Source organism: Streptomyces sp. GESEQ-4, from assembly GCF_017948455.1.
GTDB lineage: Bacteria > Actinomycetota > Actinomycetes > Streptomycetales > Streptomycetaceae > Streptomyces.
The window spans coordinates 1-57,006 of the sequence record NZ_JAFFSU010000020.1; the positions used below are offsets into that span (position 1 = coordinate 1).

General features: G+C 69.4%; 52 protein-coding genes and 4 pseudogenes (1 of these 56 only partly in view). 21 read left to right on the top strand and 35 right to left on the bottom strand.

The features are described 5' to 3' along the window. Positions 1-4 precede the first annotated feature (4 nt). Complete coding sequence (locus tag KCH48_RS30665) at positions 5-457, bottom strand: MarR family transcriptional regulator (protein WP_307840992.1); 453 nt, start codon at positions 455-457, stop codon at positions 5-7. Positions 458-684: 227 nt separating this feature from the next. Then, the gene (locus tag KCH48_RS30670; RefSeq protein WP_210578306.1) at positions 685-840 is read right to left on the bottom strand and encodes a hypothetical protein; all 156 of its coding nucleotides are present in this window, start codon (positions 838-840) and stop codon (positions 685-687) included. Positions 841-1,351: 511 nt separating this feature from the next. On the opposite strand from KCH48_RS30670, the gene KCH48_RS30675 reads away from it, so the two are divergent. Then, positions 1,352-3,571, top strand: a complete 2,220-nt coding sequence (locus tag KCH48_RS30675) for a SpoIIE family protein phosphatase (protein ID WP_210578314.1) — start codon at positions 1,352-1,354, stop codon at positions 3,569-3,571. Between the two features lie 263 nt (positions 3,572-3,834). On the opposite strand, the gene KCH48_RS30680 is transcribed toward KCH48_RS30675, so the two are convergent. Then, positions 3,835-4,011 (bottom strand): hypothetical protein, encoded by a 177-nt coding sequence (locus KCH48_RS30680; protein ID WP_210578316.1) that lies wholly within the window; start codon positions 4,009-4,011, stop codon positions 3,835-3,837. A 1,183-nt stretch (positions 4,012-5,194) separates the two neighbouring features. Between KCH48_RS30680 and KCH48_RS30685 the strand changes: the two genes are divergently transcribed. Then, positions 5,195-5,950 (top strand): alpha/beta fold hydrolase, encoded by a 756-nt coding sequence (locus KCH48_RS30685; protein WP_246886144.1) that lies wholly within the window; start codon positions 5,195-5,197, stop codon positions 5,948-5,950. Between the two features lie 219 nt (positions 5,951-6,169). Here the strand turns inward: KCH48_RS30685 and KCH48_RS43510 are convergent. From KCH48_RS43510 to KCH48_RS30705, 3 genes and pseudogenes are all read right to left on the bottom strand, one after another. Next, positions 6,170-6,367 (bottom strand): annotated as a pseudogene (locus tag KCH48_RS43510) (hypothetical protein); the annotation flags it as partial. 508 nt (positions 6,368-6,875) lie between these two features. Then, a complete protein-coding gene (locus KCH48_RS30700; protein ID WP_246886136.1) occupies positions 6,876-7,826 on the bottom strand; it encodes a TIGR03619 family F420-dependent LLM class oxidoreductase in 951 nt (316 codons plus the stop codon). A 136-nt stretch (positions 7,827-7,962) separates the two neighbouring features. Continuing rightward, on the bottom strand, positions 7,963-8,646 hold the full coding sequence (locus tag KCH48_RS30705; RefSeq protein ID WP_307840993.1) for a hemerythrin domain-containing protein: 684 nt from the start codon (positions 8,644-8,646) through the stop codon (positions 7,963-7,965). A 307-nt stretch (positions 8,647-8,953) separates the two neighbouring features. Here KCH48_RS30705 and KCH48_RS30710 point away from each other — a divergent pair, with 307 nt between their 5' ends. Both KCH48_RS30710 and KCH48_RS30715 read left to right on the top strand, forming a co-directional pair. After that, positions 8,954-9,775, top strand: coding sequence for a GNAT family N-acetyltransferase (locus tag KCH48_RS30710; protein ID WP_307840994.1), 822 nt, complete (start codon positions 8,954-8,956; stop codon positions 9,773-9,775). Positions 9,776-10,334: 559 nt separating this feature from the next. Further along, complete coding sequence (locus tag KCH48_RS30715; RefSeq protein WP_307840995.1) at positions 10,335-10,787, top strand: MarR family winged helix-turn-helix transcriptional regulator; 453 nt, start codon at positions 10,335-10,337, stop codon at positions 10,785-10,787. A gap of 108 nt (positions 10,788-10,895) precedes the next feature. Here KCH48_RS30715 and KCH48_RS30720 read toward each other — a convergent pair whose 3' ends face one another. From KCH48_RS30720 to KCH48_RS30735, 4 genes are all read right to left on the bottom strand, one after another. Further along, complete coding sequence (locus KCH48_RS30720) at positions 10,896-11,141, bottom strand: hypothetical protein (RefSeq protein ID WP_210578325.1); 246 nt, start codon at positions 11,139-11,141, stop codon at positions 10,896-10,898. Between the two features lie 73 nt (positions 11,142-11,214). Further along, positions 11,215-12,135, bottom strand: a complete 921-nt coding sequence (locus tag KCH48_RS30725) for an NAD(P)-dependent oxidoreductase (protein ID WP_282615202.1) — start codon at positions 12,133-12,135, stop codon at positions 11,215-11,217. Beyond that, a complete protein-coding gene (locus KCH48_RS30730) occupies positions 12,136-12,843 on the bottom strand; it encodes an SDR family NAD(P)-dependent oxidoreductase (protein WP_210578329.1) in 708 nt (235 codons plus the stop codon). It abuts the gene before it with no gap. Positions 12,844-13,038: 195 nt separating this feature from the next. After that, positions 13,039-13,185 carry a hypothetical protein gene (locus KCH48_RS30735; protein WP_210578331.1) on the bottom strand — a complete coding sequence of 49 codons (147 nt, stop codon included), beginning with the start codon at positions 13,183-13,185 and terminating at the stop codon, positions 13,039-13,041. 168 nt (positions 13,186-13,353) lie between these two features. Here KCH48_RS30735 and KCH48_RS30740 point away from each other — a divergent pair, with 168 nt between their 5' ends. Further along, positions 13,354-16,113, top strand: coding sequence for a LuxR family transcriptional regulator (locus KCH48_RS30740; RefSeq protein ID WP_210578333.1), 2,760 nt, complete (start codon positions 13,354-13,356; stop codon positions 16,111-16,113). Between the two features lie 186 nt (positions 16,114-16,299). Here the strand turns inward: KCH48_RS30740 and KCH48_RS30745 are convergent. Then, positions 16,300-16,855 (bottom strand): annotated as a pseudogene (locus KCH48_RS30745) (GNAT family N-acetyltransferase). 35 nt (positions 16,856-16,890) lie between these two features. Further along, on the bottom strand, positions 16,891-18,102 hold the full coding sequence (locus KCH48_RS30750; RefSeq protein ID WP_210578335.1) for a low temperature requirement protein A: 1,212 nt from the start codon (positions 18,100-18,102) through the stop codon (positions 16,891-16,893). Between the two features lie 152 nt (positions 18,103-18,254). On the opposite strand from KCH48_RS30750, the gene KCH48_RS30755 reads away from it, so the two are divergent. Both KCH48_RS30755 and KCH48_RS30760 read left to right on the top strand, forming a co-directional pair. Continuing rightward, positions 18,255-18,974 (top strand): IS6 family transposase, encoded by a 720-nt coding sequence (locus tag KCH48_RS30755; protein WP_210578336.1) that lies wholly within the window; start codon positions 18,255-18,257, stop codon positions 18,972-18,974. 393 nt (positions 18,975-19,367) lie between these two features. After that, a pseudogene (locus tag KCH48_RS30760) lies at positions 19,368-20,267 on the top strand (penicillin acylase family protein); the annotation flags it as partial. 63 nt (positions 20,268-20,330) lie between these two features. Here KCH48_RS30760 and KCH48_RS30765 read toward each other — a convergent pair. After that, positions 20,331-21,872, bottom strand: coding sequence for an acyl-CoA synthetase (locus KCH48_RS30765; protein WP_210578338.1), 1,542 nt, complete (start codon positions 21,870-21,872; stop codon positions 20,331-20,333). After that, the gene (locus tag KCH48_RS30770) at positions 21,869-22,981 is read right to left on the bottom strand and encodes a nitronate monooxygenase family protein (protein WP_210578340.1); all 1,113 of its coding nucleotides are present in this window, start codon (positions 22,979-22,981) and stop codon (positions 21,869-21,871) included. Before KCH48_RS30770 ends, KCH48_RS30765 begins: the two co-directional genes overlap by 4 nt. Before the next feature lie 169 nt (positions 22,982-23,150). Between KCH48_RS30770 and KCH48_RS30775 the strand changes: the two genes are divergently transcribed. Then, the gene (locus KCH48_RS30775) at positions 23,151-24,938 is read left to right on the top strand and encodes a serine hydrolase domain-containing protein (RefSeq protein WP_210578342.1); all 1,788 of its coding nucleotides are present in this window, start codon (positions 23,151-23,153) and stop codon (positions 24,936-24,938) included. Between the two features lie 7 nt (positions 24,939-24,945). On the opposite strand, the gene KCH48_RS30780 is transcribed toward KCH48_RS30775, so the two are convergent. After that, the gene (locus tag KCH48_RS30780) at positions 24,946-25,797 is read right to left on the bottom strand and encodes a helix-turn-helix transcriptional regulator (protein ID WP_210578344.1); all 852 of its coding nucleotides are present in this window, start codon (positions 25,795-25,797) and stop codon (positions 24,946-24,948) included. Positions 25,798-25,884: 87 nt separating this feature from the next. Here KCH48_RS30780 and KCH48_RS30785 point away from each other — a divergent pair, with 87 nt between their 5' ends. Beyond that, complete coding sequence (locus tag KCH48_RS30785) at positions 25,885-26,679, top strand: SDR family NAD(P)-dependent oxidoreductase (RefSeq protein ID WP_246886138.1); 795 nt, start codon at positions 25,885-25,887, stop codon at positions 26,677-26,679. A gap of 4 nt (positions 26,680-26,683) precedes the next feature. On the opposite strand, the gene KCH48_RS30790 is transcribed toward KCH48_RS30785, so the two are convergent. From KCH48_RS30790 to KCH48_RS30825, 8 genes are all read right to left on the bottom strand, one after another. Then, positions 26,684-28,249 (bottom strand): NAD(P)/FAD-dependent oxidoreductase, encoded by a 1,566-nt coding sequence (locus tag KCH48_RS30790; RefSeq protein ID WP_210578345.1) that lies wholly within the window; start codon positions 28,247-28,249, stop codon positions 26,684-26,686. A 54-nt stretch (positions 28,250-28,303) separates the two neighbouring features. Continuing rightward, positions 28,304-30,541, bottom strand: a complete 2,238-nt coding sequence (locus KCH48_RS43005; protein ID WP_210578347.1) for a serine/threonine-protein kinase — start codon at positions 30,539-30,541, stop codon at positions 28,304-28,306. 113 nt (positions 30,542-30,654) lie between these two features. After that, entirely contained in the window at positions 30,655-31,500 is an 846-nt protein-coding gene (locus tag KCH48_RS30800; RefSeq protein WP_210578349.1) for an oxygenase MpaB family protein, read from the bottom strand. 139 nt (positions 31,501-31,639) lie between these two features. Beyond that, on the bottom strand, positions 31,640-32,230 hold the full coding sequence (locus KCH48_RS30805; RefSeq protein ID WP_210578350.1) for a TetR/AcrR family transcriptional regulator: 591 nt from the start codon (positions 32,228-32,230) through the stop codon (positions 31,640-31,642). A gap of 135 nt (positions 32,231-32,365) precedes the next feature. Then, the gene (locus KCH48_RS30810; RefSeq protein WP_210578352.1) at positions 32,366-33,181 is read right to left on the bottom strand and encodes an oxidoreductase; all 816 of its coding nucleotides are present in this window, start codon (positions 33,179-33,181) and stop codon (positions 32,366-32,368) included. Positions 33,182-33,266: 85 nt separating this feature from the next. Continuing rightward, positions 33,267-34,184 (bottom strand): alpha/beta hydrolase, encoded by a 918-nt coding sequence (locus KCH48_RS30815; protein WP_307840996.1) that lies wholly within the window; start codon positions 34,182-34,184, stop codon positions 33,267-33,269. 63 nt (positions 34,185-34,247) lie between these two features. Further along, the gene (locus KCH48_RS30820; RefSeq protein ID WP_210578355.1) at positions 34,248-35,309 is read right to left on the bottom strand and encodes an alkene reductase; all 1,062 of its coding nucleotides are present in this window, start codon (positions 35,307-35,309) and stop codon (positions 34,248-34,250) included. Between the two features lie 343 nt (positions 35,310-35,652). Further along, the gene (locus KCH48_RS30825) at positions 35,653-36,444 is read right to left on the bottom strand and encodes an SDR family oxidoreductase (protein ID WP_210578375.1); all 792 of its coding nucleotides are present in this window, start codon (positions 36,442-36,444) and stop codon (positions 35,653-35,655) included. A 181-nt stretch (positions 36,445-36,625) separates the two neighbouring features. On the opposite strand from KCH48_RS30825, the gene KCH48_RS30830 reads away from it, so the two are divergent. Next, entirely contained in the window at positions 36,626-37,204 is a 579-nt protein-coding gene (locus tag KCH48_RS30830; protein ID WP_307840997.1) for a TetR/AcrR family transcriptional regulator, read from the top strand. A 37-nt stretch (positions 37,205-37,241) separates the two neighbouring features. On the opposite strand, the gene KCH48_RS30835 is transcribed toward KCH48_RS30830, so the two are convergent. Together KCH48_RS30835 and KCH48_RS30840 are read right to left on the bottom strand one after the other, a co-directional pair. Next, entirely contained in the window at positions 37,242-38,420 is a 1,179-nt protein-coding gene (locus tag KCH48_RS30835; RefSeq protein ID WP_210578380.1) for an acyl-CoA dehydrogenase family protein, read from the bottom strand. Between the two features lie 105 nt (positions 38,421-38,525). After that, the gene (locus tag KCH48_RS30840; protein ID WP_210578724.1) at positions 38,526-38,900 is read right to left on the bottom strand and encodes a ferredoxin; all 375 of its coding nucleotides are present in this window, start codon (positions 38,898-38,900) and stop codon (positions 38,526-38,528) included. Positions 38,901-39,001: 101 nt separating this feature from the next. On the opposite strand from KCH48_RS30840, the pseudogene KCH48_RS42495 reads away from it, so the two are divergent. Further along, a pseudogene (locus KCH48_RS42495) lies at positions 39,002-39,127 on the top strand (DUF6479 family protein); the annotation flags it as partial. A 5-nt stretch (positions 39,128-39,132) separates the two neighbouring features. Then, the gene (locus KCH48_RS30845; RefSeq protein ID WP_210578382.1) at positions 39,133-39,483 is read left to right on the top strand and encodes a hypothetical protein; all 351 of its coding nucleotides are present in this window, start codon (positions 39,133-39,135) and stop codon (positions 39,481-39,483) included. Between the two features lie 118 nt (positions 39,484-39,601). Here KCH48_RS30845 and KCH48_RS30850 read toward each other — a convergent pair whose 3' ends face one another. The 6 genes from KCH48_RS30850 to KCH48_RS30875 all read right to left on the bottom strand — a co-directional run bounded on the left by KCH48_RS30850 (position 39,602) and on the right by KCH48_RS30875 (position 44,811). Next, positions 39,602-40,030: an RpiB/LacA/LacB family sugar-phosphate isomerase gene (locus KCH48_RS30850; protein WP_210578384.1), complete on the bottom strand. Its 429-nt coding sequence runs from the start codon at positions 40,028-40,030 to the stop codon at positions 39,602-39,604. A 29-nt stretch (positions 40,031-40,059) separates the two neighbouring features. After that, complete coding sequence (locus KCH48_RS30855; protein WP_210578386.1) at positions 40,060-41,034, bottom strand: RimK family alpha-L-glutamate ligase; 975 nt, start codon at positions 41,032-41,034, stop codon at positions 40,060-40,062. 370 nt (positions 41,035-41,404) lie between these two features. Next, positions 41,405-42,196, bottom strand: a complete 792-nt coding sequence (locus KCH48_RS30860) for an ABC transporter ATP-binding protein (RefSeq protein WP_210578726.1) — start codon at positions 42,194-42,196, stop codon at positions 41,405-41,407. A 31-nt stretch (positions 42,197-42,227) separates the two neighbouring features. Beyond that, positions 42,228-43,010: an ABC transporter permease gene (locus tag KCH48_RS30865; RefSeq protein WP_210578388.1), complete on the bottom strand. Its 783-nt coding sequence runs from the start codon at positions 43,008-43,010 to the stop codon at positions 42,228-42,230. After that, complete coding sequence (locus KCH48_RS30870; protein ID WP_210578390.1) at positions 43,007-43,837, bottom strand: ABC transporter permease; 831 nt, start codon at positions 43,835-43,837, stop codon at positions 43,007-43,009. The genes KCH48_RS30865 and KCH48_RS30870 overlap by 4 nt, the downstream gene beginning before the upstream one ends. Continuing rightward, on the bottom strand, positions 43,834-44,811 hold the full coding sequence (locus tag KCH48_RS30875; protein WP_210578392.1) for an ABC transporter substrate-binding protein: 978 nt from the start codon (positions 44,809-44,811) through the stop codon (positions 43,834-43,836). The genes KCH48_RS30870 and KCH48_RS30875 overlap by 4 nt, the downstream gene beginning before the upstream one ends. Positions 44,812-45,199: 388 nt before the next feature. On the opposite strand from KCH48_RS30875, the gene KCH48_RS30880 reads away from it, so the two are divergent. The 4 genes from KCH48_RS30880 to KCH48_RS30895 all read left to right on the top strand — a co-directional run bounded on the left by KCH48_RS30880 (position 45,200) and on the right by KCH48_RS30895 (position 48,318). Further along, positions 45,200-46,087 (top strand): PaaX family transcriptional regulator C-terminal domain-containing protein, encoded by an 888-nt coding sequence (locus KCH48_RS30880; RefSeq protein WP_307840998.1) that lies wholly within the window; start codon positions 45,200-45,202, stop codon positions 46,085-46,087. A gap of 188 nt (positions 46,088-46,275) precedes the next feature. Beyond that, positions 46,276-47,268, top strand: coding sequence for a dihydroxyacetone kinase subunit DhaK (gene dhaK, locus KCH48_RS30885; RefSeq protein WP_210578394.1), 993 nt, complete (start codon positions 46,276-46,278; stop codon positions 47,266-47,268). A gap of 47 nt (positions 47,269-47,315) precedes the next feature. Continuing rightward, positions 47,316-47,915, top strand: coding sequence for a dihydroxyacetone kinase subunit DhaL (gene dhaL / locus KCH48_RS30890; protein WP_210578396.1), 600 nt, complete (start codon positions 47,316-47,318; stop codon positions 47,913-47,915). Then, positions 47,908-48,318 carry a PTS-dependent dihydroxyacetone kinase phosphotransferase subunit DhaM gene (locus KCH48_RS30895; protein ID WP_210578398.1) on the top strand — a complete coding sequence of 137 codons (411 nt, stop codon included), beginning with the start codon at positions 47,908-47,910 and terminating at the stop codon, positions 48,316-48,318. Before dhaL ends, KCH48_RS30895 begins: the two co-directional genes overlap by 8 nt. 34 nt (positions 48,319-48,352) lie before the next feature. On the opposite strand, the gene KCH48_RS30900 is transcribed toward KCH48_RS30895, so the two are convergent. Beyond that, positions 48,353-48,991 (bottom strand): TetR/AcrR family transcriptional regulator, encoded by a 639-nt coding sequence (locus KCH48_RS30900; RefSeq protein WP_210578400.1) that lies wholly within the window; start codon positions 48,989-48,991, stop codon positions 48,353-48,355. A 165-nt stretch (positions 48,992-49,156) separates the two neighbouring features. Between KCH48_RS30900 and KCH48_RS30905 the strand changes: the two genes are divergently transcribed. Next, positions 49,157-49,918, top strand: coding sequence for an SDR family NAD(P)-dependent oxidoreductase (locus tag KCH48_RS30905; protein WP_210578401.1), 762 nt, complete (start codon positions 49,157-49,159; stop codon positions 49,916-49,918). A gap of 13 nt (positions 49,919-49,931) precedes the next feature. On the opposite strand, the gene KCH48_RS30910 is transcribed toward KCH48_RS30905, so the two are convergent. Then, complete coding sequence (locus KCH48_RS30910) at positions 49,932-50,636, bottom strand: glycoside hydrolase family 75 protein (RefSeq protein WP_210578403.1); 705 nt, start codon at positions 50,634-50,636, stop codon at positions 49,932-49,934. Between the two features lie 365 nt (positions 50,637-51,001). On the opposite strand from KCH48_RS30910, the gene KCH48_RS30915 reads away from it, so the two are divergent. Next, on the top strand, positions 51,002-51,991 hold the full coding sequence (locus tag KCH48_RS30915; protein WP_307840999.1) for a fibronectin type III domain-containing protein: 990 nt from the start codon (positions 51,002-51,004) through the stop codon (positions 51,989-51,991). Positions 51,992-52,221: 230 nt separating this feature from the next. Then, positions 52,222-52,755 carry a hypothetical protein gene (locus tag KCH48_RS30920; RefSeq protein ID WP_210578407.1) on the top strand — a complete coding sequence of 178 codons (534 nt, stop codon included), beginning with the start codon at positions 52,222-52,224 and terminating at the stop codon, positions 52,753-52,755. Positions 52,756-52,774: 19 nt separating this feature from the next. Here KCH48_RS30920 and KCH48_RS30925 read toward each other — a convergent pair whose 3' ends face one another. Both KCH48_RS30925 and KCH48_RS30930 read right to left on the bottom strand, forming a co-directional pair. Beyond that, positions 52,775-53,143: a hypothetical protein gene (locus KCH48_RS30925; protein ID WP_210578732.1), complete on the bottom strand. Its 369-nt coding sequence runs from the start codon at positions 53,141-53,143 to the stop codon at positions 52,775-52,777. 106 nt (positions 53,144-53,249) lie between these two features. Further along, positions 53,250-54,128, bottom strand: coding sequence for a hypothetical protein (locus tag KCH48_RS30930; protein WP_210578409.1), 879 nt, complete (start codon positions 54,126-54,128; stop codon positions 53,250-53,252). Positions 54,129-54,436: 308 nt separating this feature from the next. Between KCH48_RS30930 and KCH48_RS30935 the strand changes: the two genes are divergently transcribed. Together KCH48_RS30935 and KCH48_RS30940 are read left to right on the top strand one after the other, a co-directional pair. After that, on the top strand, positions 54,437-56,503 hold the full coding sequence (locus tag KCH48_RS30935) for a SpoIIE family protein phosphatase (protein WP_210578411.1): 2,067 nt from the start codon (positions 54,437-54,439) through the stop codon (positions 56,501-56,503). Between the two features lie 153 nt (positions 56,504-56,656). Then, positions 56,657-57,006, top strand: partial view of a DUF5666 domain-containing protein gene (locus tag KCH48_RS30940; protein ID WP_210578427.1) — the 5' portion only. Its footprint extends 337 nt past the window's final position; the window shows 350 of its 687 coding nt (coding positions 1-350); the start codon lies at positions 56,657-56,659; its stop codon lies off the right edge, out of view.

Here is a 57,006-nt window from a genome sequence, read left to right on the forward strand (position 1 = left end):
ACCTTTAATCGAGTTGAGCACTGATAGTTTCGAGCTGTCCAGCGAAGCTGGCCAATGACCTCTTGTCCAGATGTTCAATGACGCGCTTGCGCGCGCTCGCCAGGTTTGTCGGATAAGCGGACTCGAGTCGGCGCAGCCCTTCGGCAGTGAGGCTCGCTACGCTGCCCCGGGCATCGCGTGTATCGCGTCGCTTATCCACCCAACCCCGCGTATGCATGGCATTCACTACTCGCGAGATACGGCTGACGGACAGGGCCGTCGCCACGGCAAGGTCCGTCATACGCATTTCGCGCTCCGGGGCCTCGGACAAGTGCACCAGGACCTGATACTCGGACATCGTCAGTCCGGTTACCTTCAGAAGATCGTCATCCAAAGCCTTCGGCAAAGCAACCATTACCCGCATCAGAGCACGCCAAAAGCGTTCCTCTGCTGGGTTCAACGGAACATCCGATGTCACCGGAGCAGACTACCTCTTCACAGCACACGAGCCACCCGGATGTGGGTGCATCAGCTCGGAAACCTACATGCTGACGACGGTGAAGATCTCGTCCCTTCGCCTCCTGTGAACTCCCAGCCTCACTCGCGAACATAAGCGACACTGAAGGCGGCGATGAAAGCATCGGAGTCGGCGGCGTTACTGTCGTCGCGTCGATCAGTGCCGTGATCACTGCTGGCGTCTTCTTTTCATGGCGTCACTTCCCCGTCGGCGCGGTCAATTCGACCAGGCCCCGTGCTCCGGCGATCCGCGGTGCCCCGGTCCTCACCCAGGTGCTGCGCGGCGGCGGCGAACAGGTCCATGCCGGTCAGCTCCAGCTCCCGCGGGTGATCGACGTTGCCCACGGTGATCATAATAATGGCGTTTCCGAACGTTCGCCGGACTGTTCAGCACCGATAGCGCCGACGTGGATCACTCGCTGCCGCCGGGGGACGCCGAGCGGAGGGTGGAGCTGCTGATGGATCGGCTCGCCATGGTCTGACACACCATCCCGGCGGGCACCCAGCCGGGGCCCTTGAGCCCCGCCGCTGCCTGCCTGCGGCATCGCTTTTGGTCACTCGCGCCCACACGGCGCAGCCGCAGATCGCCGGGCCCCGTACCCCAGACGGTCACCTGGTTACGGCGCCTTCGACCACACCCGTCGAGGATCTCGACGGCGCCGCCACGGGACGGGACAGCCCTCTCGGCGCAGCTGGTCCTTCCACCACTATGGGAAGCCCTTGAGCGGAGTAGTGGCAACGCGGTGCATACGGCACGAATGAAGCATCTAATAGGCGTAAATGCCCTCATAATTACCCGTATCCAAGTTTGAGTCATAGTCTCTGCCTGGTTGGGCACACCCGAGAGCCGGAGGTGATGATGGACAGAGCCGGAGGCCAAGCCTTTGCCGCTCGAGTCCGGCAGGATCGTGTTCTCGCGGATGCCCTGCGCCAGGCCACCCATGAACTCGGCGCGTTCCTCTCAGTGGTCTACCTGATCGACGCCGACGCAGGGGATCTGGTCGCGACAGCAGTAGGCGGTGAACCGCCTTTCGTCTTCACGATCCCGCAGCGCATCCCGCGTGACAGCCCGCTCGTTTCGGCGGCTGTTCCGCGAACTGGAGATCCCATCGGCTCAGCTCTTCCGATCCTCACAGGCGGCGAGGAGCGCGCGCTCCGGCTCATCCCCTACCCGCACTCATTCGTCACCGCTCCGCTGATGGGCGAAAGCAGGGTCATCGGCATCTTGACCGCCCTGTGGTCACCTCCGCGTCCGTACGACATGCCTCATCTCCTGAACCTCATGTCGCATCTGGCGGAGCAGACGGTGGAGTCACTCATCGACGGGCGCTCCAGCGAATCAATGCGCCCTGCGTCCGGCCCCGCTCCCACAGTCATCCCCCTGGCCAGCGGCAAAACGGCCGCGTCGAAAGCGCCACGCCATGGCAGCGGCTGGCCCACCTGGGGAGTTCCCGAACTCGGAGGCTCTCCGGCACTCACGCAGATGTATCAGCTCCACATGCTCTCCGAGGCCCTCAACCAGGCCTCGGGGATAGAAGAGGTCATGCGCGCGGCCGATGACTGGATCGTCAGGCCGTTCGGCGGGCAGACACTGGTCGTCGCCATTGCGGACCAGGGCAGACTCCGCGTCGTGGGCCAACGCCGAGCGACGGGACTCGCCAAGGCCATCCATCGCCAGCACCTCGACAGCGCGATTCCCTCGGCGAACGTACTGCGGACAGGGCAGCCCCTCTACCTCTCTGATGCCCGCACGGTGAGCGACTTGTTTCCGCAGGCCGACATCGGCGACCTCCAGGCCATGGCGGTGCTGCCGGTGACCGCAGGCGACCGTGTCGTGGGCAGTTGCCTGCTGGGCTTCGACCACGCCCGGGTTTTCGAGACCGACGAGCAGGTGCTGCTGCTCATGATGACCGGCAATCTGGCCGTGGCCCTGGAGCGCGAACGCCTCAGCGAAGCAGGACGGTGCCTCGCAGATGCCTTGCAACGAAAGCTTCTCCCCCGCAGCATTCCGGCCTTGTCGCAGGTTGTCACCACGGCACGCTACCTACCCCCGCCTGCCTCCGCAGGCATGGGCGGCGACTGGTATGACGTAATCCCACTGCCCGGAAAGCTGGTGGGCCTGGTGGTCGGCGATGTCCAGGGACACGGCGTGGACAGCGCGGTGATCATGGGGCAGCTCCGCAGTGGGCTGCGCGCATATGCTGCCGAAGGCCACGACGCGGCCACCGTCATGGCCAGGTCCAGTGAACTGCTCGCCGAACTCGAGGCTGATATCTATGCCACCTGCTGCTTTGTGCGCTTCGACCCGGAGTTAGAAACGGCCGACATCGCTTCGGCGGGACATCCCGCGCCCCTGCTGCGCACGCCGGACGGCGAATTGATTCTCCCGCCGGTGCCGTCCAATCCGCCGCTCGCGGTCATCTCCAACCATCGCTACGCCACGACCGAAATCCCCGTCCCGGCAGGCAGCTTGCTGATGCTGTACACGGATGGCATTGCACGCGAGCCGGACGGCGACCCAATCTCGGCGGCCAGTGAACTCCTCCAGGCAATGGAGGGCGTAGAGCGAAAGTCCCTCGAGGGGCTCGCAGACGAGGCCGTCGACCAGGCTGCACGATCCGCGCGCCGGGATGACGACATGGTCCTGCTCCTGGCCCTCTACGAAGGCGGCCCGTTGGGCCCGATGCCCAGAGGGGACCAGATGTGGATCGCCCGGCACGACATCGGCAGCGTACGAGCGGCCCGGCGTTTCGTACGTGGATACCTCGAACAGCGGCATCTCGCCCACCTCTCGGACGACCTGGAGGTCATCACGTCCGAGGCCGTCACCAACGCCCTCATTCACGCTGACAGCGAGGTCGAGGTGCGATTGCGCGAATACCCCGACCGAGTTCACCTCGAGGTGCGCGACACCGATGCCACGCCCCCCGTCCCGACTTCCGTCACCCAGTCCGACGAAGCCAATGCCGTCGCTGAGCACGGCAGAGGAATGGGCATCATGGAGTGGCTGTCCTCCGCTTGGGGCAGCTCCCCCAACGGCCGAGGCAAGACCGTCTGGGTCGATGTGTCGAAGTGATCGGGATCGTGGGCCGGACGCCCTGAAATGAACTCGGAGCCGGTCGAGAGCGGTCTGCTCATTTCCGGCCCGCTGCCATCCGTGTTCGATGCGGAGACTTGCGCGCCCGGGCGAAGGTTCCACGGTGTGGGCCGTGACCTCAACCGCGGAGCGAAACCCGTCGTTGGCCCAGGCCACGATGCGCCAGTGGCGGCACGTGCCGTTGGGGCCGATCTGGCTGCCCCGCCTCCGGACGCTGACCGGCGTCCGGAGCCGGTCGCCGGTCAGCGTCCAGGTGTGTCGCTATGAAGAGTGATCATGACGGCGAGGACGGTGCCAACCGACGGGACGGCGGCGAGGCCGATCATGGTGGGCACGAGTGCGGCCTGCCGGATGACGAGACTGAAGGCCGACGGCAGTCCCATGTCGGCGTAGGCGATGACGACGAAGAAGGCGAGCACACCGGCACTGTTGCGGCGAATGTGCCGATGTAATGCTGGTCCTCGACCGCGATTCGAAGCCGGCCTCACATAACTCGTCAGCGCAAGCACGGGTATGACGGGCGATGGCGGCAGCACCCCAAGAAGTCGCGCCTGCGACAATCCGGTCCCAACGTCCCGGCCGCCAGGCCCCAGGACCTTGGCCTCGAAACCGCAATCATCGCCGCACGGCCGTCCCGGCTGGACCAGGACCACACGGGCTCCTTCCTCGAATCCCAGCCAGTGCTCTCACACCTCCAACAGCATGAACCCTCCGACCACGAGCCCCGCCCCGGCCGTGACCGCCACGGCGTGCAGGTGTGCGATCTCTAGCTCCAGGGGACAGCAGGTCCACGTCGATGGCCCCCACGGGCCGCCCGCCCCCTCCTCAGCGTCCGTCTCCCCCACCACCTGGCGGGCTTGCGCCGCACGCAGCGATACCAGTCGGCCGACCCCGTTCCCGGAACGGCAAGTGCTGCACGGAATCGAGCAGGGAGGACGATGGTCGAAACATCCTCGCTCGGAGCGACGTCGCACCACAGCCTGTATCCATTGACAGCAACCGGCATCTCACCGCCGTTCGTGATCGGCATGTCCGGCGATCGGCCTAAGCGTTTCCATCGCACGTGCGTCGAGGCACCGGTCCGCTGTCGTGAAGGCGACACACCGTGAACCGGATGGAACGCTGCACACCGGCACACAGCACGAGCGCAAGACCGTCACCGGTGACTCGCCGCTCCGGACCCCCTCGTGGGGCACCTACGTGCGTCCGTTCTGATTACCGTCGACTTCCAGCTTCACGGTAAACCGACCCTTACCTGGCACGCCCGATGCGGTCTCCTGCGCATGGGTTACTCAGATCCAGTGGGATCGCGGATGGTCGGAGTGGCCCCGTGCCGGTCAAGGGCCGTCCTCTGGTAGGTGTTCGGTTCGCATCACGCGGAGCCACGGCACCGGGGCACACCGGCCCCACACGAGACGGGAATGGCTGAAGAAGGCCTGTGAACTCCCTCCACTCGGTGAGGAACTGAACCACCTGCGCTGGGAAGCCCTGGTCACCGAGCCAAGCTGCGGTGTGTGACGCATCCCGGCGTCTTCTCCGCACCATCAGAGATCGCAACTCGTGGAAAGAGGCAACGCCTTGATCAGCCGACGCCGGTTCACCATGCTCAGCGCATCACTCGCAGCCGCCCAAGGGGCATCCGCCACCGCCGCCCGCGCAGCAGGCCTGCCCAACCGAACCCATCGGGTACGCAACGTCGTTCTTGTCCACGGCGCCTACGCCGACGGCTCGTCATGGAGCAAGGTCATTCCATTGCTCCAGCATGCCGGCATGAACGTGACAGCGGTTCAAAATCCCCTGACGTCTCTGGCCGACGACGCCGCCGCGACCAGGTTCGCCCTCGCCCGCCAGGACGGCCCCGTCATCCTCGCCGCCCACTCCTACGGCGGCACTGTCATCTCCGAAGTAGGACTCGCTCACAACGTCGCTGGCCTCGTCTACGTCGCCGCGCGCGCCCCCGAAGCCGGAGAAGACTTCGCCGCCCTGTCGGCCCGCTTCCCCACACCCCCCGTCACCTCCGGCGTCATCACGTCCGACGGCTTCAGATGGCTGAACAAGCGGGCGTTCCTGCGGGACTTCGCCAACGGTGTCACCCGCCAGGAGGCCCTCACCCTCTACGCCGCGCAGGGGCTGCTTTCGACCACCCCACCGACCACGAGCGCGGCAGCCTGGCAGACCAAGCCGTCCTGGTATGCAGTTTCCAAGGACGACCGCACGATCAACCCCGACCTGGAACGGTTCATGGCTCGCCGTATGAAAGCACAGACCATCGAGGTCAACGCCGGACACCTGTCCCTGATCTCCCGCCCGAAGGACATCGCGGAACTGATCCTCACAGCTGCATCCACGGTGAGTTGACGCCGCGTCAGGGAAGCTGAGGAGTTCAGGGCGCACACGGTGCTGGGCAGAGACACGCCCCAATCGGGTGTGAGATCAGACCCCCGGTCACGGCCGTCGCGGTTCGACGACGCCGCGTACCGCCTCCAGCAGGGCAGTGCGGTGCTCGGCGAGTCGCTGCCCCGCGAGGGAGTCCTCTCCGCTTGCAGCCTTCAGGGCCGGGGGGCGCTCAGCCAGCTCTCAGTCAGGCGTAGCACGATCGCGAAGAGGTCGATGGCGGGGATGTCCGCGGAGCCTCCCTGCTCGCTGCACTGCCTCGACCAGGCGGACCCTGTCCCTGAAGCTCTCGATCTCGGCTGCAGACGGTTCGGGTTGTTCGGAACATCGCCAGGCGGCGATCCTTCCCACTTCGGGGTTGGCGATGATGTAGTCGTACGGGGCGGCTGCGAAGGCCTACAGATCGCCGTTTGGCAGCGTTACCGCTTCCACAAGGGCATGCATCTGATCATGTACACGTAGATCGGTCGCTTGTTCGCACCAGCGCGTTCCGCAATGCGATCAATGCGCGCGCCGGCGTGACCGTGCTCGGCAAATTCGCTCGTGGCGGGCAGGCAACAGGAGCGCCTTGGTGGCCAGTGAGTTGCGGGGGCGTGGTTGGTGCTCGGAGTTGCGTTCCGACATGGAGTTGCTCTTACTGCTGTTCAACTGGCGACGTGATCCCTACCGGAGCTGGTGAGCCGTCGTGGGTTCACTCCTGCTGGTTCTTGTGGAGCCAGCGGCCTGTGCTGTGCCGACGCGGGATCAGGGGACGCTTCAAGCTCCGACGATGCGTGTCAGGTCGTCGAGTTCGCGACCGGCCCAGGGCCGACCATGGACGGCGCTTGTTCGCCCAGCTCTTCGACTGCGCCGTCCCGTACGAGGTGAGAGAGACCGGCCGTGCCGGCCCTCAGCCCCGCTGTATGAGAGTCGTCATCTCCGTGACCAGCTCCATCGAAGCATCGATGTGGGGCAGAGACATCGACTCCACCATGAAGTGATCGATACCGGTGCGCTCCGCCAGGGACTTGATCACATCCGAGACCTGGGTCAGTGGCGTTCCTTCGACAACGTTGACGCGCATGATCGTGTCGATGTGCGCCGGATCGCGCCCTGCCGCCACGGCGAACCCGTCAATGAGCGCACGCTGCGCGAGCACGGCATCAGCATCCACGTACACCGGCACGATGCATGCCGGAAGCCAGCCGTCGGCACGCTCCCCAACACGCTGGAGCGCACTTCGGACCCGACTCGCCGTACCGATGTAGAACGGCGGCCGTGGCTTCTGCACCGGCTTGAGGGGTGCATGCTGCAGAGGCACCTCAAGATGGCGGCCGTGATACTCCACCGGGTCCACGGTCCACAGCAGCTCCAGGGCATCCAGCAGCTCGTTCATGCGCGCGCCGCGCCTGGCGAAATCAACGTTCGCCGACTCGAACTCCTCGGGAGACCAGCCGACTCCAAAGCCTGGGATCAGACGCCCGCCGCTGACCAGGTCGATCGTGGTCAGGCTGCGGGCCAACTGCACCGGCGGATAGATCGGCCCAATGAGAACGTGTGTGCCCAGGCTGATCCGATCCGTCGCCGCGGCCGCGACGCCGAGCAGCACGAAGGGATCCGCCGCGGTCCGGTACTCGACCGGGATGGTCGTGTCGCCGACGCCCCCTATCCCGATCTTGGGATTGACTGCGGCAAAATTGCGGTCTCCCACCCAAAGGCTCGCTGCCCCGGCCTTCTCTGCTTCTCGGGCGAATTCTGCCGCCCGATCCACCTGATGGGCGAGGTTGTTCAGGTATGGGAGGGCGAACCCGATCTTCATGATGGCTTTCCGTTCACAGATGGCCCATTGGGCGTCGGACAAGCGCGCCGACTATGCGGTTGCCGTCGGCCCACGCGAAAGAATGCGCCTATCCCAAGCAACGGACGGTCGGCCCGCGACAGCCTTGCGCCCCGCCGCCTGGCGGCGTTTCGACAGACAGGAGCAGTCGTCTGCCCGGTCAACTGCCAAGGCGGGGCGGAGTGGGCGTCCCGTGGACGCGCTTGGCGTGTGAGGCATACAGGCGCGGCCCGATGTGCGGCATGAGCAACCGGGCCGGCAGCGGCGCGTGAGCCAGCACCGCCTTGACTACCGCTGGGTCGCCTTCGTACATCACCATGCCGAAGGTCAGTGGGAGGGTCTTCTTCGGGCTCTTGGCCATCCCGTGCTGCCCCATCTGTTCCCACTCCGCCGCGGTGACGTGTTTCGCGGCCAGCGGAAGGATCTCTTTCTCTTCGAGCGCCATGTGTTCCAGGAGCACCGTCAGCAGCTGGTCGAGGGCAGAGGCAAGTTCATCCCCGCCCCGGGCCGTGGCACGCCAGCTCGGAAGAAGGGCCGTCACCGTTGCATGCGCTCGCTCGATCGCATGGTGCTGCTCCTCCATGCCGGGTACGACGGAGGTGGCCTCCTGACCACCGCGCTCGAGCAGCAGCGGCCACAGCACGAGGTCCTCCCCTTCGTGGTGCAGGTGCAGCACGAGGCACAGCAACTCCGCATGAGCACCGACGATTTCTGCACGCTTGATGTCACCTGGCGTCACGTCGCGCACCAGCTGCGGGAGCAGCCGGAATTCTCTGCGCATCATGGTGTGAGCCATATACATGTCGCGCACGTCGGCCATGCGCTCGCTGACTGCTGAATTCACTGACGTTCCTCTTCATTGGATCTCACGCAACGAACTGGCGGAGGCGCCCGCGACGGCGGCGTCGAGCCCGCCTGCCAAGGGCCGGCCCCGCCCAAAGCACGAAACCTGCCGTGAGCGCGCCCACCGTCGACCGACCAGACACCATGCGGGTGCCGGGCACGAGCCGACGGAACCGCCGGAAGCCCGCCATCACGATGCCACATGTGTGCCTACGCAAGCAACAATCACTTACTGTGGAGGGAGCTAGTGCGGCCCAGAACTGCTGGGACCACGAAGACCATGCAGAACCACACCGAGAGTGATCACAGTGTCAGACATCAACACATCGACAGCCGCGCGCGCCTCCGACGCTGCCTCCCCGACGGACTTCCCACCCGACGTGGACCTCGGTCACGTCACTTCCAACTTCCGGCAGTACCTGATGGGATGGGGTGAGGCGGAGCGCGGCGAGGGCGATGCGGACTACTACCGCAGCGGGCTCGCCCAGCCTCAGTTCAACGGTGTGGTCCGCATGCGGGACCTCAACAGAGTCGGGTACGCGCTGGACGAGGCTCGTAAGCGACTCACTGGCGTTCCCTGGTGGTGGTGGGTGGGCCCCGACAGCCCTCAAGGCACGTCCACCGCTCTCGTCGATCACGGGGCAGTGGAGTTCGGCGCCCTTCCGCTGATGGTCCGCTCGCTCGACCGGGCGGCGAAGCAGGATGAGCCACCGATCGGCCTGCGGATCGAGAGGGTGGCAGATCCTGGCCGTCTGGCCGATCTCGTCCGTACCTACAGCGCTTCCATTGGTATCTCGTCCGACCTCCAGGACGACTTGGTACGGATCGAGGCACAGCGCCCGGACAACGCAGACATGGTCAGGCTTGTCGCAGTGCTGGACGGCCAGGCCATCGGCACCACCGTGGTGATCACGGCGCACGGGGTCGCCGGCATCTTCCTCGTCCACGTCACCGACACCCACCGCCGACTCGGCGTGGGCAGTGCTCTCACGGCGGCAGCCCTGCGCGTCGGACGGGAGCGCGGCATGAAGTGCGCCGCCCTCACGGCGAGCCCGGCCGGCGAGCTGCTGTATCGGCGCCTCGGTTTCGTTGCGGTCTCCGAGTACCGCCTCTTCACATTGCCTGCCTGACCAGCACCCGTGACTGGCCGTGTAGTGCATCAGGACTTCCTTGACCGTTTGTCGTCGCGAGACGCTCATCGGCACTTGGCCTCGCCCCGTGAGCCGCGAGCAACTGCCCTCCTTGCGCGGGGTCAGAACCACGAGCGGGCGCCTTCCCGCACCGGCAATGCCGACCGGAGCCATGCGGGTGCATCGACGCGTGAGCGACAGCGGAAGGATCATGGTCACCAGACAACGCCTGAAGCTCGGCAAGAAGAACGCCGGCAAGCTGGTCACCGTCATCATCGGGGACACCCACTTCCGCATCCTCCACGAAGGCGAAGAGATCGCCGTCAAGGAGCGGAGGAATTCCGGGCCCCATCAGCAAGATCCGAGTAGTATCCAACGTGAGGACAGCCAGGAAGCGTCAAGCATGTCCCGAGAACCTCACAAATCCGTAGCGCCCAGAGCAAGCAGGTTCAGAGAACTGCGGGTGCGGAACGGGCAGAGCTCGACGAACTTCCGGGTTTGCGGGCCAGGTCAGCACCCGTCCGGCGGAGCGGGCATGCGGCCCAGGTAGTCTGCTCAGGTGACATCGGATGTTCCCTTGAACTCAACAGAGGATCGCCTCTGGCGTGCGCTGATGCGGGTCATGGTCGCGCTGCCCAAGGCGTTGGACGACGACCTCTTGAAGGCAACCGGGCTGACGATGTCCGAGTACGCGGTCCTGGTGCACCTTTCCGAAGCCGCGGAGTGCGAATTGCGTATGACCGATCTCGCCACGGCGACAGCACTGTCCGCCAGCCGTATTTCGCGAGTGGTGAATGCCATGCAGACGCGAGGCTGGGTGGAGAAGCGGCGTGATGCCCACGACGCCCGGGGAAGCGTGGCGACCCTGACGCCGGAAGGACGGCGGCGACTCGTGTCCGCTTATCCGACCAATCTTGCGAGTGCACGCAGACGGGTCGTCGATCACCTCGACGAGAACTCGCTTCCCAGCCTCGCTGACCAGTTGGAGCGCCTCGCCGCTGAACTCGACTGAGCCGAAGGGCTGTTCTTGGCACTCGCGAGCCGACGCGCTCTCCGAGGCCGTCGTGCCCACTCATGATGGCGGCCTCATGGTTCCCGGACCCACCCGGCGCTGCACTGGCTAGTCTGCTCCCGGACGATGCGGCATCGCAGTCCTGGAGGAATCAGCCAACGCAAGACCGACGAGGCCGAGCACGGGCAGGACGGTCAGTTGCCAGAAGCCTGCACCGCCCCAGCTGAGTTCATCAACCAGCTGCGCGACGGAGCCTCGCCCCAAGTGCCCGGGACGGACCGAGCGCTGCATGCCGGTGCCGCAGTTGGTGAACAGGACGCCGCCGGCGAAGGAGCCCATGAGGAAGGCAAGCACGTACTGGTATTCCTGTCCGACGGTGGTGTGCGCCGTTCCACGGTTGGAGTCGTCGAGTGCTGCCGACGTGGCCTCACGCTCCGACGATGCCGGTGAGTTCGTCGAGTTCGCGTGCGCCGGAGGTCGCGCGATCTATCACGGGTGTCGCCTGGCTGCCAAGGTCTTCGACCGCTCCAGTGAACAACTGCATGTCGATGAGTTCCAGCGACTGCAGGTGCTGGACGTTGTCCGAGGTGATGGACGGACCGACCGCCTGCAGGGCGAAGCTGGCCGCGGACCCTGAGCGGAGTACGTCCAGCAGTGGCTGCACCGGCAGATCGAGCTTCTCGGCCAGCCGCAGCACGTCGACGGCGTTCTTGTGGTTCATCATCATCAGCGCGTTGTTGAAGAGCTTGGCGTACTGGCCGGCACCGGTCGCCCCTACGTGAATGACCGACTTCGAGAATGTCTCGAAAACCGGCGTCACACGCTCCACGGCCGATCGGTCACCGCCGACCATCGTGGTGAGCTGGCGGGCGACCGCGACGGCGTGTCCCCCGCTCACTGGAGCGTCCACGACATCAACGCCGTGGGCGGCGGCCAGCTGCGCGAGTTCGCGGGCGGCCTGCGGCAGACCGGTGCCATGATTGACCAGCACAGCGCCGTGGTGCATGTTCCGCAGCAGTCCGCCTCGGTCGGCGACCTCGATGGTGTCGGAATCCTCGCTCAGGCACAGTCCCACTACCTCGCTCGCAGCGGCGAGTTCGGCGACCGTCTCATGCGCGGTGTGCGAGTAGCCGTCGAGCACTTTCAAGGACTGCGGACGACGGGCCCAGACATGGAGCGGGAAGCCGCCATCAGCGATCGCCTGAGCGATCGGTGCCCCTTGGTCGCCCAGGCCGATGAATCCGACTGCGGGCTTGATATTCACCTCGGACATGTACGTCTCCTTCCGGTGTGCCTTGTCGGTCCGGACCGGCGTCCGGAGGCGTGCCGGGGCGCCGGCACCGGGCAGCTACCAGGCGATGGTTCCCTTGGCGTCGAAGAACCCACCCGTGGGGCCGTCAGGGCCGACCTGCGCCATCCGAACGATGATCTCCGCCCCCTCCGCGACAGTCTGGTGACCGGCGTGGTGGTTGAGGTCGGTTGCGGTGAACCCCGGATCCACAGCGTTGATCCTCACGTCGGGGTAAGCCTTCGAGTACTGGACCGTGAGCATGTTGACCGCGGCCTTCGAAGACGGGTACGCGATGTCGGGATAGAAGTGTGCCGGCGAGTTCGGGTCCACAAGTTCACGCATGAGCGAAGCACCGCTGCTGACGTTGACCACGACAGGGGCGGCGGAACGCTGCAGCAGAGGAAGAAACGCATGGAGCATCCGGACCTGGCCGAACACATTCGTCTCGAATACGGTCCGCACCGAATCGGCGTTTACCTCAGCTGGGGGCACGAAACCGCCGTCCGCGGTTCGCGGTTCGATCCCTGCGTTGTTGACCAGAATGTCGAGCCCGCCGTCGGCCTCGATGGCCTTGGCCGCCGCAGACACTGAGCCGTCGTCGGTGACATCGAGTTGGACGAAGCGCGCGCCCAACTGGTCTGCGGCTCCGCGGCCCCGTTCGAGGCTCCGGGCACCGACGTAGACCGTGTGACCTGCGGCCACGAGCTGGCGGGCGGTCTCGAACCCGAGCCCCTTGTTCGCACCGGTGATGAGCGTTGTCGTCATGTCTTTGTTCTCCCGCCATACGAGATGAGAGGAATCAGCCGCGTGCACGCAGCGAAGAGGATCTCGCGCCGTCCTGCTCAGACACCTTCTCGAAATACGTGGAACACAAGAAGACCAGCGCCTGGTGAGGTCGCATTCCACTGAGCCTTGGGACGATTGCAGTCCATGAGAACAGCCGCGACGCCAGGCCGCATTTCACGCGACGACGGCGACCCGTTGAGCACGGTCCAGATTCACCAGGGCCAGCCATCCGGTAAAGACCGGGTTTTCGAAAACGGTCGTCGAACCGAATTTCCGAAGCACGACGCAGGTCACGTGGTGAACGGTCTTGTCGCCGGTCATCGGGATCACAGCCCTTCGCCTGGAAGAGGTGTCGCCGCCGCGGGTTGAGAGCGGTTCGCTCCGGTATGTACCGCGTCCAGTGAAACACCGACCGTCTGCCGTCGACCCCGGGAAAACCCCGGGGTCGCTCTCCCACGGGGGCGCCTGCTCCGTGCCACCATGACTGCCATGCGCGAGAACGCTGTCGGTGTTGGTGCGCTGCTGGGTCGGCGACGCGAGCAGCAGATGCTGGCCGGGCTGCTGAGTGATGCCCGGGAAGGCCAGAGCGCGGTACTGGTCGTCCGCGGTGAAGCAGGCATCGGTAAGACGGCTCTGGTTACCGACATGCACAAGCAGGCGTCGGGCTTTCGCGTGATTCGCATCAGCGGTGCGGAATCCGAGATGGAGCTCGCCTACGCCGGCGTGCAGCAGGTCTGCGCCCCCCTCATGGCTCTGGCAGACCGGCTGCCCAAGCCACAGCGCAACGCCCTCGAAGTCGCGCTGGGACTCACCGAGGGTGATGCTCCGGACGGGCTCTTCGTCGGGCTGGCCGTCCTCACGCTGCTCGGGGAGGCGGGATCCGAGCGCCCGACGGTCTGCGTGATCGACGACGCGCAGTGGGTCGACCGCGCTTCCATGCAGGCCCTTGGATTTGTGGCGCGGCGACTACTGGCCGAGCCGGTCATGATGGTCTTCGCCGTCCGTCAGCCAGCCGCCGAGCTGGCAGGTCTGCCCGAACTCCTGCTGCACGGGCTCGGCGATTCCGACGCCCGTGCTCTGCTCGCCGCGATGGTGCCCGGCCGGCTCAGCGACCGGATGCGGGAAAACATCATCGAGGAATCCGGTGGCAATCCGCTGGCCCTGCTCGAACTGCACCGCGCGCTCAGCCCGACGGAGCTCGCGGGCGGCTACGGCCTGGCCGAGGCGAGATCGACGGCGACGAGAGTCGAGGCGACGTTCAGCCGGCAGTTTCACGACCTGTCCGCGCCGACCCGCACCCTGCTGCTGATCGCCGCGGCGGAGCCGACCGGAGAATCGTCCTGGCTGTGGAGGGCCGCCGATCGACTGGGCATCGGTGTCGAGGCCGCGGCACCGGCCGAAGCGGCCGGACTGATCTCCACCGTCGGCCGAGTCCGCTTCCGGCATCCACTCGTCCGGTCGGCGATCTATGGCAACGCATCACTGTCTGAACGGCGTCAGGTGCACGAGGCGCTGGCTCATGCGATCACGGATCCCCTGGCCGCCGACCACCGGGCGTGGCACCGTGCGCACGCGGCAGCCGCGCCGGACGAGCGGATCGCCGGCGAGCTGGTTCTCGCGGCCGGACGCGCCCGCGCTCGGGGTGGCGCGGCAGCCGCCGCCGCATTCCTGGCGTACGCCGTCGACGTGACACCGGATTCGAACCGCCGAGCGGAGCGAGCTCTTCAGGCCGCCCAGGCGAAGCTCGATGCGGGCGCACCGGATTCGGCAGCACAACTGCTCGCCGTCGCGGAGGAGGCGGCCGACGGCGCATCCATCGGCGTGCGTGTCAATCTGGTGAGGGCGAAACTGGCGTTCACCGCCAGCCGCGGCCGCGACGCACCGCCACTGCTGCTGGCCGCCGCCAGACAGCTGGAGGTGATCGACCCCGGCTTGGCCCGCGAAACCTACCTCGAGGCCCTGATGTCCGCCATCATCGTGGGCCGGCTCTCCGTGGGTGAACTGAGCTCCCCTGCCCATATCGCCGACGCGGCAAGACATGCACCTCGCCCCGCCGGTCCGCCCAAGGCCGTCGACATGTTGCTGGACGGACTCATCGTGCGGTTGACGGAAGGGCACGTCGCGGCGGCGCCCACACTGAGGAGCGCAATCGACGAGTACGTACGCGAGCAGAGAGCAGGTACAGCGGACCCCCGGTGGCACGACATCACCAACCGAGTGTGCCTGGACCTGTTCGACCAGGACACCTACAACATGCTCTCCGCGCGTCAGCTCGAAATGCTGCGCAGGACAGCGTCGTTGACGCTGCTACCGGTTGCGCTGACCACCCAGGCCGGCGTCCATGTGCAATTGGGAGAGTTCGGGCAGGCAGCTGCCCTGCTCGAGGAGGCCGAGGTCATCCGCACGGCGACCGGCGCTCCTGCGCAACGCTATATCGAGCCGTACCTCGCGGCCTACCGAGGGCAGCAACAGCTGACTCTTGATCTCGTGCGAGAGTCGATCGACGGCGCGACCGAGCGTGGCGAGGGTTTCGCCATCCACGTGGCGCTGTACGCGGCGGCGATTCTGAACAACGGTCTGGGGCACTATGACGAGGCACTGAGCAACTGCCGATCCGCCCTTCAGTACGACGACATCGGGATCAGTCTGTATGCGCTGACCGAGATGGTGGAGGCGGCCGCGCGAAGCGGCCGAACGTCAATCGCCACCGACGCACTTACCCGGCTGGCGGAACGAGCAGGCCCCATCACAACGGACTCCGCAGTCGGGATTCTTGCCCGGTCCAGGGCGCTCGCCGAAGCCGGCCCGTCCGCCGAGGACGAATACCTCACAGCCATCACTCATCTGGAACGCAGCCGCCCTCAGGTCGTCTATCTGGCGCGCACCCACCTCGTCTACGGCGAGTGGTTGCGGCGCGCCGACCGTCGAACCGATGCCCGGGCCGAACTTCGGATCGCGTACGACATGTTCAGCCAGATGGGCGCCGAAGGATTCGCCGCGCGGGCCGGCCGCGAACTGCAAGCCGCCGGGGAGAAAGTTCACCCTCAGACCACGGGTGTGACCACAGACCTCACACCGCAGGAGATCCACATCACCCGGCTCGCTCGCGAGGGTTACACCAATCCCGAGATCGGCGCGCAGCTGTTCATCAGTCCCCGCACGGTCGAATGGCATCTGGGCAACATCTTCGCCAAGCTGGGCGTCAGCTCCCGTAGAGAGCTGAGGAGGCTGGCACTCGAGCTGTCGTAGCTGTGCCAACCGGACGCGCGGTTCGATCTGGGACCACCGGGCGGCTGATCAGGACGTCGGCACCCAGTAACGACGCTTGTCACCGGCCCTGTCGATGAACTGGCCGCCGGTCGTCTCGATCACGCGCTGGGAGGCGGTATTCGTCTCGTCGCAGGTCAAGAGGGCCTGCGTGATGGATCGGGAAGCTCAGTCTCCTCGGATGCGGGCATGCAGATGCAGGTCGTGTCGGCCATCGTCATGCACGGCGGCGCTGCATTTGGTGCCTTCCAGGAGATAACCGGACTGGGTGGCGACCCTGCACGAAGCCTGATTGCGGGTGGAGTGGTCCAGCTCCAGACGGTGGAAGCCGATCTCGTTCAGTGCCCAGGCGGTGAGCGCCCCGAGGCCGTGCGAGGTGACGCCGGCGCTGCGGGCGGCCGGGAGTACCCAGTAGTCCACGCCGGCTATGCCGTCGTCGAAGTCCAGGCCGCGTAGCGCCGTCCGGCCGAGTACCTGGTCGCCGTCGCGGGTGATCGCTCAGTGGCTGGCCTTCTCACGCTTCCAATCCTGGCGGTGTGCGTCGAACCATTCCCGGACCTGGGCCTCGGAGGAGGGTCGGCGCGTGTGCCAGCGGCGGATCTCGTCACCCTGACAAGCAGACAGGAACGCTGGTGCATCGGGCTTCTTCCCAGGGGCGCAACAGCAAGCTCCCGGTGGCGGGGAGCACGGGTTGAGGGGAGCCACCGAGCAAACCGGAGGCAATGACGGGTGGCGTCGACAGGGGCGGGAAGTTGTGTGTCAGTGTGCCGATGCTGGCGGGTCGTTCGGCTGCTTCCGGCCGGGAGCAGCTGCGTCGGTTTCGGACGCTGGTGTCGTGCGGAGTGACGGTTGTCGCCTGCCTCGCTGTGCCGACAGGACGATCTCCAGCATGAGGAAGGCGGTGATCAGGAGGAGTGCCACGGCCGGCAGGAGATGACGGGCGAGAAGGGCCAGGGCGCCGAGCAGGGTGAGGTTGGGCAGCAGCCAGGTGAATACCTGGGTGAGGGGGTATCGGATCTGGGTGAGCCCGAGGATGGCGTTGTTCGTCAGGTAGATCGCCAGTGCGGCGGTGCAGAGCCGGAGCGAGGCGCCGGCGTGGTGGCCTTGGGCAGCGGCAGTTACCAGGCCGCCGAGTCCGGCGGCGAAGGCTGTAAGGGCGGCAACGGGCAGGAAGTGCCCGATGACGAAGATGGACCTGGTGAGGCGGAACGCCTCGTCGGGACGTGACGTCATGGTCTTTTCGGCTACCGCGGAGCCGAAGTCGAAGTAGAGCCACCACAGCGTGGCGAGGACGAGGAAGGCGGCCAGACCGGTGATCACAGCCGCCGGGGTGGCTTCTGCCTGGGCGATCGAGGCAATGATCAGCGCGATGCCTTCGCCGAGCACGATGATGATGAACAGCCCGAAGCGTTCGACAAGGTGGCTGCTCTCGATGCGGCCCTCTGTCAGCCAGCGTTGGACTTGTGAGGCGCCCCGGGAGCGCCCCAGCCACGGGGTGATTTCGATCAGGAGCCCGGCCAGCCACAGGAGATAGGTGAGGGGCGGCTGCACCATGATGGATCCCGCCCATAGTGCGGCCGAGATCAGCAGAGGCCAGTTGGATCCGCCCGCGGGCACTTTGCCGCGCAGGACCAACCGGAGGGTGAGCAGGACGATCCGGGTGGCGACGTAGGCGCCGGCGTACATGGCCTGGTCGCCGTGGGCGGCCGGGGTCGCCGCGGCGGCCATCACCAGCAGGGCCGCCATCTGTGCCAGCAAGGTGATCCGGCGCTCGATGCCGCCCTCTCCGGTCAGGTTGGAGTACAGCGTCGATTCGACCCATACCCACCATGCGGGCAGGAACAGTGCCAGCATCCGCAGCGCGGCTTCCCAGCCGGGGTGCTCCACGAGCGGATGGGCGAGCTGCGCGACGAGGGCGACGAACAGCAGGTCGTAGAAGAGTTCCAGCCAGCCGGCATGCCGTTCGCCCACTGCGGTGACGCGAGCATCGTGGTCTGGCGGGTGGTCGCTCGCGGCCATCGTGCGGCCCTTTCTCTTTCCTGCGCGGGGCGTCCGCAGGGCACTGTCACGTTAGCTGGCCGGTGGGATGATCTTCTGGTTGATCAGCCTGGGAAGGGTCGTCCGTGGGGAGCGCGTCGCTGTCGTACAAGGGGCACCGGTACCCGGTCGAGGTCATCTCCCACTGTGTGTGGCTGTATCACCGCTTCCCGCTGTCGTTGCGCGAGGTCGAGGAGCTGATGCTCGAGCGGGGCGCGACCGTCTCCTACGAGACGGTGCGCCACTGGTGCGGCAAGTTCAGGCAGCGGTACGCGAGCGCGCTGCGCCGCCGGCGGCCTCGGCCTGGGGACAAGTGGCACCTGGACGAGGTCTTCATCAAGATCAACGGGCGGTTGCAGTGCCTGTGGCGGGCCGTCGACCAGGGCGGCAACGTCCTGGACATCCTGGTGCAGAACCGCCGGGACAAGGCTGCGGCCAGGCGTTTCTTCCGCCGCCTGATGAAGAAGACCCGAACGGTGGCGCGGGTGATCGTCACCGACAAGTTGCGCTCCTACGGCGCCGCCCACCGCGAGGTCATGCCCTCCGTCGAGCACCGCTCCCACAAAGGCCTGAACAACCGGGCCCAGAACAGCCACCAGCGAGCGAGGCAGCGTGAACGGGCGATGAAGGGCTTCCGCTCCGCAGGCGGGGCGCAGCGGTTCCTGTCCGCGTTCAGCGGTATCTCGCCCCGCTTCCGGCCTCGCCGACACCTGCTGCCCGCACACAACTACCGCGCCGAGATGAGCATTCGCTTCGCCATCTGGGAGCAGATCACCGGAGTCGCCGGCCTCGCCACCGCGGCCTGAGCACAGCGCGCAACCGGGCTCCACCACACCACGACACACCATCCCGGCATCGGCCACATCACCGCCGCCCTCGACCGGCTCAACCAACTCCCGGACCCAGGCTCACCAATGGACGCCCCGCCCCTTCGACAGCACCTCAACACCCAGAGCAGTGGAATCCGGCGCCATCCCGAGGCGACACTCGGGTCTTCAGCCTGCACGACCCCAGACCACGGCACGAAAACGGTCCACCGACTCCGTCGGCGGACCGTCACGAAATTTCGAGGCTCACGGAGTCCTATCCTTGCGGGTCAACGGCACCTTTCTGCTATCGGGGTGTCAGATCACCCAATTCCGCTGAATATCCGGGGTTAACAGCAAGGTTGACCAGCGTCTCTCTCCACGCCCCCTGCCTTGGCAAACTCCAATGACAGCGCCTGGCTGACCAACCTCGACCAGCAGGTCACCGGCTATGAGCGGGTCTTCGGCCCGGTTCGTACGGCCGCTTCCGTGCGGACCCGTGGTGCCGTCGCCGATGTCGCGGACCTGGCGGCGAAGGGCGGGCTCACCGTCCGGGATCTCCAGCGGCAGCAGTTCGCGAACCGCTCGACCGCTGGTGAGCTGGCCGCGGCCGACGCAGCTCGGGCGTGCGCGGCGCTTCCCGGCGGTATCGCAACGAGCAGCGGGGGCACGGCAGTTGACGTGAGCCGGGCTTGCGGTGTGCTCAAGTCCTGGGACCGCACGATGAACGGCGACAGCCGGGGTGCGCTGCTCTTCGACCGGTTCTGGCGCAAGTTGCGCGCCGCCGTGCCGTCCGCGCAGCTCTGGAAGGTCCCGTTCTCACCGGCCGACCCGGTCGGCACCCCCCACACGCTCAACACTGACGCACCGGGCTTCACCAGCGCCCTCGCCGACGCGGTGGCGGAGCTGCGCGCGGCGGGGATCCCGCTGGACGCGCGGCTCGGGGACCACCAGTACGTCGTACGGAAGGGGCAGCGCCTGCCCGTGGGCGGTGGCACCGAGTCCCTGGGCGTGTGGAACAAGATCGAGCCCGTCTGGGACAAGGCGAAGGGCGGCTACCGGGACGTGTCGTTCGGCGCCAGCCACATCCAGGCCGTGGGCTGGGACGGCAGCCGCTGTCCGGTGGCCCGCACGCTCCTGACGTACTCCCAGTCCTCGAATCCGAACTCGCCCCACTTCAGCGACCAGACCCGGTTGTTCTCGGGTGAGAAGTGGGTGACCGCGCGGTTCTGCGAGAAGGACATCGCGTCCTCGCCCGCCCTGCGGGTGGTGCGGGTGACCGAACGCCGGTGACGGCGATGTGGGTCCGTCCCACATGGGGCGGACCCACACGTCCCGCCCGTATGGAGTGGCCGCTCACACCGGCCGCGTACGTCCCTCCCAGTACGGATCCCGCAGCCTCCGCTTGTACAGCTTCCCGTTGGGATCCCGCGGCATCTCCGCGATGAAGTCGACGCTCTTGGGCCGCTTGTAGCCCGCGAGGTGCTCGGCGCAGTGGTCGAGGATCGCGGCGGCGAGGTCGGGGCCGGGTTCATGGCCGGGGGCCGGTTCGACGACGGCTTTGACCTCCTCGCCCCAGTCGTCGTGCGGGATGCCGAAGGCGGCGGCGTCGGCGACGGCGGGGTGGGCGAGCAGGGCCGACTCGATCTCGGCGGGGTAGATGTTGACCCCGCCCGAGATGATCATGTCAATCTTGCGGTCGCGGAGGAAGAGATAGCCGTCCTCGTCGAGGAGGCCGAGGTCGCCGACGGTGAAGAAGTCGCCGATGCGGTTCCTGCGGGTTTTGCTCTCGTCCTTGTGGTAGGCGAAGCCGCCCGTGGTCATCTTCATGTAGACGGTGCCGAGTTCGCCGGGCGGCAGCCTGGTGCCGTCGTCGTCGAAGATCGCGAGTTCGCTGATGGGCCAGGCCTTGCCGACCGTGCCGGGCTTCTTGAGCCAGTCCTCGGCGGTCGCGAAAGCACCGCCCCCCTCGCTGGCGGCGTAGTACTCCTCGACACACTCGCCCCACCAGTCGATCATGGCCCGCTTGACGTGGTCCGGGCAGGGGGCGGCGCCGTGGATGGCGTGCCGCATGGACGACACGTCGTACGACCGCTTGGTGTGGTCCGGCAATGCGAGCAGCCGGTGGAACTGTGTCGGGACCATATGGGTGTGCGTGCACCGGTGGGTGTCGATCAGGCGGAGCATCTCCTCGGGCGTCCACTTGTCCATCAGGACGAGACGGTGGCCGATGTGCAGGGACGCGCCCGCGAATTGAAGGACGGCCGTGTGGTAGAGCGGCGAGCAGACGAGGTGCACGTTGTCGTCGAACGGCTGAATGCCGAAGATGCCGAGGAAGCCGCCGAGGTAGGACTCTTCCGGGAGCTTGCCGGGCAGGGGGCGGCGGATGCCGCGGGGGCGGCCGGTGGTGCCGGAGGTGTAGTTCATGACCCAGCCGAGGGTGCGGTCGGCGGGCGCGGACTCCGGTTGTCCGTCGAGGAGTTCGGCGTACGGCCGGAAGCTCTCGACCGTGCCGACGGCGTACCGGTGGGAGGGCGGGAGGCCCGCCTCGTCGGCTGCCTGACGCGCGGGTCCTGCGAACCGTTCGTGGGCGAGGAGCACCTTGGCGCCGGAGTCGGCGACGATCCAGGCGATCTCGGGGCCGACGAAGTGGTGGTTGATGGGGACGAGGTAGAACCCGGCCTGGGTGGCGGCGAGATACGCGGTGAAGAACTCGGGCCCGTTGGGCAGGACGACCGCGAAGGCGTCGCCGCGTTCGAGTCCGGCGGCGCGCAGGCCGTGCACGAGTTGGTTGGCCGCGGCGTGGAGGCGGCCCGCGGTCCAGGGCTCGCCGTCCGGCGCGATGAGCACCGTACGGGTCGGGTCTTCGGCGGCCTGGGCCCAGAATCCGGTGGTCACGACTGTCCGCTCCTTCCGGCGATGCGGTTGATGCGGTCGACGGCCTGCTCGAAGCCTCGGGTGAGGTCGTCGAAGACGGCCTGGACGCTGCGTTCGCTGGTCATCCGGCCGACGATCTGCCCGACGGGCGTGCCCAGCAGCGGTTCGACCTCGTGTTTCTGGATGCGTGAGACGGCGTCCGCGACAAGCAGCCCCTGCAAGGGCATGGGCAGGGTGCCGGGCCCGTCCGGGTCGTCCCAGGCGTCGGTCCAGTCGGTGCGCAACTGGCGCGCGGGTTTCCCGGTCAGGGCGCGGGAGCGGACGGTGTCGCCGGAACCGGCGGCTAGCAGTTTGCGGGTGAGGGCGGCCGAATGCATGTCTGCCTCTGTGGTGGTCAGCCACATGGAGCCCAGCCACACCCCCTGCGCCCCGAGCGCCAGAGCGGCCGCCACCTGCTGTCCGCTGCCGATACCGCCCGCGGCCAGTACCGGCAGCGGGTCGACGGCCTCGACGACCTCGGGTGTGAGGACCATGGAGGCGATCTCGCCGGTGTGGCCGCCCGCCTCGTAGCCCTGCGCCACGACGATGTCGATGCCCCCCTCCTGGTGCTTTCTGGCATGGCGAGCACTGCCCGCGAGCGCGGCGACGAGGACGTCCTGCTCGTGGGCGCGGGCCACCACGTCGGCGGGCGGGGAACCGAGGGCGTTGGCGAGCAGCTTGATCGGAAAGTCGAAGGCGACATCGAGTTGCGTGCGGGCGACCTGCTCCATCCATCCGGTGATGCGCCATCCGGACGCCTCGCCCTCGGCCAGCTCCGGCACCCCGTACTTGGCGAGGGTGTCCCGCACGAACTGCCGGTGCGTGTCCGGGATCATCGCCTCGACGTCGGCCTCGGTGACGCCTTCGACCTTCTTGGCGGGCATGACGACGTCGAGGCCGTACGGCATGCCCTCGACATGCGCTTCGATCCAGTCGAGGTCGCGTTTGAGGTCGTCGGGGGCCGTATAGCGGACCGCGCCGAGCACCCCGAAGCCGCCGGCCCGGCTGATGGCCGCGGCGACGGCGGGGAACGGCGTGAAGCCGAAAATGGCGTGCTCGACTCCCAGTTTCTTGCTCAGCTCCGTCTGCATGGGCGCAGGATGCCGCAGTCCTCCGGACGACGGAAGGCCTTTTCTGACGTTCCGTCAGATCTTTTCTCACCTACGCCCCGTTGACACCCGACACGCCTGACATAAAAGTTTCACTGCGCAAGGGCAATCCGGAAAGATACTTTCAGGTGGCTCAGCGGGAGGTTGGTCGATGACCGAAGAGGCAGTGCCTGGCAGACGAGGCGGACTGACCCGCCGTCAACTGGCCCGACGGACACTCGCCGTGGGCGGCGCGCTGGCCATCGCCCCGTTTCCCGCCGGCCCCGCCGAAGCCGCCGTACCCCATGGCCGCGGTTCCACGCTGCGGCACGGCTCCCCCGAACGCGCCGGTCTGCTCCCCGCCCACCTGCGCCAACTCGTCACCGACGCGAAGGCCTTCCTCGGCCCCTCCCCCAAGTACCCCTGGTACGCGGGCGCCGTGCTGCTCGCCGGGCGTGGCGGCACGGTGGCGCTGCACGAGCCGATCGGCATGGCGGTGCGCTACTCGGCGTACGACGAGAAGACGGACACCGGCGTCGAGTTCCCGGCCGGGCAGCAGCTCGCCATGGCCGAGGACACCGTCTTCGACCTGGCCTCCGTCTCCAAGCTCTTCACCTCGATCCTCGCCGTGCAGCAGATCGAACGGGGCACCCTGGAGCTGGAGGCGAAGGTCGCCTCGTACCTCCCGGAGTTCGGCGCCGCGGGCAAGCAGGACATCACCATCCGCCAACTCCTCACCCACACCTCGGGGTTCCGCCCCTGGATCCCGCTCTACAGCGCGCCGACGTACGAGGAGAAGCTCCACCTCATCTGGAACGAGGCCCCCCTCAACCCGCCGGGCAGCACCTACCTCTACTCCGACCTCAACCTGATCTCGCTCCAGCTGGTCCTGGAACACGTCACCAGCCGCACCCTCGACACCCTGCTCCGCGAGGAGATCACCGCCCCGCTCGGCATGCACCGCACCCGCTACAACCCGCCCGCCTCCTGGAAGCCGAAGATCGCGGCCACGGAGGACGCGCGCAAGCCCTGGTCGGGGCTGGAGCGAGGCCTGGTGTGGGGCGAGGTGCACGACGAGAACGCCTTCAGCCTCGGCGGAGTCGCCGGCCACGCCGGGGTGTTCTCGAACGCCTGGGATCTCGCGGTCCTCGGCCGGACGCTGCTCAACGGCGGCACCTACGGCCGGTCCCGCATCCTCGAACCGGAGTCGGTGGAGCTGATGTTCACCGACTTCAACACCGCCTTCCCCGGCGACGAGCACGGCCTCGGCTTCGAGCTCTACCAGCACTGGTACATGGGCGCGATGGCCACTCCACGCACCGCGGGCCACACCGGCTTCACCGGCACCTCGCTGGTCCTCGACCCGACGACCGACTCCTTCCTCGTCGTCCTCGGCAACTCCGTGCATCCCGTGCGCAGTTGGCGCTCCGGCTCCGCACCCCGGGTCGCCGCCGCGAACAACCTGGCACGCGCCGTGCCGGTCCGCCCGGTGCGCGGACGTACGGCCTGGTTCTCGGGCATGGCGAACAACACGGCCGCGACACTCGCACTGCCCGCCCTCGACACCACGGCAGGCACCCCACGACTCAGCTGCGCCCTGTGGTGGGACACCGAACCCCGTTCGGACGTCCTCGTCCTGGAGGCCACGACGGACGGCGGAGCCACCTGGCAGCCCCTCCCCTTCACCACGACACGCCTCGCCGAGGAGCCGTGGGAGCACCCGGCCGGTTCCGTGACCGGCTGGTCGGGCCGCGTCTGGCACCGCCTCACCGCCGGTCTCCCGCCCGCGCGGCAGCTCTCCCTCCGCTGGCGCTACACCACCGACCGGCTGTACGTCGGCCGTGGGGCGTACGTCGACGGACTGTGCGTGCGGACAGCCCAGGACGTCCTCTTCGACGACGCCCGTCCGGCGGACGCGGCCCGCATCGATGCGACGGGCTGGACCAGGTCCGCCGACTGACGCCGGCTCAGCCCGGCACGTCCAGGCGCTGCGTGCCCACGACCGACAGCAGCCGCAGCGCCTCCTCGGACCGCGAGCCGGGCGTGGCGGTGTAGATGACGACCCGCTGGTCCAGGTCGGTGATGTCCAGGACATCGCAGTTGACGGTGACGGGCCCGACCAGCGGGTGGTCGAAGGTCTTGCGGAGCGTGGGCGGGGCGATCACGCAGTGCTCGGCCCACAGCCGGGCGAACTCCTCGCTTCCGGCGAGGAGTTCCTCGACCAGCCCGGTCACTTCGGGGTCGTCGGGGTAGCGGGCAGCGGCGGCACGCAGATCGTTGGCCGCGGACGCGGCGAACTCGTCCGCGTCCGAGATGCCGTACAGCGGCCGTCCGTCATGGTCCGGGGAGAGGAAGGCGCGCCGGATCAGGTTCCGGTCGCGCCTCGGCAGCGCGGAGAAGTCCTCCATCAGGGCGGCGGCCAGGTCGTTCCAGGCGATGACCTCGTGCGTCGCCGAGATCACGAACGCCGCGGCTTGCGGCAGCCGGTGCAGCAGGTCGACCATGCTCTGCCGCACCTCCCGCGAGGGACCGGGCCGTGGCGCGGGCGGGGTTCCGGCGAGGTGGTGGAGGTGGTCGCGCTCGGGGTCCGACAGGCGCAGGGCGCGGGCGATCTGGGCCAGCACCTCGCGGGAGGGGTGCGGGCCGCGCGCCTGCTCCAGCCGTGTGTAGTACTCGGTCGAGATGTACGCCAGCTGCGCCACCTCCTCGCGGCGCAGCCCCGGGGTCCTGCGGCGCGTCCCGGCGGGCAGACCCACGTCGGCGGGGTCGATGCGCTCGCGCCGGCTGCGCAGGAAGTCGGCCAGTTGTCGTCGGTCCACGCTTCCAGTGTGCGGGGGAACCGGGAGCCGCAGCCAGGTACCAGCGGTGCCTGGATGCGCTCGGCGGCCGGACGCAGGCTCGACCCCATGGACACCACACAGACCGGCACCACCCTCACGACCTCGGGCCTGCTCACCGACAAGGTCGCCTTCGTCACCGGAGCGGGCCGCGGCATCGGCGCCGCCGCGTCCCGGCTGTTCGCCCGCGAGGGCGCCCGGGTGCTGCTCGCGGCCCGCACCGAGTCCCAGCTCAAGGCGGTCACGGAGGAGATCCGGGCGGCCGGCGGCACCGCTGACTACGTCCTGTGCGACCTCGCCGACGCGGCGAGTGTCCGGGCCGCCGTCGACCGGGCCGTGGAGTTGTACGGCCGTCTCGACGTGGCCTTCAACAACGGCGCGACCGGGCAGCAGCCAGGGCCGATGGACCAGCTGTCGGAGGACGACTTCGACCTGGTCAGCTCGGTCAACTTCAAGGGGCCGTGGCTGTCGATGACCGCCGAGATCGCCGCCATCCGTGCCACCGCCGGACGCGGGGCCATCGTCAACAACTCCAGCGTCGGCAGCCTCATGGGCAACCCCTGGCTGCCCATCTACGGCGCGGCCAAGCGGGCGGTGAACAGCCTCACCGCGTCAGCCGCCATGACGTACGGCCCGGAGGGCATCCGCGTCAACGCGATCGCGCCCGGCACCACGCTCACCGAGATGATCTACGAGTGGGACGAGCGCTCCCCGGGCATCCTCGACCAGCTCGTCGAGCGCACCCCGCTGGGCCGTGCCGCCGACCCGGAAGAGGTCGCCCAGGCCGCGGCCTGGCTGCTGAGCGACCGCGCCTCCTACGTCACCGGCACGGTCCTGCGCGTCGACGGCGGCAGCCGGTCCTGACCGGTCAGCCGACCGGGCTCTCCAGCACCGCCATCGCCGCGTTGTGCCCGGGCACCCCGCTCACCCCTCCCCCGCGCACCGCGCCCGCCCCGCACAGCAGCACATTGGCGTGCCCGGTCTCCACGCCCCAGCGCCCCGTGCCCTCCTGGGCGTACGGCCAGGCGAGGTCGCGGTGGAAGATGTTGCCGCCGGGCAGCCGCAGGTCCCGCTCCAGGTCGAGCGGGGTCTTCGCCTCGATGCAGGGCCGCCCTTCCTGGTCCGTCGCCAGACAGTCGGCGAGCGGTTCGGCCAGGTGGGCGTCCAGCTGGGCCAGGGTCGACTTCAGCAGTTCGTCGCGTACGGCGTCGTTGTCCCCGGCGAACAGCCGGGCCGGCGTGTGCAGGCCGAACAGGGTGAGCGTCTGGTAGCCGCGGTCGACGAGTTCCGGCCCGAGGATCGTCGGGTCCGTGAGCGAGTGGCAGTAGATCTCGGAGGGCGGGGCGGCGGGCAGCTCACCGGCGGCGGCCTGGCCGTGCGCGGCGGCCAGTTGCCCGTAGCCCTCGGCGACGTGGAAGGTGCCGGAGAACGCCTCGCGCGGGTCGACGGAGTTGTCGCGCAGCTTCGGCAGCCTCTTCAGCAGCATGTTCACCTTGAGCTGGGCGCCCTCGGCGGGGGCGGGCGGCTCGTCTCCCATGAGGGCGGCGAGCGCTTGCGGTGAGGCGTTCACCAGGACGTGCCGGGCGGCGGCGACGCCTTCGCCGTCGGCCGTCCGGTAGGTGATCTCGGCGGTGCGGCCGTCCGTGGCGATGCGTTCCACCTCGTGGCCGGTGGCGATGACGGCGCCCGCGTGCCGTGCCGTGGCGGCCAGGGCGTCGGTGAGGGCGCCCATGCCGCCGACGGGTACGTCCCAGGCGCCCGTGCCGCCGCCGATCACGTGGTAGAGGAAGCAGCGGTTCTGCCGCAGCGAGGGGTCGTGTGCGTCGGCGAAGGTCCCGATCAGGGCGTCGGTGAGGACGACGCCCCGGACCAGGTCGTCGGTGAAGCGGTCCTCGACGGCGACGCCGAGGGGCTCCTCGAAGAGGGTGCGCCAGGCCTCCTCGTCGTCCACGCGGCGGCGCAGTTCGTCGCGGGTGGGCAGCGGTTCGACGAGGGTCGGGAAGACCCGCTCGGCGACGCGGCCGGTCATGCCGTAGAACCGCTGCCAGGCCCGGTACTCGCTCTCGCCGCCGGTGAGCCGGGCGAAGGCCTCCCGGGTGCGCCGCTCGCCGCCGCCGACGAGGAGTCCCGTGGGCCGGCCGTCGCGCTCCACGGGTGTGTACGACGAGATGGTGCGCCCGCGTACGCGGAAGTCCAGCCCCAGGTCCCGCACGATCTTCTTCGGCAACAGGCTGACCAGGTACGAATAGCGCGACAGCCGCGCGTCGACGCCCGCGAACGGGCGGGTGGACACGGCGGCGCCCCCGGTGTGGTCCAGCCGCTCCAGCACCAGCACGGAGCGTCCGGCGCGGGCCAGGTAGGCGGCGGCGACGAGGCCGTTGTGGCCACCGCCGACGATGACGGCGTCGTAGGTGCGTCCCTCGTGTGCAGGCATGGTTCTTCGTAACACGTGATGATCTAGGTCGGCCAGAGGCGTGCCGCGCCGGGGTCAGGGTCCGCCGGACGCCCGCTGCTGCCGGAGCACCGCGACCCTGCGGTACAGCTCGACCGCCTCGGCGCCCCGGCCGAGCTGTTCCAGGCAGTGGGCCTCGTCGTTGCGGCTGGCGAGGGTGTCGGGGTGGTCGGGGCCCAGGACGCGCTCGCGGGCGGCGGCCACCCGCCGGTATTCGGTGAGGGCGTCGGCCCAGCGGCCCAGCCAGCCGAGGCCGACGGCGACCTCGCGGCGGCTGACGAGGGTGTCCGGGTGGTCGGGGCCCAGCACCCGCTCACGGATCGCGCACACGTCGCGGGACTCGGCGAGGGCTTCCTCCCAGCGGCCGAGGCGCCCGAGGTTGACGCCGAGGCCGTGCCGGGCGCGCAGGGTCTCGGGGTGGGCGGGGCCCTGGACGCGGGCGCGGTCGTCGATCAGCTCCCGGTACAGCTTGAGGGCGTCGGCGCTGCGCCCGAGGCGGCCGAGGCTGATACCGACCTCGTAGCGGGCGGCGAGGGTGTCGGCGTGGTCGGGGCCGAGGGCCTGGGCGCGGGCCTCGGCGACCTCGGCGTACGTCTGCAGGGCTTCCGGCCAGCGCCCCAACTGGCCGAGTGCGTAGGCGACTTCGTACCGCGTGACCAGGGTGTCGGGGTGGTTCGCGCCGAGTACCCGGGCGCGCGCGGCGGCCACGTCGCAGGCCATGCGGTACGAGTCCTCCAGGCGCCCGAGGCGGCTGAGGTTGAAGGCGAGGTTGTGGCGGCAGCGCAGGGTGTCGGGATGGTCGGCGCCCATGGTGCGCTCCCGGGCGGCGAGCACCGACGTATAGACCTGGTGGGCGTCGAAGTGCCGCCCCAACTGCCCCAGGACATACGCCATTTCCTGGCGCGCGGCGAGCGAGTCCGGGTGGTCGGCGCCGAGCACCCGGGTGCGGGCCGCGGCGACGTGCTTGTACTCGCGCAGGGCGTCGGCGGCGCGGCCGGTGCGGCTGAGGGTGAAGGCGACCTCGTAGCGGCTGGCGAGGGTGTCGGGGTGATCGGGGCCGAGGAGGTGCTCGCGCTCGGCGGCGACGGCGCGGTGCACCTCGCCCGCCTCGGCCCAGCGCCCCAGCCGCCCGAGGCTCAGGCCCGCGTTGTGCCGGCCGGCCAGCGCGAGGAGGGTCTGCGCGGAAGGCGCGGGCCGCTCGTCCGGCGGCGGCTCCTCGACCCGGCCGGTGACCGGGCGCGCGATCCACTCGCCGGTGAGGCCGGCTCCGGCGTCCGGAGGTGTGGTGACGATGCCCGCGCCGGTGGCCTTGTGGCCGGTGGTCATGCCGCGGGTCCAGGACGGCAGCCGGGTCTCGCGGGGCGTGGGCTCGGTCGGACGGAGTTCCGGCCGCGGCGTCACGACGGTTGGCACATACGTCGGTGTGGTGCGGCCCGCGTCGATCCTGCGGACCAACTCGCGGGCGTCGTGCGGGCGTTGCTCGGGCCGTTTGGCCAGCAGGTCCAGGATGACCTTCTCGAAGTACTCGGGCAGCTCGGCGCGGTGACTGCGGGGCGGCTGCGGCGGGGTGTCCCGGTGGCCGATGAGGATCGCCCAGGCGTCGTCGAGGTCGAACGGCGGGGCCCCGGTGGCGATCTCGTACAGCACACAGCCCAGCGAGTACAGATCGCTGCGCCGGTCGACATCCGTTCCGCTGATCTGCTCCGGCGACATGTAGTGCGGGGTGCCCATGGCGATGCCGGTGCCGGTCAGCCGTGAGGTGAAGCCGATGTCGTGGCCGAGGCGCGCTATGCCGAAGTCGCAGATCTTCACCGTGCCGTCGGTGAGCCGCATGATGTTCGCGGGTTTCAGGTCCCGGTGCACGATGCCCTGTTGATGCGTGTAGGCGAGCGCCGCGGCGACCTGGTCGGCGATCTCGACGACGTCCGGGACGGGCAGCGGATGGTGCTTGTTGTCCTCCAGGAGCTGACTGAGGTTGCGGCCCTCCAGGAGCTCCATGACGAGGTAGAGGATGCCGTCGTGCTCGCCGAAGTCGTGGACGACGGTGACGCCGCGGTGCTGGAGCGCGGCGGCCACCCGGGCCTCGCGGCGGAACCGTTCGCGCAGGACGCGGGTGAAGGACTGGTCGTGGGACTGGCCCAGCGGCTTGAGGCACTTCACGGCCACCAGCCGGCCGAGCGATTCGTCGCGCGCCCGCCACACCTCGCCCATGCCCCCGCGCCCGATCAGGTCGAGCAGCCGGTACCGGCCCTGGATCAGCCTGGTCTCCGCCATCTCGTGCCGTCGCCCCCGTCGATGGTCGCCCCGCCCTCTGCCTCACGGATCCCCGCCGACGATCGTCGGCCCCCTCCGTGACACTCCCCTCGTCGCCCGTCCAGTATGGCGACCTATCGTCCGAGTTTGTACGGTGCCGGGCGCGAGCCGGGGCCGAGGCGGGCCATCGCGCGGAGGATGTGTTTGGGCGGGAGCTGCCAGCGCACACGGGCGGGAACACTGCGCAGCAGGGTGCCCGTGGCACGCAACTGCCGGGTGACGACGGCGGGTTGCGGGGCCGGTCTGCCGTACAGCTCATGCGCGTACGGCGGCAGGGCGGCGTACGCCAGTTGCGCCACACGCCGCCACAGCAGTTCCCGCGCCGGTATGAGCAGGAGGTGCGTCGGCGGGCGGAGGAGGAAGTCGTCCACCTCGCGTGCTTCGGGTCCGGCGGCGAGTTCGGGGCGCACCTTCTCGAAGTAGGCGTCCATCTCCGCCTGGTTCGCGGGTACGGCGTCCGGAGCGAGGCCCACCAGGCGGGCGCTGACCCGTTGTTCGCTGATGTACCGGTCAGCCTGATCGTCGGTCAGACGGAAGCCGGAGCGGCGCCCGACGTGCAGGTAGGAGTCTATTTCGGCGCAGTGCACCCACAGCAGCAGCTCGGGTTCGTCGACGCCGTACCGCTCGCCGGTGTCCGGGTCGGTCGCCCCGAGCATGCTGTGGATCTTCCGCACCCGGGCGCCCGCCCGCTCGGCCGCCTCGGTGGTGCCGTAGGAGATGGTGCCGACGAAGTTGGCGGTCCGTAGCAGCCGGCCCCACGCGTCGTTGCGGAAGTCGGAGTTCTGCATGACGCCGCGCACCGCGCGTGGGTGCAGCGCCTGGAAGTAGAGCGCGCGGATTCCGGCGACCCACATCATCGGGTCGCCGTGTATCTGCCAGGTCACGGAACCTGGGCCGAACAAACCCGGATCGCCCGTCATGCCCGCAGTGTGACCAGGATCGGTAGTTGACACAAGCCAACGTTCATGACCTGCACTGATAGAAGGCCCCGACCGCAGAAAGGCAGCAACCAGCCTTGGCGTACTGGAAGCTACAGCCTGGGGCTGGGACTGTGGTGGGTCAGACGCCCTGCCCGGCGTCCAGCAAGACGAGGACGTTGCTTATCCCCTGCTCGAGGAGCTCATCGGCGAGTCGGCTGTCGGTCAAGGCACGGGCAAGCTGCAGCGTCCCGGCCATCAGGCCGAGGAGGCTGAGCGCCTTCACACGTGCGGAGGACGGGTCCTCGGGCGCCATGCGGGCGGCAATTCCGTCGATGAGGACCAGCACACCGTCGGTGTACGCCTGCCTGGTCGCGTCGGTGCAGCGCCCGATCTCGTCGAGCAGAGCGGCGTTGGGGCAGCCGTCGGCAAGGCTGTCGCGGTGCTGGGGCGACAGGTACCCCCGAACAATCTGCTCGATTCCGACACGGCCGGGTGCGGCCGCCGCGACGACGCTCTCGGCCTGTGCCTTCAACTGGTCGGCGATCGCCGTGGTGACGAGGTCGTCCTTGGATTCGAAGTGAGCGTAGAAGGCCCCATTGGTCAGCCCCGCGTCCTTCATGAGCGTCGAGACCCCGGAGCCGTCGATACCGTCTCGCTTGAACCGGCGGCCCGCGGTCTCGATGATCCGCCGCCTCGTCTCCGCCTTGTGCTCTTTTCCGTACCGCACCACAGCACACGCCCCTTCGCCGGCCGGAAGGACCGGTTGCCCTTCACCGACTTGGCCGACCTATGGTATTGCGAACGTAATCTAAAAAGCCCACGGGTGCGTCGGCACACCGCGCACCCTTGAAGCCGGACCGGGATGTCAGGCGGGCAGGCGGTTGTTCTTGCGGATCTGCTTGTCGAACGTTCCGGCGGGGACGAGGCGGCGCGCGGTGGTGACGCGTGAGGCCAGCGGGCCGGCGGTGTAGCGCAGCTTCGGCTTCTTGTCGGTGGCCGCGGTGACGATCACCTTGGCGACGACGGCCGGATCGTCGCCGTTCTTCATCGCGTCCGCCATCACCTCGTCGAAGACGCGCCGCCGCTCCGCGTACAGAGGCAGCGGGGTGTCGGGCTGCGCGGCGTTGGTGTCGAAGCTGGTCTTGGTGTACGCGGGCTGGACAAGGAGGACCCTCACGCCATGCTCGCGGACCTCGTGGTCCAGCGACTCGGAGTAGCCCTCGAGGGCGTGCTTCGACGCTACGTAGAGGGCCATGAAGGGCTGGGGGGCGACCCCGAGGACGGACGAGATGTTGATGACGCGTCCACCACCCTGGGCGCGCATGTGCGGCAGGACGGCCTTCGTCATACGGATGACACCGAGGACGTTGATGTTCAGGATGCTCTGGGCCTGGGTGACGGAGTTCTCCTCGACGGCGCCCGCCGAGCCGACGCCCGCGTTGTTGACCAAGACGTCGATGCGTCCGAACCGGTCGATCACCTCTGCGACCGCGGCGGTGGCCGAGTCGTCACTGCCCACGTCGAGATCGAGGTACGTCACACCGGCGGGCGGGGTGAGCCCGGAGGTCTTGCGGCCGGTTCCGATCACCTCGAAACCCGCCGCGACGAAGGCGCGGGCCGTCTCCTTGCCGATCCCGGATGAGGCACCTGTCACGAGCGCCACCGGCTGAGTTGTCGCCATCACGGACTCCCTTGGTTTTGAATTACGTTCACATGTCTTACGTTCGTACGGCCAAACGGCGGCAGGGCGTTTGCGGATCTCTCGGTCAGATCTTCGTCTTCTCCCGAGCCCACGCGCCGATCTGCGCGATGGCGGCGTTGACCTCCGGAACCCGGCCGGCTCCGTAGACGTACGAGTGCTGGCCTCCCGGGACCACCACGGTCGCCGTGTCGATTCCGGCGTCCTTGACGCGGGCGGCGAACTCCTCGTCCTCGCCGGCCAGGACCTCGTACGTTCCCCAGGAGACGAGGGTCGGGGGCAGGCCGCTCAGGTCCGCCCGGTTCAGATTGATCCGGGTGTCCGTGAACTCGATGCCCGTGCCGCCGATCCAGGCCTCCCGGAAGAACTCCAGCAGTTCCTTGCTGAGGATCTTGTCCGTCCCGGCGTTGGTCGCCATGGTCTCGCCTGCGATCTCGAGGTCGCACCAGGGAGAGATCGACACGATGGCGCCGGGCAGCGGCTGCTTCTTGTCGCGGAGGCGAAGGGCCAGGGCGACGGCGATGAACCCGCCGATCGAGTGGCCGATCGTGATGACGTTTCCCGGCTCATACCCTTCGGACAGCAGCCAGTTGAAGGCCGCCTCCGCGTCGTCCACCTGGGCCGGGTACTTGTGTTCCGGTGCCCGCCGGAAGTCCAGGACCAGTACGGGCGCCCCTGCGGCCTTGGCGACATGGCCGGCGAGCTTTCGGTCGACGAATGCCGACGACAGAACCGAACCCCCGGCGTGACCGTGCAGGAGGACGTAGTCGGTGTTGGCGTCGACTGGTTCGCACCAGATCCCCAGCACGCCACCCGCGTCCACCTCCCGGTAGGTGACGCCTTCTGGCTCCCGGGCCTTGAGATGGACGCCCTCCGCCACGATGCGCATCGCATCCAACTCGGACTCGGGAACGGCCAGTCCGGCCATGAAGTCCGCGAACTCGATCGCTTCCGGGCTCAGTTCAACTGCTGCGTGTTCAGACACGTGGCACCTCCATGGGCTCATTGGGCACACCGGCCCGCCAGGACCGGTATCACCCGGGGTTTGTCAGGCGGTGAGGGTGGGGTAATCGGTGTAGCCGGCCTCGCCGCCGCCGTAGAAGGTGGCGGGGTCAGGGGTGTTCAGCGGTGCGCCGCTGCGTACGCGCTCGACCAGGTCGGGGTTGGCGAGGGCCATCACGCCGACGGTGACGATGTCGGCCAGGCCGCCTTCGATGTCCTTCGCACGGGTGGCGATGTCGGTGCCGGCCCGGTTGAGGACCAAGGTGTTCGGCCACAGCTTGCGGAGGGTGTGCAGGAGTTCGTCGTCGCCGCCGTGGCCGATGTGCAGGTAGGCGAGGTCGAGCGGGGCGAGGGCGCGTACGAGGGCGGGGTACAGCTCGTGGGTGTCGCTCTCGGCGATGTCGTTGAAGGGGTTGTCGGGGGAGATCCGGATGCCGGTGCGGCCGGCGCCGATCTCGTCGGCCACGGCGGTGGCGATCTCGACGGCGAAGCGGATGCGGTTGTCGATGGAGCCGCCGTAGCGGTCGGTGCGCTGGTTGGTGTTGGTGGCGAGGAACTGATGCGGGAGGTAGCCGTTGGCGCTGTGGATCTCGACGCCGTCGGCGCCGGCCGCGATGGCGGCCGCGGCGGCGCGGCGGTAGTCGTCGACCGTTGCGGCAACTTCCTCGGTGGACAGTTCGCGCGGTACGGGCATCTCCTGGAGCCCGGACGGGGTGAACATCTCGCCCGCCGGCCGGACCGGGGAGGGGGCGACCGGCTGCCGGTGGTGGGGGGTGTTGTCGGGGTGGGACATCCGTCCGACGTGCATGAGCTGGATGACGATGCGTCCGTCGACGCCGTGCACGGCGTCGGTGACCTTGCGCCAGCCGGCGATGTGCTCCTCGGAGTGGATGCCGGGGGTGAGCAGGTAGCCCTGGCCGTCGGCGTTGGGCTGGGTGCCCTCGGTGATGATGAGGGCGTGTGAGGCGCGCTGGGCGTAGTACTCGGCGTTCAGCTCGGTGGGTACGCCTTCCGGGGTGGACCGGTCCCGCGTCATGGGGGCCATCGCAAGCCGGTGCGGCAGGGAGATCTCCCCGGCGACAATCGGGTTCCACAGGGCGTTCAACATGGATGTTTCCTCAAATAGGGGTGAGAGAGCTGCGGGGTGGCGAGCTGCCTGCCCCGCGGGGAGCGCGTAGGCGGTGAGCCGGCCGGATGGGCGGGTGACCTTCCACCGCGGAATGCGGGCTGCGCGTAAGGGCCATCGGCGGTGCGGACGAGCCTGCAGCCGCGCATACGACCGCCGCCGATGCATGCGGTGCCGGGCCCTGGCTGTTCGTCCAGAGGGAAGGAGGAGGCCGAACTCTCGTCGGTCTTCGCTCGCCCACGGCGGAGAACGCTTCGGTCGGGTGCGGCAGCGGACGCGCCGTTGTCACAAAGGGACGACCACCGCACCGGAGTCGGAGCGGCGGTCAGTCGCGGTAGCGAGCGGCCGGGACCCGCAGGGACAGGTTCGGGACGAGGGTCTGACGTGCCTTCTCGTACGACTCCCAGTCGCTGATCTCCGGCAGTGACGGGATGGTGACGGGCTCCCCGGCGTCGAGGCCTGCAAGCGCCGCGTCTACGGCGTCGTCCACGCTCATGATCGCCTCGTCGGGAAACCCCGAGAGGTCGACGCCGGCGCGGTCCCAGATCTCCGTGCGGACAGCGCCCGGCAGCACGGCCTGCACCGTGACGGGGCTCTCGGCGAGTTCCTGCTGCAGGGCTTGGGTGTACGTCAGCACGTAGCCCTTGGTGCCGCTGTAGACGGAGCCACCGGGCGGGAAGTTGAGAGCCAGGGCGGAGGAAATGTTCACGACGGTGCCGTGCCCGCGGGCTATCAGGCCCGGCAGGACCGCGGTGGTCAGCCTGGTCAGGGATGTCACGTTGAGGTTGATCAGCGCCGCGGAGGCCTCCGCGTCGGAGGTTGCCGCCGGCGCGAACAGCGCCGCGCCGGCGCTGTTGATCAATACGGCGATGCTCTCGTCGGTCCGCAGACGCTCCTCGACCACGGAGATCTGCGCCGCATCGGTGAGGTCGGCGGTGACGACGTCCACTGCGCGGCCCGTGCGGCTGCGGATGTCCGACGCCAGCGATTCCAGCCGCTCAGTGTTCCGGGCCACCAGGATCAGGTCGTAGCCGCGGTCGGCAAGCCGCTGCGCGTAGGCGGCACCCAGGCCTGCGGACGCGCCGGTGACGACGGCACTCTTGTTCTGCGTGGTCATGGTGGATCTCGTTTCTGGGCTGGCGGATGAGTGGAGGCCAAAGCGTCGGCCTCGCTTTAGATTACGATAGGTATCTAAAGCCATCCCGTCAACGGGAACCCGCGATGCCGCGTACGATAGATGCGCTTAATTATCTAACGTGGGCAGGTGACCGATGAGTCGGGTTTCGCAAGCACAAGCGATGGAGAACCGCAGGCGCGCGGTCGCCGCGGCGTCCCAGCTCTTCCGGGAGCGCGGCGTGAACGGCATCAGCGTCGCCGACCTGATGAAGTCCATCGGGCTGACCACGGGTGGCTTCTACAAGCAGTTCGCCTCCAAGGAGGCCCTGATCGCCGAGGCGGCTCACACCGCTTTCGGGGACCTTGACGCACTCCTGGCGTCGTTCGACACGGCCCAGGGCGATCACGACACCGCGCGGGGCGCCCTCCTCGACTTCTACCTGTCGGCCGAGCACCGTGACCACCCCGGCACCGGTTGCCCCACCGCGGGATTCGCAGGGGACATGGCTCGCGAACCCGCCGCTGAGGACGTGCGCGAAACGTACGCAGCCGGAGTGGAGGCATTTGCCGAGTGGCTGTCCGACGACGCCGACGACGGCCTTCCCATGGTGGCCACTCTGGTCGGTGCGATCCTTCTTGCCCGGGCCACGGCGGGCACGCAACTGTCCGAGAAGATCCTGGAGTCGACCCACAAAGCGCTGACTGCGTCACACGGGCCCTTGGGCCCGCCAACCGAGCCACCGGCAGACCGAGCTCCCTGAGACGAGATCAGCGCCACCTGCCTGTACGCGCCGCAGGCTAGCGCCGTACCCGCGGCATCCCCAGACCGATCCACGAGATGATCTCCCGCTGGATCTCGTTGTTGCCGCCGCCGAAGGTGAAGATCACGGCGGAGCGGTAGCCGCGTTCCAGCTCGCCGTGGAGGACAGCGCCCGCGGAACCCTCCTTCAGGGCGCCCGCGGCGGCCACGATCTCCATGAGCCAGGCGTAGGCGTCGCGGCGGGCCTCGGAGCCGTACACCTTGACCGCGGAGGCGTCCTGCGGGGTGAGGGTGCCTTCCTGGACGGCGCTCACCATCTGCCAGTTGAGGAGTTTCATCGCGTCGAGCCGGGTGTGGGTGCGGGCGAGGAGGCGGCGCACCCAGGGGAGGTCGACGACGCGGCGGCCGTCGGCGAGCTTGGTCTCCGTCGCCCAGCGCTGGACGTCGTGCAGGGCGCGGATCGCCATCGTGCCGTGCGCGGCGAGGGTGACGCGCTCGTGGTTGAGCTGGTTGGTGATCAGCCGCCAGCCCTGGTTCTCCTCCCCCACGCGGCGCGAGAGGGGGACGCGGATGTTCTCGTAGTAGCTGGCCGTGGTGTCGTGGGAAGCGAGGGTGTTGATCAGAGTGCAGGAGTAGCCGGGGTCGGAGGTCGGCACCAGCAGCATGGTGATGCCCCGGTGCGGTGGCGCGTCCGGGTCGGTGCGCACCGCGAGCCACACCCAGTCCGCGGTGTCGCCGTTGGTCGTCCAGATCTTCTGGCCGTTGACGACGTACGCGTCGCCGTCCCGCACCGCGCGGGTCTTCAGCGCGGCGAGGTCGGTGCCCGCGTCGGGCTCGCTGTAGCCGATGGCGAAGTCGATCTCGCCGGAGAGGATCTTGGGCAGGAAGTACGCCTTCTGCTCGTCCGTGCCGTACTGCATGATCGTCGGGCCGACGGTGTTGAGCGCCATCAGGGGCAGCGGTACGCCGGCCTGGGCGGCCTCGTCGAAGAAGATGAACTGCTCCATCGCGCTCAGGCCGCGGCCGCCGTACTCCTTGGGCCAGCCGACGCCGAGCCAGCCGTCGGTGCCGAGGCGCCGGATCGTGTCACGGTAGAACCGTTTCTGTGCGGCCGGGTCGGCGAACCGGGCCTGGGCGTGCCGTGGCGCCAACTCCGCGAAGTAGGCGCGCAGTTCGGTGCGCAGCCGCTGCTGCTCGGGCGTGTAGTCGAGATGCACGGCGCCTCCAGGCTTCCCCAGGCCGATCCTGACGGCGCACACCGTAGAACGTGTTCCAGAAATTGGGAATGCCGAATCGCGAATGCCCGGGCTGCCGACAGCGCGTCAGCCGAGGCTGGCGAGGAAGTCCGTGCACGCCCGCGCGCAGTCCCGGCACGCCGTCGCGGCCGCCTCGGCGTCCGGCTGCTGGTCGTACAGGTGCGCGCACTCCAGGCACACCGCCCGGCACCACTCCAGCTGCATGCGCACGCCCGCCTCGTCCTGGTCCTGCTGCTCGGACAGCACACGGCAGGTCGCGTCGCACACCTCCGCGCACATGATGCCCTTGCGTCGTACGAGTTCCTGGTTCTGTGTCCCGTCGGGGTCCAGGAGGCTGGCGCGCAGAGCACACGCGCGTGCGCACTCGGTGCACGCCTGCGCGCATGCGAAGCGGTCCTCCAGGAACCGGACGAGTTCCTGTTGGGATGTCGTCACACCCAGCGGGTAGCCGGAGCCGGACGTGCCAAACCCCGTATGTCCGGTTCACAGCAGGCACCTCGGGTACTCGCGCGCCATGAGCACCCCATGGACCGTGCCCGGTCCGTGAGGTCCTGGAGAACCGTGAGCCCAAGCGGGTGCCCCGGGGCCGGCACCGTCTGACGCCGCACCGGCTGGACGGCCACGGCACCGCGGCGATCCGGCCGGGCCCGCCGCACCGAGGGAAGTGAGAACCATGGCCGACTCCGGCCGCAGCACCCTCCCGCTGCCCGACTACGACCATCTGCCGATCGGCGGCCTGGAGAGCCGCGTACGGTCGCTGACCGCCGAGGAGGTCGAGACACTGCTGTCGTACGAGCGCGCCCACGCCGACCGCGCTCCGGTGACCGCCGTCCTGACGGCCCGGCTGGAGCAGCTGCGGGCGGGCGCCGAGCCGACGTCCGGCGATCCGGGCGCCCTGCGCCCCGAGCAGAGGGCACGCCACACGGGCTCGCCGGTCTCGCCCGCCACCTCGCCGGAACCGTTCGGCCCGCCGCCGCATGGGACGCCGGACCAGCGGGGTAGGCCGAAGGCGGACCGGGGGTGAGCTCTCCGCTGGATGGGCGGTTTGTTGGCCGCGGGCCGGTGGGGGCTGGTCGCGCCCGCGCGGCGGAGCCGCATATCGATACAGCCCCGCGCCCCTGTGGGGCGCGGCTGCGCAGCCGCTAGCTGACGCGGTTCACGTTCTCCCGGTCCTCCGCGTCCTCGCTGGGCGTGCCGGCGAACCAGGCGTCGAGGATTTCCTTGAGGAGGGGTTCGGAGGTCAGGCGCAGGCTGAGGGCGAGTACGTTGGCGTCGTTCCAGCGGCGGGCGCCGTCCGCGGTGTAGGCGTCGGTGCACAGGGCCGCCCGTACCCCGGGCACCTTGTTCGCGGCGATCGACGCGCCGGTGCCGGTCCAGCAGCACACCACCGCCTGGTCCGCCGTCCCGGAGACGACGTCCCTGGCCGCCGCCTCCGAGCACACCGCCCACTGCGGGTCGTCGCCGGTCTGCAGCGCCCCGTGCGTCACCACCTCGTGGCCGCGCGTGCGCAGCTCCGCGACGAGGGCGCGAGCCACGGGTTCGTCCATGTCCGAGGAAACCGAGATCCGCATGATCCCGAGCCTACCGGTGGGCCGGTCCCTCATCGGCAGTCCATGAGAGCGTCCGATTCCTGCCATCCGCTTCCCGAGGCGAGGGCGTCGAGGTGTGCCTGGATGTAGGGCTTGGCGACCGTGTCGAGTTCGCCGTCGACGAAGGCGGGCTGGACGTTGACCTCGAAGACGACACCGCCGTTCTCGACGGCCAGGTCGACGCCGGCGAAGGGCAGTCCGACCGACGCGGTGGCGGCCACGGCGAGGTCGGCGAGGCGGGTGGGGAGGTCGGGCGGGGCGATGGGGACGGGGGTGGCGCCCTGGCAGGTGTTGCAGGGGGTGTCGAGTTCGGGCTGGAGGTGCTCGCGGGCGTGGATGACCAGGCCGCCGAGGACGAAGACCCGGAACTGGTGGCGCCGGCCGTCGGCGGTGATGTTCCCCGCGTCCCGGGACAGCAGCCAGGCGGTGCGGCGTTCGGCGTAGAAGGCGGCGGCGCGCGCCAGCTGATCGCCGGTCGTGAGGTGGAAGACGTCGTTGCCGCCGGTCCCGACCACGGGCCTGGCCCAGGCGTCCCGGCCGAGCTTGTCGAAGGCGGCGGCAGCCTCGTGCGGGTCGGGCGCGGACAGGACGACGGTCTCCATGTGGGCGATGCCGTCGCGCCGGAAGCGCTCCATGGTGAGGTCCTTCTCCGTCGCGGTCCGCCAGGCGGCCACACCGGCGCCCAGGGTCACCACGTCATGGCGGGCGAGGAGGCGCTGGAAGTCGGCGAGTGCGCGGCGGCGGTGCGGCGGGATCTCGTACAGGACGACGATGTCGGGCACCAAGTGCAGTTCATGTTCGGGGACTTGGAGGCATAAGCGGTCTCCGTCGGGTACGCCGATGCCGGTACCGCCGGTGGCGAAGTGCCGGGCGTCGACCCGGACCGGCGGGGCGCCGGTGAGCAGTTCCACGGCGCGGGCGAGTACGTCCCCGCATCCTTCGGGCGAGGTCGGGTCGGTGATCAGGGCGATGCACGGTCGGGACACAGCGGCCTCCAGCGGTACTCGACGCGCACGGGTGCCGCGCACCGGCGGTGATGCGGCCCGGACGCTGTCACGGGTGTCGTTTCGCGCGGGGCGGTCATCGGCACCCGTCGCTCTTCACGCCGTACCGGTCTGCGAGCTGCGCCGGAACCGGACGGTGGCCGGGCCTGGATAGCCGGTGACCACGAGGTGGGGCTCCGCCCTGCCGTGTCCGTGCCGCAGGGCTGTGGCGCCACACTGTAGGCGCGCGGCGGGAGCCCGTGCCAGGGCGCACGAGCAGCCGCCTCCTGCCCCTGCCTCTGCGCCGTCCGCCCCCTGCCGTGCGCCCTTCCGACGACGGCGGTGGCGCGACGGCGGTGGCGTCGCGTCCGTGTCAGCCGACGGGCACCGCGTGCTCGGGGCCGAGCTTGGCCCGCTGGATCTGCTCGTAGACGTGTGCGCGCAGTTCGGCGAAGCGGGGGCTGGAGCGGGTGTGCAGTTGGTCGCGTTCGTCGGGGAGGTCGATGCGCAGGTCTTCCTGGATGACGGTCGGTGACTTGGACAGGATGATCGTGCGCTGGCCCAGGTAGACGGCCTCGTCGATGTCGTGGGTCACGAACAGGACGGTGACGCCGAGTTCGCGCCACAGCCGGCGGACCAGGTCCTCCAGTTCGGCGCGCGTCTGCGCGTCGACGGCGGCGAACGGCTCGTCCATCAGCAGTACTTGGGGCTCGTACGCGACGGCACGGGCGATGGCGACGCGCTGCTGCATGCCACCGGAGAGCTGCCAGGGGTAGGCGTGGTGGGCGTCGCCGAGGCCGACGACCTCCAGGGCGTGTTCGACCAGCTCGGTCAGACGGGCCTTGCCGAGCTTCTTGCGGCGCAGGGGCAGGGCGACGTTGTCGAACACCGTCATCCAGGCGAAGAGCGAGCGGCCGTACTCCTGGAAGACGACGGCCATGCCGGGCGGCGGTCCGGTGATCGGCTTTCCCTGGAGGCGCACTTCGCCGCCGGTGGGGTCGAGCAGCCCGGACATGCACTTGAGGAGCGTGGTCTTGCCGCAGCCGGACGGGCCGACCAGGCAGACCAGTTCGCCCGCGTCGAGGGTGAAGGTGATGTCGCGCAGCGCCTCGACGGTGCGGTTGCGGCCGGAGTAGGTCTTGTTCAGGTGTTGTACGTCGAGCATGGACATGGACGCCTCCGTGGGGGCCTGTCGGTCAGGAGTCGCGCTGGGCACGGCGCAGACCGTGGTACCAGGCCAGGGCCCGGTTCTCCGCGAACCGGAAGAGCAGGGAGAGCAGAAAACCGAGCAGGCCGAGCAGCAGCACGCCGCTCCACATCTCGGGGATGGCGAACGAGCGCTGGAACTGCACGATGGTGAAGCCCAGGCCGTTGCTGGAGGCGAACATCTCGCTGATGACCATCAGGATGATCCCGATCGACAGCGCCTGGCGCATACCGGTGAGGATCTGCGGGCTCGCCGAACGCAGCACCAGGTGCCACAGCCGGGTGGGGCCGGTGATGCCGTACGACCGGCATGTGTCGCCGAGGACCTCGTCGACGGCGCGGACGCCTTCGACGGTGTTGAGCAGGATCGGCCAGACGCAGCCGCTGGCCACGACGATGATCTTCATGGTGTCGCCGATGCCGGCGAACAGCATGATCACGGGGACCAGTACCGGGGGCGGGATGGCCCGGAACAGTTCCAGGACGGGTTCGAGTACGTCGCGCAGGACGCGGTGCGAGCCGACGGCCAGGCCGAGGGCGATCCCCACCGCCGCGGCGAGCAGGTACCCCGCCGCGAGCCGGAGCAGGCTGGGCAGGACGTCCGACATGAGCCGGTCGGCGGTCCAGACCTCGGGGAACTTCTGCAGGATCGTGGAGAGCGGCGGCAGATAGAAGTCGGTGCTGCCGGCGCTGGTGAACCACCACACGGCGAACAGCACGGCGGGCAGGGCCCCGGCGAACAGGGCGCGGCGGGCTGCGATTCGGACGGTCATCGGGACTGACTCTCTCCGCGCTGGGACTGGTGCCAGTGCAGGACGCGGTGCTCGACCGCCCGGGCGGCCAGGTTGACGGCGACGCCGATCAGGCCGGTCGTCAGGACGAGCGCGTACACCTCGGGCACGGCTCCGGAGGTCTGCGCGACGGCCAGCTGCTGGCCGAGGCCGGGTGCGCCGATGACGAGTTCGGCGGTGACCGCGAGGACGAGGGCCACGGTGGCGGCCAGGCGTACGCCGGTCATGACGTACGGCAGGGCGGTGGGCCACAGGACGTACCGGATCCGGCCCCAGGTGCCCAGCCGGTAGCTGCGGGCGGTGTCCTGGGCGACGGGGTCCGCGTCCTGGAGGCCGGCCAGCACCTGGACGAGCACCTGCCAGAACGACGCGTACACGACGAGGAGCAGTTTCGAGCGGAGGTCGGTGCCGTAGAGCAGCACCGCCACGGGGATCAGCGCCACGGAGGGGATCGGGCGCAGGAACTCGATGGTCGAGGCGGTCGCCGCGCGCAGCACCGGTACGGAGCCGATGACCACCCCCGCCGCGACTCCGGCCAGGACGGCGATGGCGAGGCCGATCCCCCAGCCGGTGAGGGTGTCGCCGAGCGCGCTCCAGAAGGTGCCCTCGCCGAGCAGGTTCCAGAAGGCGCGGCCGATGGTGGAGGCCGGGGGGAGGTAGTCGGCGGAGACGAGCGGGGTGCGCGGCAGGACCTCCAGGACGGCCACCAGTCCTGCCAGACCGGCAAGTCCCCGCAGCACCACGGGACTTGGGGCCGGGCCCCGCCGGGCGGCCGGCGCTGCCGGCCGCGGGGCGTACGTCGTCGTCATGAGAACAGCGCTCCGATGTCCGGCTTCTTGCCGCCGAAGATGCCGTCCTGCTCGCCGAGCCCGGCCAGCTTCTCCAAGGAGGCGGTGTCGACCTGGGCGGGCCAGCTGGGCAGCGTCAGCTTGGTGAGCACATCACCGCTGATCTTGGTGTAGGTGGTGAGGATCTGGCGTGCCTCGTCGGGGTGCTCGGAGGCGTACTTCAGCGACTCGGCCATCGCCTCGTTGAACTTCTTCACCAGGTCCGGGTTCTCCTGCGCGATCTTCGTCGAGGTGAAGTAGGTCGCGACGGTGAGCTTGGGATGCGTCTCGGCGAACGGCGAGGCCACCGCCCTCGCACCCTGGGCCTTGGCGATGGTCTGGGCGGGCTCGCCCATCCAGGCGGCGTCCACGCGTCCGCCGTCCAGGGCGGCCGGCATCTGGTCGAACGGGATCTCGACGAACTTGACGTCCGCGGGGTCACCGCCGGCCTTGCGCACCGATTCGCGGACGGTCGTGTCGCCGATGTTCTGCAGGGTGTTCACGGCGACGGTGTGCCCGGCGAGGTCCTTGGCCGACTTGATCGAGCTGTCCTTCTTGACCATGACGGCGGTGACGTCGGCGCCCACCTTGCCGTTGGAGGCGGCGCCGTTGACCACGGACTTGACCGGAACGCCCTTGGTCTGCGCGAGCATCAGCGACGTCGTGTTGCTGAAGCCGAACTGGAACTGCCCGCTCACCACGCCCGGGATGATCGCGGCGCCGCCCTGGGCGGTCACCATCTTCAGTTCGATCCCCCGGCTGCTGAAGAACCCCTGCTTCTGCCCGAGGTAGAGCGGCGCCACGTCGACGATCGGAATGACACCGACCGTGACCTGCGTGGTCTTCCCGTCACCCGCGGGCGAGGCAGCGGAACTTCCGGAGTCCGACGAGCCGCACCCGGCGACTGCGGCGACGGTCACTACGGCGAGTGCAAGCCCGAGTATGCGCCTTTGCATGGGCTCCTCCTTGAGGAGAACGAGATGAGTGCCGCGCGGGGGAAGTGGACGGGCGAGCCGGCGAATTCCGTGCGGCGAGAACGGTGAGGGCGACAAGCGCGAAAGCGGCCGGCGCTTCTCTTTCAGCGGTGAGACCTGCGGGACCAGAGGGGCTTCGGTGAAACCCCGGAAGCTGATGTTGTGCACTTTCTTGACGCCCGCAATCTACACACCTACCTTCGCCGTGTCAGGCCCCCCGACCGAGGGAATTTGTCGATCTCCGTCCTCGCAGTACCCGCGTCCACGACAAGGAGTGCCGACCCGTGAACCACCGCTTCCGCACGCGTACGCTCGCGGCCCTCGCGGCACTGCTGCTCGGCGCAGGTCCGGCGACCGTACGCTTGCTCGGGTGAACGTGAACGCCGAGCCCCAAGGGGATCTCCAGGACCCGCCGGGCTCGCCCGACTCCCCGGCCCGTGCGGGGAGTTCCACAGCGCGCCCGCAGTCGCTTCTGCTCGCCTTCTTCGGCAACCACGCCCTGGACGAGCACCCGCTCTGCGTCTACTCGGGCAGCATCATCGACGTCCTCGCCCGGGTCGGCGTCGGCGAACAGGCCGTCCGTTCCACGCTCACCCGCATGGTCAACCGCGGTCTGCTGATGCGCCGGCGGCAGGGGCGCCGCATGTACTTCGGCCCGACCCCGCTCGCCACCCAGATCCTGCGGGACGGCGGCCGGCGGATCTGGGAGACCAGCGCGGTCAACGACGACTGGGACGGCACCTGGACCCTGATCGGCTTCTCCCTCCCCGAGTCCTGGCAGCGCCGGCGCCACGATCTCCGCTCGCGCCTGACCTGGGCCGGCTTCGGCCCCCTCTACAACGGTCTGTGGATCGCCCCCGGCCCCATGGACGTCTCCGACGTGATCACCGAGCTCCAACTGTCCGCGTACGTCAAGGTCTTCCGCGCCCGCGCCGACGAGGCGACCGACATCGGCCTCATGGTCCGCGACACGTGGGACCTGGACTCCCTCGCCGCCCGCTACACCGACTTCACCCGACGCTGGGGCGCCCTTGCGGAGCCGGGCACCGACGACGCCATCGCCACCCGGCTGCGACTGGTCAGCGAGTGGCTCCGGATCATCCGTACCGATCCGCGGCTGCCGGGACGGCATCTTCCGCCCGACTGGCCGGCCCGGCGGGCCGAGGAGACCTTCCGTCGTGTCGCCGCGGCGACCGAGACACCGGCCCGCGTGATGGCCGGCGCCATCCTGGACACCATTCCGCTGGGCACGTCCTGATCAGGTGGCGACCGCGCAGGCGCGCCGATCGGTGACGACGTTTGCGGCCCCTGCTCCGCCACGCGTGACCTTCGCTGTCCCAAGGTCGATACTGCCGACAGCGGGGGCTCCGACCACAACGCCACGGAGCACCGGCAGACAGCGCAGGCACCAGGCATCCCACTTGCCGGTCTCACCAGGAGGTTCCCATGAAGATGTTGATCAACGTCCCGGAGACCGTGGTCACGGACGCCCTGCGGGGAATGGCAGCGGCCCATCCCGAGCTGACCGTCGACGTGGAGAACCGGGTGATCGTACGGCGGGACGCGCCCGTCGCCGGGAAGGTCGCCCTGATCTCCGGCGGCGGTTCGGGGCACGAGCCGCTGCACGGCGGATTCGTGGGCCCGGGGATGCTCTCGGCGGCCTGTCCGGGCGAGGTCTTCACATCGCCCGTGCCGGACCAGATGGTGCGCGCGGCGGCGGCCGTGGACAGCGGGGCGGGCGTGCTGTTCATCGTGAAGAACTACACGGGCGACGTGCTCAACTTCGACATGGCTGCCGAACTCGCCGAGGACGAGGGCATCCAGGTCGCGAAGGTCCTCGTCAACGACGACGTGGCGGTCACCGACAGCCTCTACACGGCGGGGCGGCGTGGCACCGGTGCCACGCTGTTCGTGGAGAAGATCGCGGGGGCGGCGGCCGAGGCGGGGATGCCGCTGGAGCGCGTCGAGACACTCGCCCGGCAGGTCAATGAGAACTCCCGCAGCTTCGGTGTGGCGCTGAGCGCCTGCACCACCCCGGCCAAGGGCAGCCCCACCTTCGATCTGCCGGCCGGCGAGCTGGAGTTGGGCATCGGCATCCACGGCGAGCCCGGCCGCGAGCGGCGCGCGATGATGACGTCCGGCGAGATCGCGGACTTCGCCGTGAACGCGATCCTGGAGGACCTCAATCCCCGTGACCCCGTCCTGGTCCTGGTCAACGGCATGGGCGCGACGCCGCTGCTCGAGCTGTACGGCTTCAACGCGGAGGTGCAGCGGGTGCTTGCCGCCCGGGGTGTGGCCGTCGCCCGCACGCTCGTCGGCAACTACGTCACCTCGCTCGACATGGCCGGCGCCTCGGTCACCCTGTGCCAGATCGACGAGGAAACGCTCGGGCTGTGGGACGCGCCGGTGAAGACGCCGGGTCTGCGCTGGGGCATGTGAGTCCGGCGGGGGACGCAGCCAACGCACCTACCACGCAAGGAGATCCAGTGCTCGACGCCGACTTCTTCCGCCGCTGGATGACGGCGACGGCCGCGTCCGTCGACCGCGAGGCGGAACGGCTCACCGCTCTCGACTCGCCCATCGGGGACGCCGACCACGGCAGCAATCTGCGGCGCGGGTTCACCGCGGTGACCGTCACGCTGGAGAAGGAGGCCCCGGACACGCCCGGCGGCGTCCTCACCCTGGCCGGACGGCAGTTGATCTCGACGGTGGGCGGCGCTTCGGGGCCGCTGTACGGGACGCTGCTGCGCCGCACCGGCAAGGCGCTCGGGGACGCGGCCGAGGTGAGCGAGGAGGAGTTCGCGGCCGCGCTGCGCACCGGCGTGGACGCGGTGATGACGCTCGGTGGGGCGGCGCCCGGCGACAAGACGATGATCGACGCGCTGGTACCGGCCGTGGACGCTCTCGACGACTCCTTCGCCGCGGCGCGCGCCGCCGCCGAGCAAGGGGCGCTCGCGACCACGCCGTTGCAGGCCCGCAAGGGCAGGGCGAGCTATCTCGGTGAGCGCAGCATCGGGCACCAGGATCCCGGCGCCACCTCGTCGGCGCTGCTGATCGCGGCTCTCGCGGAGGTGGGCGGTGAGTGACGGCGAGCTCGTCGGGATCGTGCTGGTGTCGCACAGCGCGCAGGTCGCCGCGTCGGTGGCCGAGCTGGCGCAGGCGCTCGCGGGCGGCGGCACGGTGGTGCCCGTCGCTCCCGCGGGCGGCACCGAGAGTGGCGAACTCGGCACCAGCGCCGAACTGATCGCCGCCGCGGCCGCGTCCGTGGACCGGGGCGCCGGGGTGGCCGTCCTCACCGACCTCGGCAGCGCGGTGCTGACGGTGAAGGCCCTGCTCGCGGAGGGCGACGAACTCCCCGACGGCACACGGCTCGTGGACGCTCCCTTCGTCGAGGGCGCGGTCGCCGCGGTCGTGACGGCGGCGACGGGGGCCGACCTCGCGGCGGTGGAGGCGGCGGCCGGGGAGGCGTACACGTATCGGAAGGTGTGAGGAACCCAGGGGTCCTGACTGGGCCTGACTACGCCTACGTGAGCCCCTCTTCCACGACGGCGAGTGCCGAGCGCACGATCCCTAGCAGCTCGGCCTCCGCCGTCTCCGGGTCGATCCGCACTTCGGCGCCGCGCCAGGCGTAGCGCTCGACGGCCGCGCGCAGGGCCGCGTTGAACATCGCCGCCTGGATCGTCGGCCGCAGCTCGTCGACGGCCAGCCCGGCCCGCTCGGCGAGGGCACGGGCGAACACCGGCTCGGCCTCGTCGTAGGTCTGGAGCCAGACCGCGCGCAGTCCCGGTTCGGTGCGGGTCAGCCGGACGAGCGCGCCGAGGGTGGCCCGGTCCGGCCCGGCGACGAGGCGGTGGTCGGTCGCCAGCTCCGGTGAGAAGACCTGGGCGAGAGAGCGCCCGGGCCGCCACTCCCGCAGCCTGTCGGCGATCATGTCGATGCCCGCCGAGAACAGCGGCGACACACAGCTCTCCTTGCTCGGGAAGTAGCGCCACACCGTGCGCGCCGACACGCCGACCATCTGACCGATCTGCTCGCCGGTGGTCGCGGCCACCCCCTGCTCCACGAACAGGTCCACCGCCGCCCGGGCGATCTCCAGCCGGATCTCGGCCTTGCGCTCCTCGGTGAGAGGTGGGCGTCCCGTGCGTCCGCTGGGGGCGGTCATGTGGTCCTCCGGCTCCGGTTGCTGCTGCGCCGAATTCTCCCTCACCACTTTATGTCACTCGGAGACATTAAGTCGTAGAGTGAGGCCGAACGGGCGCGACGCCCCGGCACACCGCGCCCCCGCACAAGGGGCGGCAGCCCTCGTACGCACAGACAGGAGCACCTCATGACCGGCGGACTGGACGGGCGCAGCGTCATCGTCACCGGAGCGGGCTCGGGCATCGGGCGCGCGACCGCTCTGGCCTTCGCCGCCGAGGGTGCGCGAGTGGTGGTGGCGGACCTCAACGCCGAGGGCGCCAAGGCCGTCGTCAAGGAGATCGAGGAGGCGGGCGGCGCGGCGGTCGCGGTGGTGGGCGACCTGAGCGAGCAGGCCGTCGTCGACCGGGTGGCCGAGACCGCCGTGGAGCGCTTCGGCGGGGTGGACGTCCTGGTGAACAACGCCGGGATCATGGACCGGATGTCGGCGCTCGGCGAGGTGAGCGACGCGGAGTGGGAGCGGGTCATACGGGTCAACCTGACCGCTCCGTTCCTGCTGACGCGGGCGGTGCTGCCGCACATGCTGGAGGCGGGCAGGGGCGCCATCGTGAACACGGCTTCGGAGGCCGGGCTGCGAGGCAGCGCGGCGGGCGCCGCGTACACCGCGTCGAAGCACGGCATCGTGGGGCTGACGAAGTCCCTCGCCGTGATGTACCGCAAGCAGGGCATCCGCGCGAACGCGATCGCCCCGGGCGGCACCCGGACCGCCATCGCGGTGGACGCCGATCAGAGCGCCCACGGCCCCGCCACGCTCGGCCCGCACTTCGTCAACCTCGGCAGGCTGGCCCAGCCGGAGGAGCAGGCCGCCGCCATCGTCTTCCTCGCCTCGGACGCGGCGAGCAACATCAACGGCGTGACCCTCCCGGTCGACGACGGATGGGCGGCGGTCTGACCGGTCTTACACCTCACCGCCCCCGCACGAACTGCCGCGCCAGTCGCTCCCCGATGAGCACGGCTCCGTCGTGGTCCTCGATGGGCTTCACCCGGCTGCCCTTGAAGACGATGTAGGTGACATCGGAGTCCGTGCCGCCCCCGTGCGGGTCGGGGTCGATGCCCAGGCCCCGGGCGGCGGCGTAGGACGCCTCGCCGATGAGGTCGTGCGGGCCGGTGTCGCCGACGACGGCGTACTGGACCCGGTCGCCGTGGATCACGGCGGCCACCGCGCCGCCGTCGACGCCATGGGCACGGTGGTCCCACAGAGAACTGGGCACGGGCACGACGATGTACGGGAGGCTCTCGGCGTCCAATGGGCCGCCGTCGGACTGCGGGTAGGCGGTGGCGTCGGAGAAGTACGGGTCGGTTCGGGCGTTGCAGTTTGGGCCGGGCCGGCCGTCGCAGTCGATGTCGAGGTCGGCCTTCCAGAAGACGGCTTCCTCGGTGCCGCACACCGGAATGGTCGCGGGTGCGCCGGCATCGCTGCGATAACGGCCCTCGGACACGGGGACGCAGTCCCGCACCCTGCCCAGCAACTCGGCGGCGCCGACGTCACCCTCACGCCTCACCTCCGGCAGTCCTTCCGGGACAGCGGGTTCGGCGCGGGGAGCGGAGTACGCCGTCGGAGCGAGCACGGCACAACTGGCCGCGACCAGGGCTAGAGACGAGACACGCACGATGAGAGGGCCTCTCCTCGGGGACACTGACGGTCGCCCGGCCCAATCTGGTGCCGTTTCGATCTTGCGTCCAGCATTGAAGGGGCGGACGGCGCATGTCTCCGAGGATCCGACCGGGGCCGGGCGGCCGGGCCCGTAACGGCTCCGGCCACCCGGCCGCCCGCGCCGGCGCGGGATCAGCGACGACAGCGTTCCGCGCCACCGGCATGAACTCCCGACGCCGGACGGGAAGTTCAGCCGTGAGGAGCTTCAGCATACGTAACCCCGCCGGGCGGCCACCAACGACCGACCTCTTGATGTGATCGCGTCATTGGCGTCATATTGGTCCGGACCATTGCACCATGCCGCCCCTTGGAGGCAGAGCCGTGCGACACGTTCCCGCTTCCCTCCCCCGGCTCGCGATCCTGGCACTCTGCGCGCTGCCGCTGGTCACCTCCTGCGGATGGGGCGGGACGGATGACGGTGAGGGGGAACGGCCGCCGGGGGCTCCGGTGGGCGTCACCGCCGAGGCGGGGAGCGCCACCAGCGTGCACGTCATGTGGAACGCCGTGTCGTCTGACCAGGGCATCAGCCGGTACGAGGTGTATCGCGGCACCACGAAGGTCAAGGAAGTGCCTGGTTCGGAGCACATGGTGGATGTCACCAGGCTCCGGCCGTCCACCGTGTACGTCTTCACCGTGCGGGCCCGGGACACCGAGGGGCGTCTCGGGCCGCAGAGCCGTGCAGTCCGGGCCACGACACCGCCGGCGGTGGCGGCGGACCGGGTGGCCCCGACCGGCCCCGGGAGTCCGAGCGGCCGGGTGGTCGGTAGCCGGGCCGTCCAGTTGTCCTGGTCCGCGTCGACGGACGACCGGGACGTGGTGTCGTACGACATCTACCAGGGCACCACGAAGATCCACAGTGTGGGCGGAAACCAGACGGCGACCGTGGTGACGGGCCTGCGGCCGGACACGCCCTATGTGTTCACGGTCCGCGCCCGCGACGCGGCCGACAACCTCTCACCGGCCACCGCCACCGTCCGCCTGACGACAACACCCGGCACCGACAACGGCCGCGGCACGGCCCCGACCGCCTTCCGCGCGACAACCCACCACGCCGAAGGGGCGTACTACATCGACCTCTCCTGGACCCCACCCCTCACGGACGGCCTGGTCACGGAGTACCAGATCCAACTCGACGGACAACCGGCCACCTCCCTCGTATGGGGCGGCACCCCACCACAGGAGAAGGCGACATACAGCTTCTACGCGGGCCGCGACGCCGGAGTAACCCACCAAGTACGAATCCGGGCAAAGCTCCCGGACGGCACCTGGAGCGGCTTCTCACCAGAGCGCACGTTGAAAACCGGCGGCTAGACAACGCCCCCGAAGGGGCGCGGGGAACTGCGCGACCAGCCACAACGAACCCGGAGACAACAGACGACCATCGCGGCACTACCCGCGGAGCGTCCGTCACCTGACCGGGCGCCGTCCGGATGCGGGACGCCCCGGGGCCACGTTGGCTGTCCCTGTGGCAGCACGGGCGTTCCCCGACCTCGGCGGCGCAAGGGATGTACCGCCAACCGTGCCGCCGGAGGGCAGTCCACATGCGCAACAGATCGCTACTCTTCCGCTCCGGCCTGACCGTGGCAGCCGCCACCACGCTTCCGCTTCCGCTGGCCGCGGGATCGGCCGCCGTCTCCGGGATCTCCGTGAGCACCAGCGGTTCCACGGTCTCCGTCACCACCAGCGCCTGCACCCAGATCAACGGCAGCTGGGGCACCGCCTCGCTCCTCAACAGCAGCCAGGCGAACTTCGCCCAGGGACGGCAGGCGGCGCTGTCCGGGACGAACTCCCAGCAGAGCACCGCCTGGTCCAGCGTGAGTCCCGGCACCTACACCGTCATCGTCATGTGCTCGAACAACAACACCGCAGGCACGCAGTCCGTCATCGTCTCGGCGGCCACGACGCCCACGATCTCCGCCACGGCCTCGCCGTCCCGCGGCGTCATGGGCGGCATGGGCGGCGGCACCACGGACTACGGCACCCTCACCCTGGTGGCGGGCGGCGCACTGGTGAGCACCGGAATCGCCGCCACCGTCTGGTATCTGCGCCGCCGCTCGCGTCCCTCCCGGCTCTGACGGCGGACGCCGGGTGCGGCTAGCGGTTCTCCAGCCGCAGATGCAGTTCCCTCTCCTGGTCGCCGGACGCACCGGCGGCCTCATGCACGGAGAACAGGGAGCCGAGGGTGTCGCGGAACCGGTCGACCGCCCAGTAGCCGCCCTGCACATCGGCCTCCACGGACGACCGCAGCCGGGCCGGGCGGGCGCCCTCGTGGGCGTCGGCGACGTCGAAGGTGCCGAGCCATACCGTCGGGCGGGTGTCCGAGGCCTCCTCCGGTACGTCATCGGCGCACCGGTCGGACGAGAAGCACGCGCACAGTGTGTCGAACACGATGCGGGCGTCGTCCTTGGAGCATCCGCTGATCTCCACCGAGACGTGTTCCGGGTGCGATCGCTCGCCGATCATCATGACCGCTCCTCTCGTGGCCGCGCTGCGGTGGGCGCGGGCCCCGAGTGTCCGCGCCCACCTTCAGCAAACCACCATCTCGCCGCAGCGCACCACGGCCGGCGCGTCAGCTCCGCGTGAACCGGTAGGTCTTGCTGTCCGTCAGCACACAGAAGCCCGGGGAGATGACGATCACGCGCAGGGTGCCCGTACGGCGGTCGTAGTCGATGCCCTCCGTCTCGAACGTGCCCGAGCAGGAGCTCCGCAGCGGCAGCTGGCGCAGTGCCGTGACATGACCGGAGACGTCCGCCGACCCGCCCGGTGCGGCGGAGAGATCTATCTGGAGCAGCGGCTTGGTGATGCCGAAGAGCGTGCCCGCCGGGTCGTCCGAGGAGCACAGCAGGGTCGTCGGGCCGGAGAAGTCGCAGCCCTGCACGTCGCGTACCGCGTGGTCTAGGTGGACGGTGGAGGCCTGCGGGAGGTTCGCCGACGGGGAGGTGCTGGAGTTGACGCCCGGGGTCGGGAAGACCAGCAGCCGGGTCATCGTGCCCCACTCGCCCGCCAGCATCCACTGGCCGTCGGGGGAGATCGCGACCCAGGAGTTGTTGAGGGCTTCTCCGGGGCTGAGAGCGTGAACGTACTCTGCCCGGCTCCCGTCCGGCTTCTGCACCCGGAACATCTTCGAACTGCCCGAGTCCCGCTGGTACGGCTCGATGTAGTGCCCGTCGTACGAGGCGTCCGGGTCGCCGACGTGGTTCCAGCCGCGGCCGGACACATCGGCGGGGATGGTGCCGATGCCGGTGTAGCGGTTGGGGCTGTTCGCCGGCACCTCGACCGAGGTCAGGCCCTGGCTCTCGGTGAGCGGCTCGGCGCGGTCGGAGCCCACCTCGGTCCAGGTGTCCGCGGCGGCGGCGGCGGGCGGGGCGGCGGACAGGACGACGGCGGTGGCGAGGGCGACGACACCGGTCAGGGCGGCGTGACAGCGTTGCCGGGCGGGCAGGCGCATGGAAACGGCTCCTCGGTGGGGGGTGGGGGCGGCGCTCGGCGGACAGTGTGGCGTGCGCGTGGTCGTCATGTACAGACCAATAGACGGAACAGGAGTTGTCCGTTCGACGACGGATCACCCGGTGCGGGCGGATCACTTCCCGACGACTCCGATCACTTCCTGTCGACTTCACCGGACGGCCACCGCTGTGTTGAGGGATGGTGGAGGAGGGCGACCGTGGCATCACAGATGCGGTTGAACGCGGTAGAACAAGGGGAGTCGGCACGGGGGACGGCGTGCCGTGACACAGAACGAAGGCGGTGCGTGCGATGGGTGCAGCCGGGCCTCCGGTGGCCGAGAGCGGCGGGCCGGTGCGGCCGAGCGGGCTGCTCGACGTGCTGGGCGTGGCCTCCGTGCTGCTCGACGCCCAGGGGCGCATCGTGCTGTGGAGCCCGCAGGCCGAGGCGTTGTTCGGGTACTCCGCGCAGGAGGCCCTCGGGGAGTACGCGTCCCGCCTGATGGTGCACGAGCAGTACGCCGAGCTGGCCATCAAGCTGTTCGCCGACGTCATGGAGACCGGCGAGGGCTGGGCGGGAGCCTTTCCGGTACGGCACAAGGACGGCGGCACTCGGCTCGTGGAGTTCCGCAATCAGCGGCTCCTCGACGACCGGGGCGACTTCTTCGCGCTGGGGCTCGCGGCCGACCAGGAGACCGTGCGCGGGCTGGAGCGGGATGTGGCGCTGTCGACGCGGATCGTCGCGCAGTCACCCATCGGACTGGCCGTCCTGGACACGGACTTGAAGTACGTCTCGGTCAACCCGGCGCTGGAGCGGATCAACGGCATCCGCGCCGAGGAGCACCTCGGCCGTACGGTCCAGGAGATGCTGCCGCGGGTGGACGCCGCCGCCGTGGAGCGAGCCGCCCGCCAGGTCCTGGAGACCGGGATGCCGGTCGTCGACCAGCCCACCTTCGGCCGGACCCCGGCGGACCCCGAGGAGGACCACGCCTGGTCGGTCTCGATGTACCGGCTGGAGGATCCCCTGGGGAACGTGCTGGGGGTGGCCGCCTCGGTCGTGGACATCACCGAGCAGTACCGGGCCGGTGTCGAGGCCGAGACCGCGCGCCGGCGACTGGCGCTCATCGCCGACGCCTCCACGCGGATCGGGACCACGCTTGACCTGGACCGCACCGCCCGTGAACTGGCCGACGTCGCCGTGCCGGAACTGGCCGACGTCGCCGCCGTAGATCTGCTCGAAGCCGTGATGGATGGCAGACGCAGCAGCCTGGGCCCCAGCGAGGCGGCGGTGATCCGCGCCCTGGCTGTCCGGGCGGAGCACGACACCGAGGCGCTCGGCGCGGCCGACCCGCCCGGGCAGGTCGCGCGGTACGGACCGGACCGCCTGGTCACCGAGTGCGTACGCACCGGCCGGCCGGTCATGGTGGCGCAGGTCAAGGACGTGGACCTGCCGCGCATCGCCCGCTCACCCGAGGCCGCGGAGCTGCTGGCGCGGGCAGGAGTGCACTCCTATCTGGCCGTTCCACTGATCGCACGCGGCGAAGTGCTCGGCGCCCTCGACCTCAAACGCAGCCGAAATCCGCAGCCGTTCAGCGAGGACGACCTGCTGCTCGCCCGTGAACTGGCGGCCCGCGCGGCCGTGCAGATCGACAACGCGCGCTGGTACCAGAACGCCCGCGACACCGCCCTGACCCTCCAGCGCAGCCTGCTGCCCAGCCATCCGCGGGTGACGGGCGGCCTCGAAGTCGCCTCCCGCTATCAGCCCGCCGGGGCCACCAGCGAGGTCGGCGGCGACTGGTTCGACGTCATCCCGCTGGACGGCGGCAAGACGGCGCTCGTCGTCGGCGACGTGATGGGCAGCGGCATCACGGCCGCCGCGACGATGGGCCGGCTGCGCACCGCGACGAACACGCTGGCCGCCCTCGGCCTCGACCCGTCGGTGCTCCTCGATCACCTCGACCGGATCACCCAGGGCCTGGACCACTCCATCGCGACCTGCCAGTACGCCATCCACGACCCGCATCTGCGGCAGTGCCGGATCGCCAACGCCGGGCATCTGCCGCCGGTCCGCCTGTGCCCCGGCCGCGCACCGGAGCTGCTCGAACTCCCCACCGGGGCACCGCTCGGCGTGGGCGGAGTCGCCTTCTCCACCACGACCGTCGACCTCGAACCCGGAGACCGGCTGGTGTTCTACACCGACGGTCTGGTCGAGACCCGCCAACACCCGCTCGACGAACGCCTGGACGCGCTGCTCGATCTGCTCGACGGCCCCGACCGCCCGCTGGAGGAGCTGTGCGACCTCCTCCTGCGCACACTGCACCAGCCGGACAACTCCGACGACGTGGCCCTGCTCATCGCTCGTGCGCAGAAGCCGGTGTAGCCGCACGGACGGATGGGACTGACGGGTCGGATGGTCCGTATTCACAGGAACTGATTACCCGCGTCTTACCGGCCGCGTCCCACAATCACAGCAAGGCATGGCAGACGGACAGGGCATACGGATGCCGGGTGCCTTCTGTGAGGGGAGCGAGCCGTGACGCAGAATCCGGACCAGGAACCCACCGCGCAGCGCGGACCGGACTGGGAAGTCCTCATGGGGCCGGGCGGCCCCGAGCCGGAGCGGACCCCGCCGGGAGCGGCGCTGCGCGCGCGGTGGCAGCGCCGGTCCGGACGGGCCCGCGCCGTGACCGCGGCGGCGACGGTCGTCGTCCTGGCCCTCGGCGGCACGGTCGCCTACGCCGCCACCGCGTCGGGTTCCGGCGAAGGCGCCACGCCCGCCGCCGGCGGAACCGCCTCGGAGTCCTCCTCGCCCGACGACCGCCGCCCCTGGCGCGGACCCGGCATGGGGTTCGGCCTCGGCGGCGAGGCCGCGCACGGTGAGGC

Bases quoted from the DNA above. Each gene is read 5' to 3' on its own strand.
- KCH48_RS30675 (WP_210578314.1), top strand. From the start codon at position 1,352: ATGATGGACAGAGCCGGAGGCCAAGCCTTTGCCGCTCGAGTCCGGCAG.
- KCH48_RS30685 (WP_246886144.1), top strand. From the start codon at position 5,195: ATGCTCAGCGCATCACTCGCAGCCGCCCAAGGGGCATCCGCCACCGCC.
- KCH48_RS30730 (WP_210578329.1), bottom strand. From the start codon at position 12,843: ATGACGACAACGCTCATCACCGGTGCGAACAAGGGGCTCGGGTTCGAG.
- KCH48_RS30735 (WP_210578331.1), bottom strand. From the start codon at position 13,185: ATGACCGGCGACAAGACCGTTCACCACGTGACCTGCGTCGTGCTTCGG.
- KCH48_RS30740 (WP_210578333.1), top strand. From the start codon at position 13,354: ATGCGCGAGAACGCTGTCGGTGTTGGTGCGCTGCTGGGTCGGCGACGC.
- KCH48_RS30770 (WP_210578340.1), bottom strand. From the start codon at position 22,981: ATGCAGACGGAGCTGAGCAAGAAACTGGGAGTCGAGCACGCCATTTTC.
- KCH48_RS30775 (WP_210578342.1), top strand. From the start codon at position 23,151: ATGACCGAAGAGGCAGTGCCTGGCAGACGAGGCGGACTGACCCGCCGT.
- KCH48_RS30785 (WP_246886138.1), top strand. From the start codon at position 25,885: ATGGACACCACACAGACCGGCACCACCCTCACGACCTCGGGCCTGCTC.
- KCH48_RS30790 (WP_210578345.1), bottom strand. From the start codon at position 28,249: ATGCCTGCACACGAGGGACGCACCTACGACGCCGTCATCGTCGGCGGT.
- KCH48_RS43005 (WP_210578347.1), bottom strand. From the start codon at position 30,541: ATGGCGGAGACCAGGCTGATCCAGGGCCGGTACCGGCTGCTCGACCTG.
- KCH48_RS30800 (WP_210578349.1), bottom strand. From the start codon at position 31,500: ATGACGGGCGATCCGGGTTTGTTCGGCCCAGGTTCCGTGACCTGGCAG.
- KCH48_RS30810 (WP_210578352.1), bottom strand. From the start codon at position 33,181: ATGGCGACAACTCAGCCGGTGGCGCTCGTGACAGGTGCCTCATCCGGG.
- KCH48_RS30820 (WP_210578355.1), bottom strand. From the start codon at position 35,309: ATGTTGAACGCCCTGTGGAACCCGATTGTCGCCGGGGAGATCTCCCTG.
- KCH48_RS30825 (WP_210578375.1), bottom strand. From the start codon at position 36,444: ATGACCACGCAGAACAAGAGTGCCGTCGTCACCGGCGCGTCCGCAGGC.
- KCH48_RS30830 (WP_307840997.1), top strand. From the start codon at position 36,626: ATGGAGAACCGCAGGCGCGCGGTCGCCGCGGCGTCCCAGCTCTTCCGG.
- KCH48_RS30845 (WP_210578382.1), top strand. From the start codon at position 39,133: ATGGCCGACTCCGGCCGCAGCACCCTCCCGCTGCCCGACTACGACCAT.
- KCH48_RS30850 (WP_210578384.1), bottom strand. From the start codon at position 40,030: ATGCGGATCTCGGTTTCCTCGGACATGGACGAACCCGTGGCTCGCGCC.
- KCH48_RS30860 (WP_210578726.1), bottom strand. From the start codon at position 42,196: ATGCTCGACGTACAACACCTGAACAAGACCTACTCCGGCCGCAACCGC.
- KCH48_RS30865 (WP_210578388.1), bottom strand. From the start codon at position 43,010: ATGACCGTCCGAATCGCAGCCCGCCGCGCCCTGTTCGCCGGGGCCCTG.
- KCH48_RS30870 (WP_210578390.1), bottom strand. From the start codon at position 43,837: ATGACGACGACGTACGCCCCGCGGCCGGCAGCGCCGGCCGCCCGGCGG.
- KCH48_RS30875 (WP_210578392.1), bottom strand. From the start codon at position 44,811: ATGCAAAGGCGCATACTCGGGCTTGCACTCGCCGTAGTGACCGTCGCC.
- dhaK (WP_210578394.1), top strand. From the start codon at position 46,276: ATGAAGATGTTGATCAACGTCCCGGAGACCGTGGTCACGGACGCCCTG.
- KCH48_RS30900 (WP_210578400.1), bottom strand. From the start codon at position 48,991: ATGACCGCCCCCAGCGGACGCACGGGACGCCCACCTCTCACCGAGGAG.
- KCH48_RS30905 (WP_210578401.1), top strand. From the start codon at position 49,157: ATGACCGGCGGACTGGACGGGCGCAGCGTCATCGTCACCGGAGCGGGC.
- KCH48_RS30920 (WP_210578407.1), top strand. From the start codon at position 52,222: ATGCGCAACAGATCGCTACTCTTCCGCTCCGGCCTGACCGTGGCAGCC.
- KCH48_RS30925 (WP_210578732.1), bottom strand. From the start codon at position 53,143: ATGATCGGCGAGCGATCGCACCCGGAACACGTCTCGGTGGAGATCAGC.
- KCH48_RS30930 (WP_210578409.1), bottom strand. From the start codon at position 54,128: ATGCGCCTGCCCGCCCGGCAACGCTGTCACGCCGCCCTGACCGGTGTC.
- KCH48_RS30935 (WP_210578411.1), top strand. From the start codon at position 54,437: ATGGGTGCAGCCGGGCCTCCGGTGGCCGAGAGCGGCGGGCCGGTGCGG.